The following is a 57321-nucleotide window of genomic DNA, read 5'->3' as shown; positions in this document are numbered from 1 at the left end:
AGTGTTACGCCCAATCTACGTGGCCCGAGTCACACCCCATACGTGACATAAACGGCCAACAGGGGCAAAGGGCCCATAATCGCGTCGCCGGACCCCCCGAGGTCCGGCGACGCGTGCTTCCTCCGGGCGGGGCGGCGGGGCCTCGCCCGGCCGCGCTCCGCCCTCAGTGCTCGCGCGGCGCGGGGACGACGCGCTCCACCTCGGGGTGGACGGTGAGCAGCTGCCGCATGGCGGCCTCGGCGGCCGTCCCGTCGGCGCCCGCCAGCGCGTCCACGATCCGGGCGTGGTGGGTGAGGGCCACCTCCGAGTGGCGGTCACAGCCGGTGACCGGTCCGCCGGAGACCTGGAGGGCGGCGCCGACGATCCCGGACAGGTGCTCCAGCATGCGGTTGCCCGCGGCCTGGATGAGCAGGGAGTGGAACTCCGCGTCGGCACGGGAGAAGGTGATCACGTCACCCTGGGTGAGGGAGTGGCCCATGATCTCGACCATGTCGCCGAGGCGCTGCTGGAGGTCCTCGCGGCCGTGCCCCGCGGCGAGGCGCGCGGCCAGCGGCTCGATCGTCCAGCGCAGCTCGCTGAGCTCGCGGCGCTGGTCGTCGCGCTGCGGCCCGAAGGCCCGCCACTCGATGATGTCGGGGTCCAGCAGGTTCCAGTCGCTGACCGGACGGACCCGGGTGCCGACGTTGGGGCGCGCGCTGACCAGGCCCTTGGCCTCCAGGACGCGCAGCGACTCGCGGACGACGGTCCGGGAGACCTCGAAGCGCTGGCCGATCTCCTCGGGCACCAGCGGACGGTCGGCGCCGAGATCGCCCGAGACGATCATCTGGCCGAGCTGCTGGACGAGTTGGCCGTGCAGTCCTCTCCCGCGGCTGCCCGCCGCGCGCCGGCTCACCCGGCCGAGGTCTGCCTCGGCTCCGTCCCAGGCGGGGAGGGAGACGCGGTCGGCGCCGCGCGCCTCCGCGTAGGGGTAGCGGTCGAGTTCGCCCGGTCCTGCGAGGCCGGAGTCGGCGGCGCGGGCGGTGGTCATCATGGTGTGCGCAAGGGTACTCACGCATCCTTTGTCGGCCGGTCTTCGACGGCCCTTGAGGTCTTTGGTGAAAAGCACACGAAAGGGTGATCTCCGCACCCCTCGCAATTGACGCTTTATCGGAAAGAAGCGGTCATTCTCTGGGGAGTTGTGACCCTCCGCACACGCCGGGGCGCAAGCGGGGTCACCAACGGGCCCTCCCGCGAAGGCCGGTGACCACGTAGGCGCAGAGCAGCACGGTGAGCGACAGCGCGAGGGCCGCGCCCTGCGGACGGGCGAGCAGGTGCAGCGCGGCTGCCAGTCCGTCGTCCAGCAGACGCGGCCAGCGCAGCCAGGCCACCTCCCGCAGCCGGGCCGGGAGTCCGGCGACCGAACGCGCCTGCGGCGCCGCCAGCGCCTTCTGTACGAGGGGGACGACGGCGACCGGCACCGCCAGCACGGCGGCGAGCCCGGCCGCGGTGGCGCGGAAGATGCCGGCCGCGAGCAGCCCGGCCCAGGCGCAGCCGACGGTCAGCCCCGCCCAACTCGCCGCCAGCGAGGGCCAGTCCGGCGGAATCCGCACCACGTCGCGGCCGTAGACCAGCCGCAGGGCCTGGGCGTCCAGGGCGACGGTGAGCACGGCCAGCAGGAGGGCGGCCCCGGCCGAGACCGCGAGTTTGGCGAGGAGCAGCCCGAGTCTGCGCGGGACGGTGCCGCGGTCGGCGGCGAGCGCGGGGTAGCGGTACTCCTCGCCGAAGGCGAGCGCCCCGAGGATCCCGGCGGCGAGGGCCGCGGGCGGCAGCGGCAGCAGCCTTGGCCAGGCGGCCACCAGGTGCGGCAGCGGGGTGTGCCCGGTGCGCCCCAGGACGGCGGCGAGCGCGACGGAGCCGAGGAGCGCGGCGCCGAGGAGCACGTACGTGGTGCGGACCCCCAGGAGGCGCCTCAGTTCGTAGCGCAGGGGGCGGAGGGGGGTGCGGGGCAGGGCGGGGGTGATCGGGGGGCGCGGGGGCGGGACGGAGGCGCCGGCCGGGGCGGGCGGGAGTTCACCCGGGGCGGTGGCGGCGGGATCCGGGCGGGGTGCGGGGGCCGCCGGGCCGGTGTCGGCGACCTCGTCCGTGAGGCGGTGGACGAGGACGCCGTGGCGGAACGCCGTTTCGCCGACCTCGGCGCAGCTCGCGCCGTAGACGGAGAGGTGGCTGCCGTCCTCCGTGACCACCTCGACCGACCGGCGTGCGGCCCGGGCCTCGCGGCTGACCAGGGCGCTCAGGCGGGCGGCGTGCGGGGTGGCGACGGCCACGCGGGGGCGCAGCCGGGTGCGCGAGAACTCCGCCACGTCCTGGTCCGCGACGAGGCGGCCCCCGTCGATCGTGACCACCCGGTCGGCCACCCGGGCCGCCTCCTTGGGGTCGGCGAAGGTGCACAGCACGGTGCCGCCCTGCTGGGCGTGGCCGCGCAGCAGCCCGTACAGCCAGCTGTTCTCGCGGGGCGAGAGGCCCTCGGCGGGCTCGTCGAGGAGCAGGGTGTGCGGGTCGCCGAGGAGGGCGGCGGCCAGACCGAGCCTGCGGTCCATGCCGAGGGAGAGGGTCGCGAGCCGCTGGTCCCCCAGGCCGTCGAGGCCGACGACGTGCAGCATCTCCTCGGCGCGGTCGGCCGGGACCCCGGCGACGGCGCACATGAGGCGGAGCTGCCCCCGGACGGTACGGGCCGGATGGCCCGGCACGTCGCCGAGCAGCGTGCCCACCTCCCGGGCGGGGTGGGCCACCTTGTGGAGCGGGCGGCCCCGGAAGTAGGTGACGCCCCGGCCCGGTTCGAGCTCCAGCATCAGGCGCAGGGCCATGGTCTTGCCGGAGCCCGGGGCACCGAGCAGGGCGGTGATCAGGCCCGGCCGGGCCTCGAAGGTCAGGTCGTCCACCTCGGGCGGACGGTCGCGACGGGGGGTGCTGGTGAGTCCGATGGCCTGGAGCATCGCTTCTCTCCCGGGGGTGAGACCGCTCGACGGCACGGCGGGAGGGACGGGTACCGGAGTAACATAACGCGACATTTCGGACTTTTTATGCAAGCGGGGGTCTGCGCGCGCCTGTGCCTTGCTTGTGCGCCTGCGCTGTGTGCGCCAGCACCTTGCATGCGGGGCGGGGACCGGTACCGCCCCACGCCCCGGCGGGGGTGGGGGGCGAGCCCGGGCGAGGTCTGGCGGCCTCCGCCGGGCAGGCCCCCTGTCAGGCCCTCTGCCAGATCCCGCCGTCAGACCTCCGGGCGGAGCATCGGGGGGTTCAGTAGGGTCGCGCCGCCCGCGCGGAAGAGCTGGGCGGGACGGCCGCCCTGGCGGGTCGTGGTGCCGCCGGACGGGACCAGGAAGCCCGGGGTGCCGGTCACCTTGCGGTGGAAGTTGCGGGGGTCGAGCGCGACCCCCCACACCGCCTCGTACACCCGCCGCAGCTCCCCCACCGTGAACTCGGCCGGGCAGAACGCCGTGGCCAGCGACGAGTACTCGATCTTGGAACGGGCCCGCTCCACGCCGTCCGCGAGGATCTGGGCGTGGTCGAACGCGAGCGGGGCGGGCTGCTCGTCCTCGCGGCCGAAGCCGCCGTCCTGGCTCAGCAAATCCTCCACGGGCGCCCAGCGCGCACTGTGCGCGTCGCCGCCCGCACGGGGGGCCGGCAGGTCGGGAGCGAGCGCGAGGTGCGCCACGCTGACGACCCGCATCCGGGGGTCGCGCCGGGGGTCGCCGTACGTGGCGAGCTGCTCCAGATGAGCACCGTTGCCCGGGGCCGGGGCGGTGGCCGCCGGGTCCTGGGCGCAGAGTCCGGTCTCCTCGGTCAGCTCGCGGGCCGCCGCCGCCGACAGGTCCTCGTCGCCCCGGACGAAGCCGCCGGGCAGCGCCCACCGCCCCTGGAACGGCGGTTCCCCGCGACGGACGACCAGCGCGCACAGGGCGTGGCGGCGCACGGTGAGCACGACCAGATCGACGGTCACGGCGAAGGGCGGGTAGGCCGACGGGTCGTAGGGAGACATGGAGCGATCATAGTCGTCTCCCTGACGATAAACACGCCCTCGGGCACGGCCGGTCGTACCTTCTTCCCCGGCCGCCCCACGCGCTCCCGCCGGGTCGGCCCCGCCACGGTTCCTCACCGCGTCGGGCCCCGCTCCCCCGACGCCCTCCGCCCGCGTCTCGACGGCCGGCGCGGCCTCCCGCCCGGTCCCGGATTCACCCAGCACTCCGTTCAGCCTCCCAACTGGAGCCGGTCGGCGGCCTGCTCGACCATGCCGACGCCGAGCCTGCTGATACGTACGGCGAAGGGCTCCCCCGCCACGCTCAGCCCCGACAACCGCACCGCGCCGAGCGGCGCCGACCGGACGGGGCAGAGGGCGACCGTGCCCGCCGGTGTGTCCGGGCGGATGCCCGCGAGCGTGGTGAGCAGCTGGACCGCCGAGGCGGCGGCGACGGCCGCCGGGCGGCACGCCGCCGGGTGCGGCAGCGGAGCGCTGTTCGCGGTGCGGTGCTCCCCCGCGAACATCTCGGGCAGCCGGTAGCCGAACGCCGCGGCCGCGTCCAGGAGTCCGCGCAGCAGGCCGCTCGCCTCCTTCTCGTACCCGGCGGCCGCGAGGCCCGCCACGGCGACGACCGTGTCGTACACCCGCACCGCGCCCGCGCGGTGGCCGAACGGGTTGTAGCCCGGCTCCTTGGCTCCCAGGCCGCGCAGCCCCCAGCCGGAGTCCATGGCCGGGCCGCCCAGGAGCCGGGCGAGCTGTTCCGTCTGCACCTTGTCGAGCAGCCCCGGGGCGAGCCGTCCCGCGCCGAGCAGGCCGGTGTCCAGGAGGTGGGCGGCGCCCGCGCCGAGCGGGGGCAGCCGACGGCCGTCGGCGGTGCGGGCGGCGGCGGGGCGCCCGCCCGCCAGGTCCTCGATCCAGAACTCCTCCCGGAACCGCTCCCGCAGCGCCGCCGCCCAGGCGGCGCACTCCTCGGCCCCCGGTCTGCCGCACTCGCGCAGCAGCTCGGCGCCCAGGACGGCGGCGCGGTGGGCGTGGGCCTGGGTCTCGGCCCGCGCGAGCCCCACCGCCGGGCCGGGCTCGCCCAGATACCCGCCGTCACCGGTGCACGCCCGCAGCCAGCGCAGACACCGCTCGGCCGCCGGCAGCAGCTCGGCCACCTCGGCCTCGGCCAGCCCCCAGCGCCGGGCCTCGGCGAGCACCACCGGGAACGCGAGGGTGGCCTCCACTCCGGTGCAGCTGGGCGGCAGATGCGGCCCCGCGTCCCGCAACGGGCCCGGGATACGACCGAACTCTCCTGCCGCACCCTCCAGTTGGGTCCGGGCGACGGCCCGCAGGGTCGCCGCCGCCAGCCGGGTGGAGAGCGGCAGGGCCATCCGGGCGGCCCAGAGCGCCTCGGCCGGGGCCGGGCCGGTGCGCCAGGGGACGCCCGCCGCCACGTGTACGTCCAGCGGGTGCGCCGGGTCCCGTACGAGCAGGGCACGCAGGTCGTCCAGGCCACTCTGGAGCAGCGGCCCGACCCGGGGGTCGTCGCCCTCCGCCTCGGCCTGCGGCAGCGAGTGGGGCGCGGCCTGGCCGGGCGGCCGGGCGGGGCGGTCGGTGCGGATGTGCAGCTCGATCGTGTACGAACCGCCCGGGGGCAGCTCCACGTCCCAGCGCAGGACGCCCGCCGAGGCGAGCGCGTCGGCCGGGGAGGGGTGGGCGCTCACCACGGCGTGCGCGTCCGCCGTCGTCCAGCGCATGCCCGAGTCGTGGACGCTGCCCGGCAGTTCGGGTCCGCCCCGGCCCGCCGCGACCGCGCCCAGTTCGGCCAGGTCGGTGCCGAGCGCGATCTCCACGGGGAGCCGCAGGGGGCGGGGCGAGGAGCTGCGCAGGGTGATCCGCTCGCTGCCCTCGGCCTGGCGCAGCCGCTCGACGGTGATCTCGGGGTCGGGACCGCTGTCGGCCGGGGTGCGCACCACCGCGAAGAAGCGGGCGCGGTCGGCCGATATGGGTCTGCCCTGGAGGGCGATCGGCTCCCGCCCGGCCACCTTCAGCTGACAGCGCGCGAGCAGCCGGCGCCCGTGCCGGTAGAACCCCTCAAGTCCGTGCCCGGTGAGCTGGCCGTGCTCGGCCGAGACGACGAGACCGGGGAGGGCGACGGAGATCAGGGCGGCGTGGAGGGGCGGGAGCCCGGCGAACCCGGGGCCGGGGGGTGGCCCGGGGGGCCGGGGGGCGGGTGTGGGGGCCGATGCCGCTGCCGGGCGCCGCCTCGGACCGGGGGCGGGCACGGGCCCGGCCCGGCGCCGTGTTTCGGGCGGGCCGCCTGGGGCGGGGGTGCGAGGGGGGACGGTGCCGGGGGCAGGGGCGGTGGCTCGGGGAGGCGTGACTGCCCCGGGGGCGCTGGCGCTCCCGGGAAAGGCATGGGCGCGAGCAGGGTGATCGGGCCGGCCATCACTCCGGGGAGGAGTGCCCGTTGGACCATCGGTGCGGGCAGGGGGTCCAGACCGGCCATTACTCCGGGGAGCGGCGCCCGTCGGAGCGGCGGCGCGGCCAGGGCGTTCGGACCGGGGTGAGCCCTCGCTTTGGTATCCGGCACCCATTGAAGCGTTGGCGCGCGCAGGCCCGTCGGTCCCGGGCGGGCCGTCCCCCTGGGAGGAGGTGCCTCTCGGCACATCAGCGCAGGCTGACGCATCAGCGCGGGAAGACCCATCGGTGTCGGGAAGCGCGTCGGCCCAGGGAAGGGACTCGTCCCCCGGCGGCTCGTCAGCCCGGGAGAGGGGGTTCGCCCGGGACGGGGGATTGGCCCGGGGAGGGACATTGAACGCCATACCTTGCCTTCCGAGCGCTCCGGCCGCATGCGTGGATCGGGCGGACCGCCCTCGCGCGGCGCCCTCCCCGTGAACGCGGCGGGCCGTGCACGGGTCACGGAGCGACACGGCGTGGCGTCGGCCCGGCCTCATTGGTCCGTTCCGTCCCGCCGCCCCGTCCGGCTGATCCGCCTGCCCCCGCGCCGGGCAGCCCCGGCCGTCGTGGCCCCGTTGCCATCGGGAAGGGTGGAGGCGGGCATCCCGTCCTTCCGGTTGACCGGAGATTTCCCCGGAGCCTTGCGGCGCGGCCTGAACCGGCGCGGGGTCACGGCGGCGTCCGGATCGAGCGAGGAGACCGGTACCGGGGCGCCCGACTCGCGGGCCGGTACAGCCTCAACCCCCGCCCCCAGCTCGGGAATCCGCCCCGAAGCACCCACCCCGAACGCCCGAGCCATTCCCTCGTCGGCTCCCGGCCCCGGTTCCGGGATGCCCGGCCCCCAGACCGCGCCGTCCTCCATCAGGGGCGCCCCCTCCCGCTCCCGCCTCTCCTCGCGCAGGCACCTGCGCAGCGCCTCCGGGTCCAGGCCCTGGTTGCAGGCCTGGTGGAGGAGTTGGGCGAACTGGTAGTCCGGGTCCGCGCGCAGGGCCAGGCCGAGGGCGACCCGGGCGGCGGGCTCGTCGCCCGTCGACCAGGCCACCCAGCCCGCCAGCGTGAGCGGGGCCGCCGCGTGCTCCCCGTAGCGGCCGACGCAGCGGCGGGCCAGGGCGCGCCACAGGCGCAGGGCCGGGGCCGCGTCCGGGCCCTCCATCCACTCGGCCGCGCGGTCCCGGGTGGTGCGGTCCTGGAGGCCGAGAAGCAGGGCCGCCGCCTCCTCGTGGGTGATCAGGGCGTCGTCCAGCGCGTCCGCGTCCGTGCGGCCCGTGGCCGGGGGCGCGCCGGAGAGGCGGCGCATCACGCGGCCCGCGAGGTCGAGGGTGTCCCGGCCCACCCGCAGCCGTTCCTCCTCGTCCAGAACGCGGGGCACCAGTGCCGCCTCCCCGGCCGCGAGCGCCCGCTCCTGGTCGGCCGCCGCCGGGCGCCGCCACGGGGCGAGGCGTGCCTCCATCTCCCGCAGCGAGCCCCGGACCTGGAGGCCCGCGAAGGTCGCGGCCGCCGCCAGCACAGACGTACCGGGCAGTGCCAGTACGTTCCCCTCCGGCGGGCAGCAGCGCGCGTCCGGGCAGCAGTACGACCAGTACCTCCCGTCCGAGATGCACAGCGCCTCCAGGACCGGGACGTCCAGGGCGCCGCACGCCGTCCGCAGCAGCTGCGCCAGCGGGCGGAGCCTCTCCATGACGTGACCGGCGGTCGTGTCCCCGAGCGGGTCCGGGTCCTGGCAGAGGAACACGATGATCCCGTCCGGGCGCGGCCCCCGCCGCTCGCTCCCCGCCACCAGGCACTCGGCCAACTGCTCCGCGACATGCGGCCATTCGCCCGGAGCACGGGGGATGCCGAGCCGGAGCCGCCCGCCGAAGCGGCCCCGGCGACCGTGGAGGGCGACCATCACGATGGAGTCGGTCGGATGGAAGCCCATCAAATACGGGAGGGCGTCGGCCAGATCGGCCGGGTTGCGCAAGGTGAGCTGCGGGTCGTCTTCGGGCAGGCCGTGGGAGCCGTGCGGTTCGCGGTGCTTGTTCATGCCCCGACGGTCCCGCGCCGGGCCACCCCTCACCAGCCCTGTGGATAACCTTGTCCACAGGCGAGAACAAGCCACCGGGAAACCCTTCACACTGAGGGGCGGTGGGGTTGTCGCGTCTCGTCGCGCGACGGCCGCACCGCCCCCTCGGTCCAGCTCCGCAGCCGAAGCCGCGGCCGCGGCTGCCCGGTCCTGCGGGGCCGTGCCGCACACCCCGCTAGACCGCGCCTACCACTTCTGGCCGGCCTGCTGCTTCGTCGTGGCGTTGAGCCGGTTGAACAGGTTGCTGACGGCGATGTGCAGCACGAGCGACGCCAGCTCCTGCTCGTTGAAGTGCTTGGCCGCCTCGTTCCACACCGCGTCCGGGACCGGGTCCTCGCGGTCGTTCAGGCGCGTGACGTGCTCGGTGAGCGCCAGCGCGGCACGCTCGGAGTCGGTGTAGAACGGGGTCTCGCGCCAGGCGCCGACGGAGAAGATCTTCTCGTCGCTCTCGCCCGCCTTGCGCGCCTGGCCGGACGCGGACTCCACACAGGGGCTGCAGCCGTTGATCTGGCTCGCGCGCAGGTGGCTGAGCGCCAGCAGACCCGCCGGGACACCGCCCGCGTACGTGGCCTTGTACAGGCTCTGGATGGCCTGCATCGCGTCCGGGAGGACCATCGCCGGGTTCTGCATGCGTGCTTCCATGACTGCTCTCCTTCAGAGATCTCCAGCGATCGTTCTGCGGCGATCGCTCAGCGGTGACACCGGCTCGATCCCGTCGGTCGGAATCCCGTGTCACAGAACTGACGGGTCCCGCCTCAGGAGTGTGACCGCGGAACGGGAAGAATTTTTCCCGCGGCCTTCTCCCCATCCCTCCCGCGGCCCCGCCCCGCCCCTCCCGCCGCCTCTCCGCGCGGACGACGAAGCGGCCCCGCAAGGCGTCAGGTGCCTTGCGGGGCCGCACGTCGCACACCGGCCGGAACCGACCGGCCGGAACCGCTCCCGGCATCAGGACCGGGACCGGAGTAGGACCACTACGGGGTGACCTTGATCAGCTGGCCCTCGGTGCCGACCGAGTTGTTGGTCACGTAGATCTCGTTGTTCGGACCCACGGCCAGACCGGTGGACATCGCCAGCTTGCCGTCGGTCGGGATCTCGGTGACGGCCTTGGTCTTGAGGTCGATCCGGTTCAGCTTGCCCGGCAGCGGCGGGCCCTGCTGCTGGAAGCCGCCGGTCAGCGTCAGCGCGATCAGGTTGCCGTTCTTGTCCGCCGCCAGGTCGGTGACCGCGGTCAGACCGCTGGCGAAGACCTCGGCGCGGTGACCCGGCACCAGCCGCCAGATGCGCGAACCGCCGGGGCGCAGACCGCCCATGTCGGCGATGTAGAACGCGCCGTCCGCACCCTTGACGATGCCGCTGGGCACCGCCTGGACCTTGACCGTGCCGTCGGCGGCGACCGTCTTGATCTGCGGGGCGAGCGACTCCAGGACCTTCTTCTCCTTGGCCGACGGGGCCGCGCCGGCGCCCGGGGCGGGGAGCTCGTTGTCCGGGAAGATCGCCTCGGTGGTGGTGCGGCCGCCGAAGCCGACGCCGACCAGGTCGTTGGCACCGGCGTCCGTGACCAGGAAACCGCGGCCGTTGCGGGCGAAGCGCCAGGCGTTGCTGTGGACCGACGCCTCCTCCGGGTTGGCCGGGTGGCCGAGCACCCAGTCGGGGTCGAGCAGCGTCTCGTGCTTGACCGGGTCGCCGACGACCCAGCCGCTGCCCGTCTGCAACGTGCCGAGCTTGGCCGCGTCCGCGCCCAGCTTGGCACGGTCGTCGGTGCTGCCGCCGAAGCCGCTGAGGACGAGGTAACCCGACCCGTTGGCCTCCACGTCGTTGGGGCCGGCGGCCGAGATCGGCTCGTACGGGTTGGTCGGGGCCACCGCGGCGGAGGCCAGGCCGGTGACGACGCGGCCCTGCTGGGTGCCCTTGACACGGTAGACGGAACCGGTCAGTCCGACGCACTTGGTGCCCGGCGCGCAGCCCGGCTTGCCCACGCCCGACTCGGCGATCAGGATCGTCCCGTCCGCCTGGACGGAGAGGCCGCGGGGGTTGTTGAGCTTGCTCGCGATGACCTCAATGGACGCGGCAGCGGCCTTGGCCTCCTTCGGCGAGGACGGCGAGGCCTGTGCCGGGCCGGGGATCAGCGTGACGGCCAGGGTGCCCACGGCCGCCGCCGCCACGAAGGCCCCACTCCAAGACCTGCGTATTCTCGACATGTCTCTCCCTCATCATGGCGTGCCCCCGTCATTGGGAGCCGTCTCAACGGGCGCCACGATAGACGCTTCTACCTCAACCGTCCTGTATTCGCAGGTAAGTTGTAAGCCTGTCCGACTGCGATCCATCCGCAGTTGCACACTTGATTCGCACTCGGAATTCACTGGCGTCGAACTCGTGCGGACAATTTCGGCCAACCGACCCCCGGTTTTCGCGCGTTGAGTGGTTGTTCGGCGCGGTGCGCGGCTCTAGAGTCTGCCGGGCGACGCCCATAGTCGGCGACATAGTCGACGCCGTAGTTTCCGGTATCCCGGTAATTGAGACTCTTGATACCGCTGCGCAACCGCCCACGGAGGATACGCATGCCCCCAATTCCGCCCGCCCGAGTCGTCCGCATCGTCGAAGGGGTGCGCGCGCGGGTGCAGCGCCTCGCCCAGCTGATGGTGCCCGCGCCGATCGCCGTCCTCGAACTGGCCCAGGGCGCCTGGGTGTCCCAGGCGATCTACGTGGCGGCCGAGCTCAGGATCGCCGACCAGCTCGCCGACGGCCCACTGTCCTCGGAGGAGATCGCCCGGCGGATCGAGGCCGACCCGGACGCGGTCCACCGCCTGCTGCGCGCCCTCGCCAGTTACCGCATATTCAGCGAGCAGAGCGACGGCCGGTTCAAGCTGACGCCGATGGCCGACGCGCTGCGCACCGGTACGCCGATGTCGATGCGCGACATGGCCCTGTTGACAGGCCACCCCGCGAGCTGGGAGGACTGGGGTGCGCTCATCCACACGGTGCGCACGGGCCAGCCGAGCCTGGAGAAGAACCGCGGGATGCACGCGTACGAGTACCTGGGCCAGAACCCGGAATTCGCGGAGATCTTCCTCAACGGCATGGGCACGCTCTCGAATATGGAGACCGAGCCCATTCTCGCCGCGTACGACTTCTCCAAGTACAAGACCCTCGTGGACGTCTTCGGCGGCCGAGGCGGTCTGCTCTCGGCGATCCTGAAGAAGACGCCCCAGTCGAAGGGCATCCTCTTCGATTCCCGGGCGGACGAGCTGGGCGCCCACGCGTTTCTCTCGGACGAGGGCGTCGTCGACCGGGTCGAGATCGACAAGGGTGATCTCTTCGGTCCGCTGCCCGCCGGTGCGGACGCCTATCTGCTGAAGCACATTCTGCATGAATGGCCGGAGCCGAAGGCGCTGGAGATCCTCAAGAACACACGTGAGGCAATCAGCCCCGACGGCCGGCTGCTCGTCATGGAATTCGTTCCTCCGGAGGGCAACGCGGCGCACCCCGCCAAGCTCGTCGACCTGTGGCTGATGATCCTGGTCGGCGGCAAGGAGCGCACCGCCCGCCAGTACGCGGAGATCCTGCGGGCCACCGGCTTCCAGCTCGACCGGGTGGTGCAGACCGCCGCGGGCGTCTCGATTGTCGAGGCGCGCCCGGTCTGACCGGCCCCGGGCTCTCGCCGCCCGTACGAAGAGGCTCCTGGCGGATCGTTTCCGCCGGGAGCCTCTTCCGTCTTCCCTCTCCCGTGACGGAAGAAGCTTCCGTCACGGGCGCACGCGTTACCCCAGCCCCGCCAGCCTCAGCAGCAGCCCCTTCACCTCGGTGGCCGCCACCTCCCCGCCCACCGCGTCCGGAGCCGAGCACAGCAGCAGCGGCCCGTCCTGCGGGTCGTCGGGCAGCCGCCCGTGGCTGCCGCGCACCGGTGAGGGGTCCAGCGGGACGACCGCCATCCGGTAGCGCATCCCGAGCTTCTTGCGGGCCAGCGCCTTCGCGGCCTTGACCTTCACATACGGGTCGAGGGGGTCCATGAACAGCTCGACCGGGTCGTATCCGGGCTTGCGGTGGATCTCGACGAGCTGGGCGAAGTCCGGGGCCCGGTCGTCGTCGAGCCAGTAGTAGTACGTGAACCAGGCGTCCGGCTCGGCGACCGCGACCAGTTCGCCCGAGCGCGGGTGGTCGAGGCCGGAGCTCTTCTTGCCCTCGTCGTCGAGGAGCCGCTCGATCCCTGGGACGTCCGCGAGGGCCTCGCGTACGGCGTCGAGGTCCTCGGGCCTGCGGACGTAGACGTGCGCGAGCTGGTGGTCGGCCACCGCGAAGGCGCGGGAGGCCATCGGGTCCAGGTACTCCATGCCGTCCTGGGTGTGCACCTCCAGCAGACCGGCGCGGCGCAGGACGCGGTTGATGTCGACGGGCCGGCTGACCCGGGTGATGCCGTACTCCGACAGCGCCACCACCGTGCGCCCGGCCGCCTCGGCGTCGTCGAGCAGCGGTGCCATGGCCGCGTCGAGGTCGGCGGCGGCGCGGTAGGAGCGCGGGTCGTCGGGACCGTACCGCTGGAGGTCGTAGTCCAGGTGCGGCAGGTAGCACAGCGCGAGGTCGGGGGCGCGGGTCGCCAGGATGTGGCGGGTGGCGTCGATGATCCACTGGGAGGAGACGAGGTCGGCGCCGGGGCCCCAGAAGTGGAAGAGGGGGAACGTGCCGAACTTGTCGTGGAGTTCGTCGTGCAGGCCCGGCGGCCGGGTGTAGCAGTCGGGCTCCTTGCGGCCGTCGGCGTAGTAGACCGGGCGGGGGGTGACCGTGATGTCGGTGTCCGCGCCCATCGCGTACCACCAGCAGATGTTGGCGACCGTGTAGCCGGGGTGGGCGCGCCGCGCCGCGTCCCACAGCTTGTCGCCCTGGACCAGGCCGTTGTGCTGGCGCCAGAGCAGGACCTCCCCGAGGTCACGGAAGTACCAGCCGTTGCCGACCACGCCGTGCTCGGCGGGGAGCGTGCCGGTGAGGAAGGTCGACTGGGCCGCGCAGGTCACGGCGGGCAGTACCGTGCCGAGCCGGGCCAGGGAGCCCGAGCGGCCGAGCGCCCTGAGCCGGGGCATGTGCTCCAGCAGCTTGGGGGTGAGGCCCACGACGTCCAGGACGAGGAGCGGGGTGGGCGCGGGGGCGTCGGTCATGGCAGTTCCTTGAGGCCGAGGTCGGTCAACAGGTCCCGGGCGAGGCCGATTTCGGCGGCGATGCCGTCGGCGAGCTGGTCCCGGTCGCGCGGGCGCAGCTCGGCGGGCAGGGCCTGCCAGGTGTACGTCTCGACCTCCAGGTGCCGGGTGCGCGCGACCGGGCCGCCGACCAGGACGGCGAGGGCCTCGCGCAGGACGGGCAGCGTGGAGGTCAGCGGCGCCGCGGGCCGCGCGTGCAGCGGTACGTGGAAGTGGGAGCGCCAGGGGGCGGTGTCGGGCAGGGCCCGGCCGGTGAGCGCCTCGTCGAGGTCGTCGGTGCCCAGGAGCGCGGCGCCGCCGCGGGTGCGGGTCTGGTGCAGGAAGCGCGGTTCGGCGAACTGGGCCAGCGCGGCGCGCACGTCGGGCCTGCCGGGCTCCTGCGCGTGCAGCGCGGCCGACAGCTGGGCCTTGGGGACGGTGATCCCGGCGGCGTGCAGCGCGTCCAGCGCCGGGCCCGGGTCCTCGAAGGAGGTCGCCAGATGGCAGGTGTCGACGCAGACGCCGATCCTGGGCGAGCCGATCGCGGTGAGCGGGGCGATGGCGTCGGCGGTGGTCTCGACCGTGCAGCCTGGCTCCGGCTCCAGGCCGATCCGGACGGACTTCCCGGTCTCCTCCTCCAGCGCGTCGAGGCGCCCGGCCAGCGTGCGCAGCGCGGTGTGCGCCGTCTCGGCCGCGGCGCCGTCGAAGCCGGTGCGCCAGGCGAGCGGGAGGGTGGAGATGGTGCCCTCGGTGACGTCCTCGGGGAGCAGTGCGGCGAGCAGCCGGGCCAGGTCGGTCGTGTACGCGAGCCGTTCGGGGTCGGTCCAGTCCGGCTTGTAGACCCGGTACTTGACCTCCTCGGCGCCGAACCCCTCGTACGGGAAGCCGTTGAGGGTGACGACCTCCAGGCCGCGGGTGTCGAGGGCGCGGCGCAGGCCGCGCAGCGCCGCCGGGTCGGCGCTCAGCTCGCGGGCGGCGTCCCGGGCCAGCCAGAGTCCGATGCCGAGCCGGTCGGTGCCCAGCCGTCGGCGGACCGGCTCGCAGTGGTCGCGCAGTTGGGCGAGGATCCCGTCGAGGGACTCGGCGGGGTGGACGTTGGTGCAGTACGCAAGGTGGACCGTGGAGCCGTCGGGGTGGCGCAGTCGCATGGGCTACTCGCCGCCGCGCAGAATGGAGTTGCCCTCGTGCAGGGCCTCCGGCGCCGCCACCGACAGGTCGAGGCGGCCGCTCAGCCCGTAGAAGGCGACCGGGTTGCGCCACAGCACCAGGTCCACCGCGTCCTCGTCGAACCCGGCCTTCAGCATGGCGTCCGCGACCTTGCGGGTCTTCAGCGGATCGCTCCTGCCCCAGTCTGCGGCCGAGTTGACCAGCACCTTCTCCGGGCCGTACTCGTCGAGGATCGCGACCATCCGGTCCTCGTCCATCTTGGTGTCCGGGTAGACGGAGAAGCCGAGCCAGGCGCCGCTGTCCTTGGCCTCGCGCACGGTCGTCTCGTTGAGGTGGTCCAGCAGCACCCGGTCGGGGGCGAGCGCCGACTCGCGGACGACGGCGACGGTGCGGCGCAGACCGGTGAGCTTGTCGCGGTGCGGGGTGTGCACCATCGCGGGCAGGCCGTGCTCGGCGGCGAGCTGGAGCTGTACGGCCAGGGCGTGGTCCTCGGCGGGCGTCATCGAGTCGTAGCCGATCTCGCCGACGGCGACCACGCCGTCCTTGACCAGATAGCGGGGCAGCTCGTCGAGGACGGGTGTGCAGCGCGGGTCGTTCGCCTCCTTGGGGTTGAGGGCGATCGTGCAGTGGTGGGCGATGCCGTACTGCGCGGCCCGGAACGGCTCCCAGCCGAGCAGCGCGTCGAAGTAGTCGAAGAAGCTCGCGGGTGAGGTACGGGGCTGGCCCAGCCAGAAGGCGGGCTCGACGACCGCGCGCACGCCCGCCGCGTACATCGCCTCGTAGTCGTCGGTGGTGCGGGACGTCATGTGGATGTGCGGGTCGAAGATACGCATGGTCAGGACTCCTCGGCCCCGGTGAGGGCCAGTACGCGGTGCAGGTCGTCGGGGACGGGGCGGCCGGCGGCGGCGCGCTCCTCGGCGTAGTCGCGGAGCATCCGGGCGAGCTCCGTGTCGCCGTGGGCGCGCTCGCGCAGGGAGGCGACGGCGGCCACGGGCACGGCGGTGAACAGGCACTTCAGTACGGCGTGCCGCCAGGCGTGCGGGTCCAGGTGGGCCGCCGCGTAGGGGCCGACGGCCGCCGCCACCAGCCGGGTGTCGTTGGCCCGCAGCGCGTCCTCGACGAGCGGCACCCCGGCCGCCGGATCGATGCCGAGGCCGTGCAGGGCCAGCAGCACCGCGCGGCGCTCGGCGGCGCTGCCCTGCTGGTAGATCCGGGTCGCGGTGGCCGCGTCCACCCGGGCGGTGCGCAGCAGCAGGACGCGGGCCTCGTCGACGGCGTCGGCGCCGAGGTGGCGTCCGGCCGAGGCGAACCGCAGCTCCCAGGGGGCGGTGCCGTATCCGGCGGAGGGGCGCTCGGCGGTGTGGGCCGCCTCGGCGAGCGCCTCGTCGAGCCAGGCGCGGGCGGCGCCGCCCAAGCGCGCGTCGAGTTCCGCACGAGACATCACGGCTAGGCTCCCTTCAGGGCCGAGGCGGCACCGGCGGTCAGCGGGCGCAGGAACTCCATCGAGCGGCGGGCCTGTTCGGGGCCCGCGTGGGAGTGGCGGGGCAGCTCGACGACGGTCAGACCGTCGTATCCGGTGGCGGCCAGCGCTTCCAGGACGGGCGGGAAGTCGATCTCGCCGTCCCCGAACGGCAGGTGTTCGTGGACCCCGCGCCGCATGTCCTCGATCTGGACGTGCCGCAGCCAGGGCGCGGCGGCACGCACGCACTCCGCGGGCGACTGCGGCTCCAAGCACTGGCAGTGGCCGATGTCGAGGGTCAGCCCCAGCGGTTCCGGGTCGCCCGACTGCTCGCGCAGCCGGTGGAAGTCGGCCAGGGTGGCCAGGAGATGTCCGGGCTCGGGTTCGATCGCCAGCGCAACGCCCGCCTCCGAGGCGGCGTCGACGACCGGGCCGAGCGCCTCTCCCAGGAGCTTCCAGGCGGTGTCGTCGTCGGTGCCCTCGGGCGTGATGCCGCTGAAGCAGTGCACGGCGTGCGCGCCGAGGTCGGCGGCGACGCGGACGGCCGTCACCAGCAGTCCGGTGCGGCGGGCCCGGGCGTCCGGGTCGGGGTCGAGCAGGGACGGCCCGTGCTTGCGCCGGGGGTCCAGGACGTACCGGGCGCCCGTCTCCACGGTCACGCCGAGGCCGAGCTCGTCGAGGCGGCGGGCCACCGCCCGGGTGCGCGCGGCCAGTCCGGGCGCGAGCGGGTCGAGGTGCATGTGGTCGAGGGTGAGCCCCACGCCCTCGTACCCGAGGTCCGCGAGGAGGCCGAGGGCGTCGTCGAGGCGCAGGTCGGTGAGGCCGTTGGTGCCGTAGCCGAGGCGGAGGCTCATGTGGGGCTGACCTTTCGTGCGAGCGTGCGGGCCACGGGGATGAGCCCGGCCAGGGCGGCGGCGGTACGCACCGAGCCCGCCCGCGCCGCGAGGGCCGCCTGGAGCGGGATCATCGCCTTGATCCCGCCGCCGACCGCCCGCTGGGTGAGCGGGGGCGAGGGGTTGAGGACGGCGTGGAAGGAGGGCTTGGCCGCGGTGGCCACGTAGGCGGCGGCGAGCGCGACCCGGACCGCGTCCCGGCGGGACGTCACCGGGACTCCGCCCCACGACAGGCCGCGGCCGCGGACGGCGGCCCCGTCGTCCGTATCCGTTCCGCCGTGCGGAGCGCCCGGCCTCGACCGGTGGCGGCCATCACCGAGGGCGCCGGGCCACGGTGTGCGGCGGGCCGTCAGGGCGCCCAGGGCCACCGCTCCGGCCAGGGCCGCCAGCGGCGGGGCCACCGCGCCCCCTCGCGTCTCGTGCCGGGAGACGGAGGTGACCGCGTAGGTGTGCGCGCCCAGCGCCGCGGCCGGGAGCAGGGACGGCTTCGCCACCGTGCCGCCGGTGGCCGTCGCGCCCAGGAGGAGGTCGAGGGAGCGGGCCGCGGCCATCGCCGCCGGGCCCGCCGCGGTGTGCTTCAGACGCAGGTCGTACGCCCACACCGTGCCCGCGAGCGCGGTGGCCACCAGACCGGCGGGGCGTCCCGCGCGGTGGGCGAGCGCCAGGCCGGCGGCGGTGAGGCCGGCCGCCGCCGCCAGGGCCGCGGCGGGCTTCACGCGGCCGGAGGGGATGGGCCGGTGGGGGCGGTCGACGGCGTCCTCGGCGCGGTCCGCCCAGTCGTTCAGGGCCATGCCCGCCTCGTACAGGCACAGCGAGGAGCCCACGGCGAGCGCGGTGCGGCGGTTGGGGCGCAGCGCGGCGGACGCCGCCCCCGCGAGGGCGTCTCCGGGAACGGTGAACAGGGCCGAGATGCGCAGCAGTTCGGCCCAGTCGCGCAAGCCCTGCCTCACCGGGCCTCCCGCAGCCGCTCGGCGAACGCCAGCAGGGCGCCGTACTGCTCGGCGAGGGCCGAGGAGCCGCCGTCCGGGTCCTTGAAGTAGAAGCCCAGCTCGGGGCGGGGGCCGGTGAGGCCGGCCTCGTGGGCGCGGGCGGTGAGGCGGGCCAGGTCCAGGACGAGCGGCGCGGCGAGCGCCGAGTCGCAGCCCTGCCAGATCGTCTGGAGGACCATCCGCGAGCCGAGGAAGCCCTCGAAGACGATGTGGTCCCAGGCGGTCTTCCAGTCCCCGAGCGCGGGCACGTCGTCGATGTGCACCTCGCCCTCGGGCAGCGTGCCGAGGTTGTCCTCCAGGACGCGGTTCTTGCCCGCGTTCTTGGCGGCGGCCGCCGCCGGGTCGGCGAGCGAGGCCCCGTCTCCGCCGCCGAGCAGATTGCTGCCGGACCAGGCCCGCACGGCCAGGGCGCGCTGGCGGAACATCGGCGCGAGCACCGCGCGGAGCAGGGTCTGGCCGGTCTTGCCGTCGCGGCCCGCGTACGGGACGCCGGCCGCCTCGGCGGCGCTCTCCAGGGCCGGGTGGCGCAGTCCGGTCGACGGGGTGAAGTTGACGTACGCGCATCCGGCGCGCAGGGCCGCCGCCGCGTACAGCGAGGAGGCGGGCAGCCGGGTGTCGCCCTCGGCGGGCGCGGGCTCGGTGGAGGAGACGTTGACGACCACGGTGCGGGCCACGCCCGTACGGCGGTCGAAGTCCGTGAGGTCGGCCGCGAACGCGGCGATGAGCTCCTCGTCGTCGCGGGTGTCGCCGGGCAGCGGGCCGCCCATGCGTATCTCCTCGTCCGCGGCGGCGAGTTCGGCGCGCACGGCGGCGGGCAGGGTGTGCGGGAGGACTCCCCCCGCGGCGAGTTCCTCGGCGCGCTTGGGCAGCGGGCTGCTGGCCACGTCGTGGCCGCCGAAGACGAAGGACGACAGCTCGGGAAGGCCGGCGCCGGCGAAGTCGGGGCTCTCGGTGACCAGGCCGGTGGCGGGCTGGAGTCCGGCGGCGACGGCGGCGCAGCCGGCGACCGCCGTGGTGGCGACGGAGCCGCGGGCTCCGATGAACCAGACCCCCGTCCTGGGGCCGTTGTCGCGGGTATCTGCGTAAGGGGACACGGACAGCCTCCTGGTTACGTCAGCGCGTTGAAGCCTTTCCAACCTGACGGTGGTGGCGGCTGGTTGGGCAGCTGTTCGAACGTATCGATGATCCGCCCGCCGGCGGACGGATGCGGGTGTGCCGCAGTTGCACGGACCAACGCGAGGAGTGCCGGTGCGGGCGTTCCTCCCGCGACCAGCACTCCTCCTCGTCGTTCCGCACGTCTACGCGGTGTTCAGCGCGTGGCGGCGCTGCCACGGCCGGTGCCCGGCCGGTTCACTCGGCCCGCTGCTGGAGCTGCTCGGCAAGGGTCTGCCAGGCGGCGGCGCAGCTGCGTGCGAGGTCGGCGACCTCGGGTGCCCAGTGGCCGGGCAGACCGCGGCCGAGGGTCTCCATGCCCTCGCCGTCCACCGTGTAGTGGTGGAGCCAGCGCAGGGTGCGCCGGCCGGCCTCGTTGAGCCGCAGCGAGGGGTCCTCGCTCAGCTTGGCGAGCAGTTTCTGCCGGTCGACGGTGATCTCCCGCCGCTCGCTGCGGGCGCTCACCGCCCGCTGTGTCTGCCGGGGCACCACGGGCGTGCCCGGCGCCGGGCTCTGGCCCGCGGCCGTGCGGTAGCGGCCCGGTACGGGGTCCTCGCCCCGGTCGATGCGCTGGCGCACGTCCCGCACGGTGGCCGGGGAGAGGCCGGTCGCCCGGGCCACCTCGCGCAGCCCCGCGTCGGGCCGCTCGTGGATCATCGCGGCGGCCTGCTGGCGGCGGTATCCGCTGTCCAGCGGGCGCAGCCGGCCGTCGCGGCCCAGGCGCGCGTTCGACTGCGGAGCGTCCGCCGAGGAGCGGGACCGGATCCGGGAGATCGTCTTGTCGGAGAGGCCCACGGCGGCGGCGACGGCCCGGTCGGACCACTGCGGGTGGGTCATGATGATGCGCGCGGCGGCGACCGAGCGGTCGGAGCGCGACAGCGGCAGACCGTGGGTGACGTTGGCCTTGACCGCCAGGACGTAGGCGGCGCCCTCGTCGCAGTCGACCATCCGGGCCTGGATGGTGGTCCGGCCGTTGAGGAGCGCGGCGCGCACCCGGTGGGTGCCGTCGATGACGCGCATCGACGAGCGGTGGACGGTGATCGGCGGCAGCGAGTCGCCGGCTTCGGCGAGCACGCGCACGTGGTCCTCGTCCGCACCGCCGAGACGGGGCGAGTCCTCGAAGACCAGGGAGTCGATGCGTACTTCACCGGCGGGATGCGACTCGATCCAGACCATGGAGGTCACGACCTCGTCGAGGTCCGCCGCGTGGATCTTCAGTAACTGATCGTCAATTGATTGCTCGGCCAGACTCACTTTGCGCCCCCTCGCAATGAATCGGAACCGGAATCCACTTCCGGTGTGCGAAATGAAAGGCGACGGGAGAAGCCTTGTCAACCACCCCGGAGCCGGTTCGCCGGGCGCCCGATTCCCTTGCGGGACAAGGCTGTTCACGCGCGTGCGAGGCGTGGACCGGGCAGCCCGAAGGGCCCTCGGAGGAGTGCGGAGGGCCTCGCTGTACGGGGGCAAACGGCGGACGAACAGAGCGGAAGTTCAGGTTCCGTCAAGCGCGGACAACCTTCTGTACCGTCGGAGGTGAACAGTCGGGGGAATCGGTCCACCGAGGAGGACCGGACGTCAGGGAGCGTCAGAAGCCGGGCCGGAATCGCACATTCCGGGGTGGTGATCCGCTTCGCACTCGTGATGCGGCCGGGCCGCTTCCCCGCCGCCGGTGTCGTCGCCGCTCGCGTTCCCGTCCCGCGGCGACGACCCGGCTGACGTCAAGTGGCGTGAACTTGGCCGGTTTTATGGCCGAGAACAGACCCGGAACCCGTCACATCGGCGTGACGGGCTCCGGGCCCGCGTGGCGTCAGTCGCCGCAGATGCCCTCGACCGCGACCTTCTCGTACAGATGGGGCGAGACCGTGCAGCCCTCCGGGTACCCCGAACCGCCGGGACGGGCCTGGAGGTTGCCGTGCGCCGCCGCCAGATGGGCGGCGGACCGCCAGACCGCGATGTTCACCAGGATGCGGCTGCCGGCGATGCCCCGGTGCATCTGCGTGGAGACGAAGCCGGGCTGCCGCGTGAAGTATGCGGCGTCCTCGCGCCAGAGCGCCAGGAACTCCTCGGTCCTGCCCCGCGGAACGGTGAACGTGTTGACCAGCACCACCTGGCCGGTCCGTTCCCGGAGTTGCTCCGTATAAGGAGTGGTCTCGTCTGCCTCCACGAATTCGATCACAAGGCCTCCTGCGGGTGGGCGGGTCGAGCCGGAGCGCCGCCTCAGCGCGGCGAGCCGAACCAGCGCGCGAGCGCGTCGAGCAGCTCACCGCCGTCCGGGGCGACCCAGGCTACGTGCCCGTCGGGACGCAGGAGGACGGCGTCCGGCGTCGTCCCCTCGGCCGTGTCCGCCGGGACCCAGCCGTCCGGGACGATGTCCACCCGGTCCGACCAGCTCGCCCCGGTGACGATGTCGATCCGGTCGGACCAGCCCTCGGCGAGCCGGGCCGGCTCCGTGCCGCCGTCCGCGACGACCAGCACACCACGTGCCCGGTGCAGCAGCTCCGAGACCCGGGTGGTGGAGCCGTCCCCGAGCTTGACCTCGCGGTCGGGCATGCGCAGCCCGAGCAGCGGATGCCCCGCGGCCCCGCCCATGTCGTACCGGATGCCGAGGCCGCTGACGTGCCCGGCCAGGCGCCGCGCGGCGTCCGGCGACTGCACCAGCTCGCGCATCACCTCGCGCATCGGCTCCATCTCGTCGCCGGTGAGATAGAGGGAGGCCTGGGCGAGGGTGTTGCGCAGCAGCTTCTCGCCCACCGGGTGCCGTTCGGCGTGGTAGGTGTCGAGCAGTCCCTCCGGCGCCCAGCCGTTGACGGTGGCGGCCAGCTTCCAGCCGAGGTTCACCGCGTCCTGGACGCCGACGCTCAGCCCCTGGGCGCCGGCCGGGATGTGGATGTGGGTGGAGTCGCCGGAGAGCAGCACCCGGCCGCGCCGGTACTCGGCGGCCTGGCGCGTGGCGTTGGTGAACGCGCTGACCCACTTCGTCTCGGCCCCGTGCAGCGACTGCCCGGTGAGCTCCTGCCAGGAGTCCGCGATCTCGGTGAACGTCACCTTGCTGCTGTCGCGGGGAGTGAGCTTCGCCGGGTGGATGATGATCCGGGTCACCCCCTCCTCCAGGCGGATCGCCATCACCATGCCGCCGTCGACCCGTTCGCCGATCACCCGCGGCTTGATGTCGGGGCGGTCCACGACGTCCGCCACGTACATCCCGCGGGTGGCCTCGCGTCCGGGGAAGTCGATGCCGGCCAGTTTGCGGATCCGGGAGCGCCCGCCGTCGCAGCCCACCAGGTACCGCGCGGTGTGCTCGGCGCGGCCGTCCGGCCCGTCCACCACCACGGTGATGTCGTCCGGCCCTTCCCGGTAGTCGACCACCTCGTATCCGCGGCGCACGTCCACGCCCAGGTCGGTGGCCCACGCCTCCAGGATCTCCTCGATGCGGTACTGGGGCACTCCGCGGATGCCGAAGTGGTTGTCCTCCAGGGCGGTGAAGTCGATGCGCACACCGCCGAAATGGCCCTCGTTGCCGATCTCGATGTTCCCGAAGCGGGCCAGCAGTCCGCGCTGGTGGAAGACCTCCGCGGCCCGCCGGGTGAACCCGACTCCGCGCGACTCCCCGCTCGGGGTGCCTCTCTGCTCGTAGACGACGACGTCGACGCCGTTCAGCCGCAGTTCGCCGGCCAGCATCAGCCCGACGGGTCCGGCACCGGCAATGATCACGCCAGTTCCCATGGTTCGTCCTCCTGGATGAGATATGCGAGATCGAATTCAGCGGTTCGGGAATCCACTCGCAACGCCCCGCGACGCCGCTCAATCGGCCTGTCGAGATCGAAAACGGAGCGTTGAATGTGATCATGCTCAGCGGCTCCCGCCAAAGACCTTTCGGGCCGCCGAAGAAGTCTGCAACTCGTCGATCAGGGGCGTCAAGGGGAATGGGTCCTGCTGTTTTCCATGGCCTCCGTGAACGCCTCTCCGGCCACTTTCGTCAACCTTCTTGAAATACGTCCCGGGACTCCCGGTGATCCTTTTCCGCCCTTCGGAAGGGAAGTGATAAACGGAATAGGAATGACGTATTCAACAGACCGAAGTGCCTTGTTCCGGATACGCGCCCCGAGATCAAGATCCAATGGGCCGCTCGACCTCGACTTTCCGCGGTTGCCCTCTTGACTCGGAGAAATGGATGTTGGAATGGTGATCCACGCAGAACACCAGACTTAATAAGGAGAGCGATGTCCTCCGCAGTCACGCAGAAGCTCACGGTTTTTCTGGCGTTCCCGCAGGATGCCGAGGAGGCGGTGACCTTCTACACGTCCCTCTTCGACGGCTCAGAGGTGATCAACACCATTCGCGCCCGGGCCGGTGAGCCGGGCTGGGTGGAGGGAACCCTGCAACACGCGGTCTTCACCCTGGCCGGCCAGCAGTTCATGTGCATCAACATTCCGCCGGAGGGCGCCCGGGGCTCCGACCACGCCCCGTGGGACACGTACGCGTTCTCCCCCGCGATGGCGGTGTACGTGCAGTGCGACTCGGACGAGGAGTTCGACCGGGTCTTCGAGGGCCTCTCCGAGAAGGGTGAGGTGATCATGCCGGTCGGCACCTACGGGTTCAGCGCCAAGTTCGCCTGGGTCAACGACCGCTTCGGCGTTTCCTGGCGGATCAACCTCTCCGAGAGCAAGACCGCGTAACCGCACGTCCCCGCTCCACCGTCGGCCATGAGGCACTACCGCCTCATGGCCGACGCTTCCCTGCGGAAACGTTTTTTCAAGGGCCGCCTACTTACCGGTCGGTCACTTGTTCACGGAACTCTCCGCACGGCGATCCGCAGCGCCGCCCTCCACCGCTCACCCGCCCCACACGGCTCTTCGCCGCCCTTTTCACCCTCCACGCGCTTTTCCCTGCCCGGATTACGCGCGTGGCCGGATCACCCGGGGCCGGAATACCCGTGCCCGTATGCGTTGCCTTCGCGAGATGCACGACATCCCTCGGACGTCCCCCTTGACCACGGGAGAAGACATGATCTTGGTAACCGGCGCGACCGGGAACGTCGGCAGAAACATCGTCGACGAGCTGCTGAAAGCGGGAGAGCGGGTACGGGCCATCGCCCGCGACCCCGCCAAGTGCACCCTGCCGGGCGACGTGGAGGTACTGGCCGCCGACCTGAGCCGGCCCGAGACCCTGGGCCGGGCGCTGCGGGGAGTTGAACGGCTCTATCTGTGGCCGGTGTTCGGCGAGCTCCGGGGAGCGGTCGACGCCATCGCCCGGGCCGGGGTGCAACATGTGGTCATGCTGTCTTCCGAGGCGGTCACCTATGCTGCCGAAGAGCCGCACATCGCGTGCGAGAAGGCCGTCGTCGAGTCGGGAATGTCATGGACGTTCCTGCGGCCGAGCGCGTTCATGTCCAACGATCTCCTCTGGATACCCCAGATCGCCAAAGACGGAGTGGTGCACGGTGTGTACGGAAGTTCCGCGATGGCGCCGATCCATGAGCGCGACATCGCGGCGGTCGCGGTGAAGTCCCTGCTCGCGGCGGAATCCGGCACGATCCACGCGATCACCGGACCCCAGTCGCTCAGCCAGGAGGAACGGGTGCGCATGCTCGGCGCCGCGCTCGGCATCCCCACCCGCTTCCAGGAGGTGCCGCGCGAACGCGTCCGCGCGGCGATGGTCAACTACCTCTCCGGGTACGTCGCCGACCAACTCCTTGACCGCCGCGAGAAGTTGCAGGGCGGGGAGGCGGAGGTCCTGCCCACCGTCGGCCTCGTCACCGGCCGTCCCGCCTACACGTACGCCGAGTGGATCACCCACCACGAGGCGGAGTTCCGCCCCGTACTCAAGATCTGACCCTTTGTGAGGTGCACTGTGCATTCCGCCGTCAACGAGACCCTGAACTCGCTGGACCGCACCCGCCGGCCCGTCATCGGCATCACGGCCGTCGTGACCCAGATCAAGTTCGCGATCTTCGAGATGGACGCGACGTTCGTTCCGCAGACGTTCGTCCAGAAGGTCGCCGACGCCGGCTGCATACCGGTCCTGCTGGCTCCGCAGCCCGGTGTCGAGCAGACCATCGGCGGGCTCGACGGTCTGCTGCTGCTCGCGGGTCCCGACGCGGACCCGGCGCTGTACGGGCAGGAGAAGCACGAGAAGACCGGCTGGAACGACACCACCCGCGACCGTGCCGAACTCGCCCTGATCGAAGCCGCGTTGGCGGACGACCTGCCCACGCTCGGCATCTGCCGCGGTGAGCAGCTCATCAACATCCTGCGCGGCGGCACCCTCCAGCAGCACCTGCCGGACATCGTCGGCCACGACAACCACTCCCCCGGCGGCAAGGAGTACGGACAGCAGAAGGTGCGGCTCGAACCGGGCAGCCTCATCGCCGACTTCCTCAAGAAGGACGTCGTGCCCTGCCACCACCACCAGGTCATCGACCAGGTCGGCGAGGGTCTGACGGTGACCGCCTGGTCCGAGGACGGGACGGTGGAGGCGATCGAGGTCGACGGCCACCCGTTCGCGGTCGGTGTGCAGTGGCACGCCGAGGAGTCCGACGACGACAGCCCGTTCACGGCGCTCGCCGAGGCGGCGCGGCAGCGGATGGCGGTCCGGCGCGGCTGATCCGCGCCGGCTCGGAGTCCGCTCAAGGAACGACAGAGGCGCAGCACGGCCGGATGGCCGGGCTGCGCCTCTTGGTGTTGCATGGAGCGTGCCGGGTGGAGCGGGGCTTCGGGGGGGTCTTCGCCGTGAGAACCAGGGATTTTTCGAGGGGAAACAGGGAGCCTTCCCGGTTTCCCGGTCCCTTCCGTACCCGCCCCGGAGCGGACCCCGGCTACGCCGCCAGGATCTTCACGTCCATTTCGTCCAGGTGCCCGGGGTCCGCGAGCATGTCGATCGCGGCGATCCGGCCGTCCACGACGATGAAGTCGAACACCACCTTCACGCTGCCGTTCGGCGCCCAGACCATGCCCGGGGCCCCGTCCACCAGCGCGAGCTGGGCGACCTGGGCCCGGCCGGAGAACGTCTTGGCGACCGCCTGGGCACCGAGGGCGCCGCTCGCGCCCATCGCCAGGGCGGCGCCGTCGACCCGGACGACGACCTCGGGGTCGAGCAGGGCGAGCAGTTCGTCGAACCGGCCGCCGCGCGAGGCGGCGAGGAAGGCGTCGACGATCTGCCGCTGACGGCCCCGGTCGGCGGTGGGCGCGGCCTCGGCGTTCTGCACCCGGCGGCGCGCCCGGCTGGCGAGCTGCCGGGTGGCGATGGTGGAGCGCCCCACCACCGGGGCGATGTCGTCGAAGGGGACGGCGAACATGTCGTGCAGGACGAACGCGAGCCGCTCGGCCGGGGAGAGCGTGTCGAGCACCACGAGCAGCGCCGGGCCGACCGAGTCGACCAGGACCGCCTCCTGTTCGGGGTCCGCGCTCTCGTGCGCGCCGTGGTGGACGGGCGGTGGCCGCTCGCCCAGCAGGTCCTCGCGCCGCGACTCGCGCGAGCGCAGCATGTCCAGGCAGACGCGGGCGACGACCGTGGTCAGCCAGCCGCCCAGGTTCTCCACCGCGCTCACGTCCGCGCGGCTGAGCCGGAACCAGGACTCCTGCACGGCGTCCTCGGCCTCGCTCAGCGAGCCCAGCATCCGGTAGGCGACCGCCCGCAGATGGGGGCGGTACGCCTCGAAGCGCTCCGCCAGCAGTTCGGTCTCGTCCATGGTCAACATTCCTCCACCGGGCCCGTCGTCACGCACTGCGAAACCCAGCCTATGGGACAAGTCACATCACGTTCATAATCCGGATGTTCGGTATCCAGTTCGGTCATTGCCTATGAAATGGGGCTTCGGGGAGAGAGGCCGTCCGCCCGCCGCCCCCGCCCGGGCCCGGTCAGCCGAGCCGGGAGGCCAGGAACTCCTCCCAGGTCACCCGGGCCGTGTCGTAACCCTCGCGCGGGCCCTTGGGCAGCAGGCCGCCGGCCCGGATCCTCCCCAGGCCCGGCATCCACACCGGGACCACCGGAGAGCCGCGGTGGACCGCCTTGAGGTAGGCGCGGATCATCGCGACCGCGTCGGTGGCCTGCGGCCCCACGAGGTCGGGCACCCGCCCGGCCGGCTTGTCCAGGGCCAGCTCGGCGAGCCGGGACGCCACCTCCTCCGGGTCGATCGGCTGCACCTTGAAGCCGGCGGGCACCGGGACCAGCGGCAGCTTCTTCGCCTTCCGGGCCCCGTTGAGGATGAAGTCGTAGAACTGGGTGACGCGCAGCAGCGTCCACGGCACCTCGGACCCGGTGACCACCCGCTCCGACTCCAGCTTCGCCTTGAAGTAGCCGAACGAGACGTCCTCGACGCCGACGATGGAGATGTAGACGAGGTGGGCGACGCCCGCCGCCCCGGCCGCGCGGACCAGGTTGCGGGTGGCGTCGGCGTCGCCCTTCTTGTCACTGGCGCAGTGCACGAGCGTGCCCACGCCTTCGACGGCGGGGCCGATGCCCTGGTCCTTGGCGAGGTCGCCGGTCACATAGGTGACACCGTTCTGCGCCGGGCGGCTCTTCCTGCTGAGCACCCGGACGTCGGCGCCGGCGTCCCGCAGCCGCGAGACGACCAGTCGTCCCAGCGTGCCGGTGCCGCCGGTCACCAGGATGGGCGACGTCATGGCTCCTCCTTCGTTGAAGTGTCGCCACACTGACGAGGCGGCCCGCGAAAGTGTGACGTCCGGGTTCCGGACCGGCCCCGGACGCACGACGGGCGCACCGCTTCCCGGAGGAAACGGTGCGCCCGCGATCGAGGCCGGGGACGAGCCGGTGCGCTCTCGTCCGTACGGGATCAGCCCAGCCGCGCCGACTCGGCGCGCGGCCCGACCGGGAGGTCCGCCTCGTCGCGCTCGGGGTGGCCCGGGCGCCAGAACCTCGGCCCGAGCTCCAGCGCGAGCGCCGGGATCAGCAGGCTGCGGACGATGAACGTGTCCAGCAGGATGCCGACGGCCACCAGCAGGCCCTGCTGGAGCGAGGCCACCGTCGGGATGGCCGCGAGGACGCTGAAGGTGGCGGCGAGGACCAGGCCCGCCGAGGTGATCACACCACCGGTGACGGTGAGGCTGGTGAGGACGCCGTCGCGGTGGCCGCGCTTGCCGACCTCCTCCCGGGCCCGGGTCATCAGGAAGATGGTGTAGTCGACGCCGAGGGCGACCAGGAACAGGAAGCCGAACAGCAGCAGCCCCCGGTCGATCCGCGGATACCCCACGGCGTGGAAGAGCAGCGCCGCCGCGCCCACGGCCGCGGTGTACGAGAGCACCACCGACAGCAGCAGCATCAGCGGTGCCACCAGCGCCCGCAGCAGGATGATCAGCATGATCAGGACCACCGCGAGGATGAGCGGGATCAGTACCTTCTCCTCCTTGCCCTGGGCGTCGGAGGTGTCGAGCGCGATCGCCGTCTGCCCGCCGACCACCGCGTCCTGGGCCTCGCCGGAGGCCCGGTCGAGCGCGGTGCGCATCCGGTCGACGGTCGCGCGGGCGGCCTCGGTGTCCGGCGCGTTCTTCAGGACGGACTCGATGTGCGTCCAGCCGTTCCTGGACGCCACGGTGGTCGCCTTGGTGACGCCGGGCACGCCCTGGACCGTGGAGAGCGCGGCGGCCGCGCCCGCGTCCTTGACGTACACGTCGGCGGGGGCCGAGGAGCCGGCCGGGAAGTGCTCGGACAGCAGCTCCTGGCCCGCCACCGAGTCGACCTTCTTGGTGAACTGCTCGGCCTGGGTCTGGCCGGTGGACAGCGACATCGCGCCGAACGCCAGCGCGCCGAGCACCAGGACCGTGCCGATCCAGATCGGGCGCGGCCTGCGGCCCACGAAGCCGGAGATCCGTCCCCAGAAGCCGTGCTCCTTCTCGACGCTCGCGTCCACGTACTGCGCCGAGTAGCGCGGGGTGAACGGCCAGAACACCCAGCGGCCCAGGATCACCAGGAACGCGGGCAGCAGCGTGGTCATCGCGAAGTAGACGATGACGACGCCGAGGGCGACGACCGGGCCGAGGCCCCGGGTGGAGTTCATGGAGCCGAACACCAGGCAGAGCGTGGCGATGCCGACGGTCGCCGCGGAGGCGGTGATCGCGGGCAGGCAGCGGCGCAGCGCGTACACCATCGCCTCGTGGCGGTCCTCGTGGCGGTGCAGCTCCTCGCGATAGCGCGCGATCAGCAGCAGGGCGTAGTCGGTGCCGACGCCCAGGACCAGGACGATCAGCACATAGGCGCTCTGGCCGTTGACCGTCAGCCCCGCGTGTTTGGCGAGGAGGTAGACGACGGCGCTGGCGACCTGGCTGGCCAGGCCCACCGAGAGCAGCGGGATCAGCCACAGGATGGGGCTGCGGTAGGTGAACAGCAGGAAGATCGCGACGAGTCCGAGCGTGGCACCCATCAGGGCGCCGTCCATACCGGAGTAGACATCGATGAAGTCGGCGATGCTGCCGGCCGGGCCCGTGATCCTGACGTCGAGGCCGTCCGGCGCGTCCTTCTCCGCCGCCTTGCGCAGGTCCTTCACGCCGTCGCCCAGGACGCTGTTGTCACTCTTGTCCGACTTGATGGGAACGCTGAGGAAGGCGGCCTTGTTGTCGGAGGCGACCGTGACCGGCGGGATCTCCGCCGCGGCGATCCGGTCCGTGACGAACCGGGCCCGGTCGGCGTTGACCTTGGCCAAGTCGGCGCCGCTCAGGCCGTCTTCGCGCGCGTAGACGACGACCGCGCCGAGGCGGCCCTTGTCCTGGAAGTAGTCCTCGGCGATCTTCACCGCCTTCGTCGCCTGCGCGTTCTTCGGCAACCAGGTCTGGGCCTCGTTGTTCTGTACGTCACCGAGCTTGGCCGCGAGGGACCCGCCCACGACGATGAGCAGCACCCACAGCACGAGGACGGCCCACTTGGAGCGGCGGCCGGCGACGGCCCTCGCGTACGTGTGGGCGAACGAAGACGTGGCTGGGGGCGGCGGCTCCTCGATGGACTGCCTCGGTGATGGAGGATGCGTCGTCATGACTGCTCGCTAAGGGTCGGGAGCCCGCGCGGCCGTGCGGCGCTCAGGGCTCGGTCGAACTCGGTCTGTTCGAGGGGCCTCCCCTGTACGACCCGATCGCCTCGACCCGATCGGGGTACCTCTTCCTGTCACATGAGCTGGGTTTTGTTCGTCACTGCTATGACGGAACGTGGCCAGAGGGTGTGACCGTGACGCGTTCGTCACTCACTGACGGAGCGCGACGAAGGAATGTGACCGATGGACGACGGCGAATGGCTGGCGCGGCGTTTCGAGGAGAGCCGACCGCATCTGCGGGCCGTGGCATACCGGATGCTGGGCTCGCTGAACGAGGCCGACGAAGCCGTCGAGGAAGCGTGGTTACAGATCATCGACAGCGGCGACGACGCCACGGACGAGGGGGTCCGGGGCCTGCCCGCGTGGTTGATGACGGTGGTCGCCAACGTCTCCCTCGACCGGCTGCGCTCGCGCAGGGCGGTGCTGCCCGACGCACTGCTGCCGCGGGTACCCGCCGCGCGCCGGGCGCCGGACGATCTGGCGGCCCCGGTGCCGGCCGCGCTGGCGGCGGACCTGGCCCGGATGGGCCCGGCCCACCAGGAGTTGCTCGCGGACTCGGTGGGCCTGGCGCTGCTGGTGGTCCTGGAGACGCTGGACCCGGCCGAGCGGATGGCGTTCGTCCTGCACGACCTGTTCGGTCTGCCCTACGAGGAGATCGCGCCCATCGTCGGCGCCGCCGGGGCCGACGCCGCCCGCGAACTGGCGGGCCGGGCGCGGGTGCGGGTGCGGAGCGTGGACCCGCTGCCCGAGGCGGGCCCGGACCGGATGCGGCGGATCGTGGACTCCTTCCTCGCCGCCTCGCGCGGCGGTGACTTCGACACGCTGGTGGCGATGCTCGACCCCGAGGTGGTGCTGCACGCCGACCCGGAGGCGGTGGCGGCGGGCGCGCCGGGCGCGGAGGTGCGGGGGGCCGCCTCGGTGGCCAGGACCTTCTCGGGCCGGGCGCGTTACGCCCGACTGGCGCTGGTGGACGGGGCGGTGGGCGCGGTGTGGGCGCCGCGCGGACGGCCCCGGGTGGTCTTCGGGTTCACGATCGTGGACGAGCGGATCACCGGGATCGACATGCGGGCCGCCCCCGACCGGCTCAGCCGGACGGATCTGACGATCCTGGGCGAGTGAGGGGACGCCGCCAGGCGTACTCCAGCGGCCGTCCAGCCGGCGTCCGGACCAACAGCGGCGCGTCACCGGGAGGAAGACCCGGTGGCGCGCCGCCCGCGTGCGGCCCCGGGCGCCATCCGTCTCCGCCGCCGTCCGCGCGGCTGCCTCGTTGAACAATTGACGTCCCGGAGAAATCCGCCCCCGTTTTCCGGCCGCATACGCGAGCGCCTCTTACCGGCCCGCTTACCTGCCCCTCTTACCGGGTGGCGTCGATCACTTTATGCGCCGCACCGATCAAGGGATTCCCTTTTCCTCGCCCCCGTTCCGGCGAGACGGAAATGCGCACGTGAATGGATAACGGACACCGCGCCCGTAAACCCGTGCGGTGACACCCGCGACCGGGGGCGCGCGCAGGTGCCGAGCGGGGGTGTGCGCGCAAGGTGTTCGACTGCGAAAGTTCCGCGGTTGCACGGGCGCGCTTCGCGTATACCTTCGTACGGAGCATCCGCCGCGGCCCCCGCCCGCGGATCGCGGGTCCGGCCCCGATCCCCCCGGTTCCCGCAGGTCAGAGACGTTCCTCGGCGGTGCCCCGGCCGCCCCCGCCACGTCCGCGCGGTGCTGACTTGAGCATATTGCATCCCCTTGCCCCACCGGGGATTATCAGGAGTCCGCGCGATTCAAGATTCCCTCCAGCAGGAATCCACCGCACGTTTTGATCCGCGCCTGCACACCGCTCGCCCGCCGTTCCCATGAAGCGGGCCTCCGTGTAATTCTGGCCGACGTCGCCACGGTGCGGCGCGCTATTGATGCTCTCTTACGTGGTCACGAGCGAAACAGGACAAGAGGGGGGCCACATGCCCACGAATACTTCGGACGACTCACTCGACGAGGTGGAAGGCTCGGTATCCGGGCGCAACAAGGTGATCGCCGAGCGCAAGCGCAGCGAGACCTGGAAGAAGCCCCCGCGCCGCATCGAGCGGGCCGAGTGCATCACCTGCGACACCTGCCTGCGTGCCTGCCCGCCCGAGTTCAACGCCATCTTCGACAACGGGCTCGACGTCGTCATCATCCCCGAGCTCTGCTCGGGCTGCCCCAAGTGCGTCCTGGAGTGCCCCGTCGACTGCATCTACGTGGACGAGGACTGGACCCCGACGTCCGACGCGATGTGGAACCACATCGGGCTTACCGCTGAGGGTGTGTCATGACCAGTTTCGCTGAGCGCAACGGCACGTCGCGCCGCGCCATCAACGCCAAGAAGCGGCAGAGCCGCCGGCCCAGCCGCCTGGGCGCGGTGGCCGGGGCCACGCCGAAGCCGGACCGCGTCAAGGACGAGGAGGCGGGCTTTCCCACCCTCCTGAAGAACGCCTGGGAGAAGGCGGTCGAGGCCCGTGACCTGCGGACCGCGGTGAACACCCTGCTCACCCTGGACGGCCATGTCCCCGCCGACGTCCAGCTGCGCGCGCTGCGCACCGCGGACGAGGCGGCGCTCAAGGTGCTCTGCGGCATCTCCTGGCGCGAGGAGGACCTGCCCGCCCCGGTGCGCGACTCCCAGGAGCGCCCCGCGTTCCTGGGCGAGCTGGGCCTGACCACCACCGGCCGCATCGTCGTCCGCGTCCCCTCCCAGGGCTCGCTCGCCGACGAGGAGAACCTGGTCGACGGTGTGATGAGCGTGCCGTGGTCGGCGCAGGACCTGCTCGACTACGAGAGCGAGGTCAACCGCGCCGCCGCCCGCTACGCCGACCAGGTCGTCGACTGCCGCCAGTGGCTGGCCGCGCTCGGCACCCCGGCCCGCGACGAACTCCTGGAGACCGTACGGGAGTCGGCGCTGCGCACCGCCCCCTTCGTCCTCCACCAGGAGGGGAAGCTCTACACCAACTTCCGCGAGGGCAACAACCTCATCGGCAAGACCCTGTGGGCGGGCCACCCCAGCGAGACGTTCAGCAGTCTGCTGGGCGTCGAGATGGAGCGCTGGTCCGACCACGACGCGATGCTGGTCGTCTGCCTCACCCTGCTCGTACGGTCGGCGGGCGCCGGCCGCATCGAGGAGGCCAACGGCACCCAGCTCAGCCTGGACCACCTCGCGTATCTGCTGGAGCGCACCCGGCGCAACTACAACGCGGTGCCCGGCGGCGAGCCGGTCCCGGCCGCGCCCACCCACCGGGTCGAGGCGCTCAACACCCTGGCGAAGGCGCTGCGCGAGCGGCGCGTCGGGCACGTCCTGCCCAACGCCCAGCTCTACCGCGAGATCCACGGCGCGCTGATGCACAAGATCGAGCGCCTGGCCGGGCCGTACGGCGAGGAGTCGATGCGGCGCGAGGCGGAGCTCGTGGAGCGGCTGCGCGAGCGGCTCCCGGTCGCCGGGACCACCTTCGAGGAGCTGAGCGCGAGCCTGACCGCCTCCCCGGACTGGCTGGCCCGCCCGTACGGCGACTTCGGCACCGGCCTCGAAGCCCTGGTGTACGAGACGGTGGCCGGGGCGACCGACGTCTTCGAGGCCGACTTCGCGATGAGCCGCGGCATGCGCTCCCTGCCGGAGCTGATGCGCGCCCTGCGGGAGCAGAGCTACGCCGAGATCACCAAGTGGGACATCACCGACTTCTTCTGCTGTGTGGTGCCGGCCCCCGCGGCCAAGCGCTACTTCGAGGACTCGGTGCCCCAACTCGCCGACACCGCCTGGGCGATGTCGTCGCGGATGCAGTACAACTCCTGGCACTTCATCGCCGGCAACCTGCCCAAGGTGCCCGCCGTGGTGGAGCGCGACCACTTCATCCCGCCGACCATCCCGGACGTCGCCTTCTACTCCGACCAGCACCACCACGGCCATGTCGCGGCCAAGGTGCGCTTCAGCATCCGCAGCCCGCAGGCGGTCGAGGTGCTGGGCCGGACGTTCAACGGGTTCATGGACCTGCGTCTGCTGCGCTGCGAGGGCCGGCCGTTCGACGAGAGCGACCTGCTCGCCGCCCACCGGACCTCCGCCTTCATCGCCAGCGCCATGAGCGCCGCCGCCGCGCTGGTGGCCGCGGGCGAGGACATCGAGGTCACCGCCTTCGACTCCGCATGGCACCTCACGTCGGTCCAGGCCGCGGCGGCGAAAGCCAGGCAGCCGCACCCGGTGTCGTGACCGGCGCCCCACCTGTCCTTGCAAGGAGATCCGTTGACCTCCATCGGTGACATACGCGAGCTCCTCGCCCGGGGCGAGCTCACCGCGGCCGAGCACGTCCAGTCGGTCCTCACCGCCATCCAGAAGACCGACATCGAGCTCGGGGCGTTCGTCTCCGTCGCGGGCGACGAGGCCGTACGGGAGGCCGAGCTGGCCGACGCCCGGATCCGGGAGCTCGGCCGGGCGGCGTTCGAGCGGCAGCCGCTGCTCGGCATCACCGTCTCGGTGAAGGACCTGATCCAGACCGGGGACCTGCCCACCGCCCGGGGATCCCTCCTGGAGAACCGGCGGCCCCGCGCCGACGCGCCCTCGGTGGCGCGGCTGCGGGCCGCCGGGGCGATCGTCGTGGGCAAGACCACGACGTCGGAGTACGGCTGGAGCGCCTCCACGGTGAGCCGGGTGGCTCCGCCCACCCGCAACCCGTGGGACCCCGAGCTCACCGCCGGCGGCTCCAGCGGCGGCGCCGCGGCCGCGGTCGCGGCGGGCCTGGGCTCGGGGGCGCTGGGCACCGACGGCGCGGGCTCCATCCGCATCCCCGCCGCGTTCTGCGGGGTCGTCGGCTACAAGCCGTCGTTCGCCAAGGTGCCCTATGTGCCCGCCTGCGCCGACCGGCTCTCCCACCAGGGGCCGATCGCGCGGACCGTGCCGGACGTCGTCGAGCTCGCCTCGGTGATCACCGGCGGCCATCCGGGCGACCCGGACTCGCTGATCGGCACCGTCGACCTGCCGGGCCAGCGCCGCTCGCTGCGGATCGGCTGGATCGAGTTCCCGGGCACCTCCGCGGAGGTCCGCCGGGTCAGCGAGCAGGCGCTGCCCGCGCTGCACGCCCAGGGCCACCGCGTCGAGCGGATCGAGGTGCCCTTCCGCGACCCGTATCCGGCGCTCGTCGACATCCTCGCCGCCAGCGACGCGGCCTCCACCTCGCCCGCCGACGAGGAGTGGTGCGACCCGGGCCGTCTGGCGATCGTCCGGCACGGGCGCACGCTCAGCGGCGCGACCGTGATGCGGGCCGAGGAGGTGCGCCTCGCGCTGCGCACCACCCTGCACGAGATCTTCGACCGGTACGACCTGCTCGCCATGGCCACCGTGCCCATCGAGCCGTTCGACCCGTACGCGATCGGCCCCCAGTGGGCGAGCCGTCCACAGGACCTGCTCTGGCTGGCGTGGACACCCGCCACATATCCCTTCAATATGACTGGCCAGCCGGCCGTTTCCCTCCCGGCCGGGCTCACCCGCGCCGGACTCCCGGTGGGGCTCCAACTCGTGGGCCCGTTCGGGGCGGACGATCTGGTCCTGTCAGCGGCACGCCGTCTCGAGGCGGACCTCGGTCCCCTGCCGGCCGCACCGGACCGAGTAACCGAAAGGATCCTGTAACCCATGTTCTCCCGGTCGTGGTCCCGCCCCTTCTCCGAGTCGGGCGGCGTCGGACGCCCCGCGTTCGTCACCGAGTTCGGCCTGTGGACCGATGAACAGGCCGCCGCCGCCGAGCAGATCGAGGCATCGCTCGACGAGGTCGACCTCGTCCGCCTGGCCTTCGGTGACCCGCACGGTCTGGCCCGCTCCAAGACGCTGACCGTCGACGCGTTCCGCTCGGTCCTGCGCAACGGCATGGACTTCAGCTCCGGGCCCTTCATCTTCGACACCGGTCACGCGGCGGCGCTCGACTACCTCGCCGACCCCGGTGTGGGCGTCGACGAGATCGCCGGCGCGGGCAGCTTCGTGCTGGTGCCGGACCCGCTGACCTTCCAGATCCTGCCGCACGAGGGGCCGCGCACCGCCTGGGTGCTCGGCGACGAGTACCTGCGCGACGGCTCCCCGCACCCGCTCTCCGCGCGCAACGTGCTGCGCCAGGTCGTCGCCCGCTACGCGGCCCGCGACCTCACCCCGGTGCTGGGCCTGGAGGTCGAGTGGTACCTCACCAAGCGGCTGCCCGGCCCGCCCGGGAACGCGGGCAACGGCTTCGGCCTCCAGGGCGCGGCCCCCCAGGTCGAGGCGGTGAACTCGGGCTACCAGTTCAACCTGGACTCCCACTACGACTCGGTCGCCCACTTCACCAGCCCGCTCGCCCTCAAGCTCCTCGGACTCGGCCTGCCGCTGCGGTCGATCGAGCACGAGTCGGGTCCGGGCCAGATCGAGACGACCTTCAACCCGATGCACGCGATGGACACCGCCGACGCGATGCTGCTGTTCCGCACCGTGGTCAAGCAGACCGCGGCGCGCCAGGGCTACCACGCCACCTTCATGTCGCTGCCGCGCGTCGACAGCTTCGACCCGAGCGGCTGGCACCTGCACCAGTCGGTGATGGACGCGACCGGCCGCAACGTCTTCGCGGCCGAGGGCGGCGGCATCTCGGACCGGGGCCGGGCGTACATCGACGGTCTGCTGGCCCGCGCCCGCGACCTGTGTCTGCTCTCGGTGCCCACGGTCAACGGCTACCGCCGCCTCAGCTCGGAGTTCTCGCTCTCGCCGACCCGGATCGGCTGGAGCTACGAGGACCGCAGCGTGATGCTCCGCGTCGTCGGCGGCGGCTCCGCCACCCACGTCGAGAACCGGACCGGCGAGCCCACCGCCAACCCCTACCTCGCCATCGCGGCCCAGCTCTCCGCGGGCTTCGACGGGCTCACCGCCACCCCCGGCACGGCCCCGCGCCCGGCCGGCGCCGAGGGCGCGACCGAGACGCTGCCGCAGTCCCTCGACGAGGCTCTGGAGGCCTTCCGGGCCGGTCAGGGCGCCGAACTGCTCGGCAAGCCGCTCGCCGCCACGCTGGCCAAGCTCAAGGAGAGCGAGGTCTCCCGCTTCGAGGCCTGGCGCGCCCAGGAGCGGCCCGCCGAGGGCCAGGTCACCGAGTGGGAACAGCGCGAATACTTCGAGGCCTACTGATGGCCCCTGCGAACCACCTGTCGACAAGCTCACCCTGGGGGTGCTGGCCCATATGATTCCCCGCTATACCCTGCCCGCGATGGCGGACATCTTCTCGGACCAGGCGCGGTACGCGACCTGGGTCCGGGTGGAGATCCTCGCCTCCGAGGCCCAGGTGCGCCTGGGCCGGGTGCCCGAGGACGCCGTCGAGGACATGCGGCGGGCCCCGGTCCCGACGCCCGAGCGGGTGCAGGAGATCGAGCGGGAGCGGGACCACGAAGTGCTCTCGTTCCTCGCCGCCTACTGCGAGGGCATCCCCGACGAGTCGGCCCGCTGGGTCCACCTCGGCATGACGAGCTACGACCTCGTCGACACCTCCCTCGGGTACAACCTGGCCCGCGCCACCGACCTGGTCCTCGCGGCCGGGGTGGAGCTGCGCAAGGTCCTGGTCGAGCGGGCCCTGGAGCACTGGGAGACGGTCATCGTCGGCCGCACCCACGGGGTGCACGCCGAGCCGACCTCCTTCGGCCACAAGCTGGCGCAGTTCGCGTTCTCCGTGGACCGCTCGCTCACCCGCCTCAAGGCGGCCCGCAAGGCCGTGGCGGTGGGCACCATCTCCGGTTCGGTCGGCACGTACGCGCTGATCGACCCCTCGGTGGAGGCGTACGTCTGCGAGGAGCTCGGGCTGGGAGTGGAGCCGGCGCCGAGCCAGGTCGTCGCCCGCGACCGGCACGCCCAGCTGCTCCAGGCCGTCGCCCTGCTGGGCGCGGGCATCGAGCAGATCGCCCTGGAGCTGCGGCTGCTCCAGCGCACCGAGGTCCGCGAGGTGGAGGAGCAGCGCACCTCCGCGTACCAGGGCTCCAGCGCCATGCCGCACAAGCGGAACCCGACCACCAGCGAGCGGCTGAACGGTCTGGCGCGGCTGCTGCGCGGGTACGCGGCGACCGCCCTGGAGAACGTGGCGCTGTGGCACGAGCGCGATCTGGCGCACCAGTCGGTGGAGCGGGTGATCCTGCCCGACGCGCTGGCGGTCGGCCACTTCCAGGCCACCATGGCGACCCGGCTCGTGCGCGACCTCAAGGTCTTCCCAGACCGGATGCGGGCGGGCATCGACCGCACCGACGGGCTGGTGTACAGCTCCGCCGTCCTCGCCGACCTGCTGGCCGACGGGGTGGAGCGGGAGAAGGCCTACCGCGCCGTCCAGGCCGCCGCGAACCGTACGATCGCCACCGGCGAGCACTTCGGGGACACGCTGCGCCAGGAGGGCATGGACATCGGCCAGCTGCGCCCTGAGCGTTTCCTCGTCAACCACGGCGTGATTCTCGATCGATTGGAGCAACTTCGTGACCTGGAAGATTGAGCGTGTGGACGGTGCGGACCTGGACCTTGAGGAGGTCCTGGAGGTCTACCGCTCCTCCGGGCTCGGGGAGCGCCGTCCGATCGAGGACGTGGAGCGGTTCGCCGCCATGGTGCGAGGCGCCAATCTCGTGGTCGTGGCGCGCGCGGAGGGCAGACTGATCGGCATCGCGCGCAGCATCTCCGACTTCAGCTACGCCACCTACCTCTCGGACATCGCGGTCAGCGGCGACCACCAGCGCTCGGGCATCGGCCGGGCGCTGATCGAGGCCACCCGGCAGGAGGCCCCGCGGGCGAAGGTGATCCTGCTGTCGGCGCCCGCGGCGGTGGACTACTACCCGCACATCGGCTTCACGCAGCACAACTCCGCCTGGGTCCTCAACCCGTAGGGAACGGGCGGCAGTTCACGAAGGAGGCCCCCGCGCCGGCCGAGCCGGTCCGCGGGGGCCTTTCTTCGTGTGGTCGAGGTGTGCGAGGCCGATGTTGCACGCCATGGATATTCCGGCGGATTCCTGGTAAAGAAACGGGGCCCCCGGGGTATTCACCTCACCCCGGGGGCCCCGCCGTAAACCCGTCTCACCGCGGGCGGCCATTCACGGCCGCCGTCCGAAAGAATTCCTCGGACTTATGACGGTTGTTCAACTTGTTTTACTTTTGCTGCGGTCGGGGCGAAAGGCGGAAATTACCCGTTGCCCAGCTTGAAACCGACCCCGCGCACGGTAATGATCCAACCGCTGTCGCCGAGCTTCCCGCGTAGACTGCTGACATGAGTGTCGACAGTGCGACGCGACCATGAGTCACCCCATACCTGCTGAAGCAGGCGTTTGCGCGGAATGACCGTGTCCGGATGCGAGGCGAGCAAGCAGAGCAGATCGAATTCCTTGCGGGTCAGCCCCACCTCGCGGCCGTCCAGGCTCACCTCGCGGGAGCTCACGTCAATGCGCAACCGCCCGTGCAAGATCTCTCTGGCAACGGGCGGCTGGAACCTCGCTCGGCGCATGACGGCTTCGATCCGTGCCATTAATTCGCGGAAGCCGTAGGGCTTGACCACATAGTCGTCCGCGCCGGCCTGGAGGCCGAGGACGCAGTCGAGCTCGGAGCCGCGGGCCGTCACGATGATGACCGGGATGCCGCTGACCGAGCGGATGGCCCGGCAGACCTCCAGGCCGTCGAGGTCCGGCAGCTCCAGGTCCAGCAGGACGAGGTCGACGTCCTCGTACGCCTGAAGGGCGGTGCTGCCGCTCTTCACGCCGATGGCCTCGTGGCCGTGCCTGCGCAGTCGGCACACCAGGGACTCCGCGCCGTCGACGTCGCTGTCGACCACGAGGATCCGCCGGCCCCGGGAGAGGCCGGCCACCCTGCGCACCGCTTCCGACACGCCCTCTTCGATCAGGTGTGGTCCTCCTGGACCACGCTGGACAGGTATATGAGGCTCCAGCACTGCCTCTGACGAACTCTGAGTCATGCCTCCCCCGCGAGTCATGTCCCTCCCCCATCTGAGTGAGTCCACTGTGAGATCCGATCCGGATGTCACCGACGAACAACGACGAACCTACAGACCGCTGCTACGGAATTCAAAGAGGTTCGAGCAAATAACAAATAAACTGTGTCGGTTATTGAGCGAGATCGGACAGGGCGCCCTCTTCGTTTCCCTACGTGATCACGACGGGGAGCCCTCGTCAACCAGTCCTCGCCATGCGGAAGCGGAACACTGGCAGGTCCGTTGATTCAACCAAGGGTAACGCGCCGCGACTCGCATAATCCGGCCATCTTGGCGCACCTCTGACGTTGACGTAGCCATGACATGATGTTGGCCACGGCGGCCTGGAGGTTTACGGAATGGGGACGGGTCCGCTGACAACAAGTTAAATAACAGGTGTCCAAGTGGCGTCTCGCTGGCCGGTGGCTTGAAGAGACCGGTACTGCGCCTCAGTCGGGCGCGTCCCGCGCCTCCCAGCGCTCCCTGTGATCGGGCTGTAGCTTGCAGTACGCCAACACCTGCATGACGAAGACCCCCATTCACCGCACAGAATGGTCGTCGGGGAGAGTGTGTGTCAAGTAAAGTCCGGCGGCCTGAACAGCGCTGAGCCCCGGGTGGGGCCGCCCCGGTCCGGACGGCCCCACCCGGGGCGGCGCGCACCACTCGGTGCGCGGAATGCACTTCTCCGGACCGCAATTGACGGTCCGTCAGTATTAGGTCAGGCCAGCACCGGGCCGCCGGCGCGCCAGGTGCGCGGGCCGTCGAAGCCCGTCGCCCGGTCGGTGCGGCGCCAGCTCGCCGAGCGCCGCTGCCGGGGGATCATCACCCGGGCCGCCTCCGCCCGCGCCTCCATGGCGGAGAAGTGCGCGAAGAACAGCGCGGCGAGCGCCGCCAGTTCCTCCGGATCCGGATTGCCGCGCTCCACTCTCAGCAGCTCACGGCAGTGCTCCAGGGTCATCGCGCCGGACTCGGCGGCGCTCTGGGCGGTCTCGGCGGTCTCGGTGATCCGGGTCATCTCGCTCATGTCGGTCCCCTCATCTCGGAAGTCGGGCCTACTGGGGCGGGTTGCCGTGCTTGCGGCGCGGCAGTTCGGCGTCCTTGGCGATGAGCATCGCCACCGAACGGCACAGCACCGACCGGGTCTCGCGCGGGTCGATCACGTCGTCGACCAGACCGCGCTCCGCCGCGAAGTAGGGGTGCACCAGCTCGTTCTTGTACTCCTCGATCTTCTGCGCGCGCATCGCGTCGGGGTCGTCGGCCGCGGCGATCTCGCGGCGGAAGACCACGTTCGCCGCGCCCTCGGCGCCCATCACCGCGATCTCGTTGGTCGGCCAGGCGAACGCGAGGTCCGCGCCGATCGAGCGCGAGTCCATCACGATGTAGGCACCGCCGTACGCCTTGCGCAGCACCACCGAGATACGCGGCACGGTCGCGTTGCAGTAGGCGTAGAGCAGCTTCGCGCCGCGCCGGATGATGCCGTCGTGCTCCTGGTCCACGCCGGGCAGGAAGCCGGGGACGTCGACCAGGGTGATCAGCGGGATGCTGAAGGAGTCGCAGAACTGGACGAACCGCGCTCCCTTCTCGCTCGCCTTGATGTCCAGGACGCCCGCCATCGCGGAGGGCTGGTTGGCGACGATGCCGACGACGTGGCCGTCGAGCCGGGCCAGCGCGACGACCAGGTTCGGCGCCCAGTTGGCGTGGATCTCCATGTACTCGCCCTCGTCGACGAGCTCCTCGATCACCGAGCGCACGTCGTAGGAGCGGTTGCCGTCGGCCGGCACCAGGTCGAGCAGGGCCGTGCCCTCGCGGTCCACCGGGTCCGAGGTCTGGGCCAGCGGCGGCATCTCCCGGTTGTTGGACGGCAGCAGCGACAGCAGATAGCGGACCTCGGCGAGGCAGGTCTCCTCGTCGTCGTACGCGAAGTGCGCCACGCCCGAGACCCCGGCGTGCACGTCCGCGCCGCCGAGCCCGTTCTGCGTGATCTCCTCGCCGGTCACCGCCTGCACCACGTCCGGGCCGGTGATGAACATCTGCGAGGTCTCGCGGACCATGAAGACGAAGTCGGTCAGGGCGGGCGAGTAGGCGGCGCCGCCCGCGCACGGCCCCAGCATCACCGAGATCTGCGGGATCACCCCACTGGCCTTGGTGTTGCGCTGGAAGATGCCGCCGTACCCGGCGAGGGCGCTGACGCCCTCCTGGATCCGGGCGCCGGCGCCGTCGTTCAGGGACACCAGCGGCGCACCGGCCGCGATCGCCATGTCCATCAGCTTGTGGATCTTGGAAGCGTGGGCCTCGCCGAGGGCGCCGCCGAAGATCCGGAAGTCGTGCGCGTAGACGAAGACCGTACGGCCCTCGACCGTGCCCCAGCCGGTGATGACACCGTCCGTGTACGGCTTCTTCGCCTCCAGGCCGAAGCCGGTCGCCCGGTGCCGGCGCAGCTGCTCGACCTCGGTGAAGCTGCCCTTGTCCAGGAGGAGTTCGATGCGCTCGCGCGCGGTCAGCTTGCCCTTGGCGTGCTGCGCCTCGGTCGCGCGCTCGCTGGGGCCGCGGACGGCCTGCTCCTTGCGCTCGCTCAGCTCGTCCAGCCGGTCGGTGACCTCGCCAGAGGACGGTGTGGTCGGCGTGGTCGGCGTCATGTGGTGTTCCCCCTGTAGGTTGCGGATCCTTGGTGCGGAATCGACTGCCTTCACGGTCACGTCGGGTGGTGGCGCAGGGCCGCCGCAGCGGCGTAACCCGGCTGGACGGGCACGTTGCGCACCGTCCAGCCGTGCGGGCGGTCCGGGGCGTCGCGGTCGCCCAGGTAGTCCGCCGCGGGTGAGCGGGTGAGGCCGGTGCCCAGCCCCTTGAGATAGGCCTCCTTGCGGGTCCACAGCCGGGCGAACGCCACCGTCCGCTCGGCCGCGGGCAGCGCGCGCAGCTCCTCGCGCTCCTGCGGGTGCAGTCGGGGCAGCACCATCTCGACGGCCTCGGGCGACGGGACGCGCTGGACGTCCACGCCCACCGGGGCCGCCGCGACCCCGATGGCGATCAGGCCGTGGCTGTGCGAGAGGTTGAAGTGGAGCGGCAGCGGCGGATCGATCAGCCGCGGCTTGCCGTACGGGTCCTCGCCGCGGCCCAGCACGAGCCGGCCGGGCTCCAGACCGGTGTACGCGGCGAGCAGGGCGCGCAGGGTGGCGTGCGCGGTCACGTACTGGATCCGGTCGCGGGCGGACACGTAGGACGCGGCCCGCGCCTCCTCCATCGCGTCCAGCGCCCGCATCAGCGGGCACACCGGCGCCACCTCCTCGGCGGGCGGCCGGAAGACCAGCAGGTGCAGCCGTCCCGCCGCGGGGGCCGCCCGCAGCGGCGTACGGGTCGCGTTCACCGGCCCACCGCCTCGTGGACGGGGCCGCCCTTTCCGTCGCCCCCGGGCGTCTGGAGGGCCTTGGCGGCCCCGGCGGGGGCGGGGCGGCGGTCGTACGCCAGCGCGGTGAGCGCGGCCGCCAGCGAGACCAGGCCGCCCACGTAGAAGCCCGAGCGGGCGCCCAGGTGCTCGGCGAGCCAGCCGATGAGCAGCGAGCCGAGCGGGGTCGAGCCCTGGAGGATCAGGGTGTACAGCGCCATCACCCGGCCCCGGTACCGCGGGTCGCTGCCGAGCTGGACGCGGTGGTTGACGGCCTGGACGAAGAAGATGGTGGCGCCGCCGGTGAGCGAGAGCAGCACGATCGCGGTGGCGAAGTTCGGCGCCCAGCCCGCCACCGTCTCCAGGGCCGCGAAGACCAGGGCCGCGCCCACCACCAGGCGGCTGGAGGGGCGGGTGCGCCGGGCGGTGGTGGCGAACGCGGCGATCAGCGAGCCCGCCGCGAAGCCGGTGGTGAGCAGCCCGAAGGAGGCCGCGTCGGCGTGGAAGACGGTCTTGGCGTACAGCGGCAGGGTGAGCTGGAAGTTGAGCCCGAAGAGGGAGATCACCCCGACGAGCAGGAGCGGCAGCTTCAGGTCCGGGCGCCCGGCGACGTACCGGAGCCCGTCGACCACCCGGGGCCGGGTGTCCTGCCGGGCGCCGAGCAGGAGCTCGCCGGGCCGCATCATCCGCAGCCCGATCACGGTCGCCAGATAGCTGACGGAGTTGAACAGCATCACCCAGCCCGTGCCGAACCCGGTGATGAGCAGCCCCGCCAGGGCCGGTCCGACCACCCGGGCGGTGTTGAAGTACGCGGCGCTCAACGCCGAGGCGTTGGGCAGCAGTTCGGGCCCGACCAGTTCGCTCACGAACGACATCCGGGTCGGCACCTCGACGGCGTTGACCACCCCGAGGCCGAGCGCGCACAGCCAGATGTGCCACAACTGGACGGCGTCCGCGAACGCCAGCACCGCCAGGACCAGCGCGAGCACACCGGACGCCAGGTTGGCGCAGGTCAGCAGCAGCCGCTTGTCGTAGCGGTCGGCGAGGCGCCCGCCGTAGAGCGTGAGCAGCAGCAGCGGCGTGAACTGGAGCGCGGTGACGACGCCGAGGGCGGTGCCGGAGTTGTCGGCCAGGCCCAGGACGATCCAGTCCTGGGCCACGACCATCATCCAGGTGCCCGCGACGGAGACGACCTGCCCGGCCGCGAAGAGCCGGAAGTTCCGTACGGCCAGGGAGCGGAAAGGATGGGCGAAGGTGCTGGTCATAGGCTCGGATGCTCAGGCATCGCGTCCCGCCCTGGTGATGCAGTCCTCCAGGAACGCGAGCGTGCGCAGGTGGTAGGAGCGGGCCGCCCAGCCGAGGCTGATGTTGTGGCCGGCGTCCGGCTGGCGGTCGACGACGATGCGGGGTGCGGAGGTGAGCTGGGCGGCGAGGTCGGCGAGGTCCTGCTCGCCGTGGAGCCACCAGCCCTCGTGCTCGGCGAAGGTGAGCCGGACGGGGATGCGCACGCGCGGTGCCAGCGCCGCGAACAGCTCGGGCCAGCGCGGCAGTTCGTCCGCCTCGCGCTCCGGCATCGGCGCCACCAGGGTGCCGCTGCTGCGGAAGGTGTTCGGCGGGTAGAGCCGCAGCGGCCCCCAGTGGCGGGCGATGTGCTTGAGGCCCTTGCGGATCACGCCCGGGGTGACGGCGTAGCGGTGGCCGCAGCCGGAGATGTCGAGGCCGAGGAGGCCGTCCCCGGTGCAGTGGGCGGCGGCGGAGAGCGCCAGCTTGCCGCCGAAGGAGTGGGCGACGAGCAGGATGCCCGCGCCGGTGGGGTGCTTGGCGGTGAAGTCGTCGATTCCGGCGCGCAGCACGTCGGTCTGGTCGGCGACGGTGAGGCCTTCGGGGAGCTGGGCGGCGGAGTGCCCGTACCCGGGCCGGTCGACGGCCAGGACCGTGTAGCCGAGCCGGGCGCCCAGGGTGAGCAGCGACAGCTCGGGGTGGGCCTGGCCGTCGAAGTACCCGGCGTTCATGCCGCCGCCGTGGACGGCGACGACGGTGGCGCGGGGTGTGCCTTCCGGCTCGCACAGCAACGCGGACAGGGTGACACCGCCCGCGTCCAGGGTGATCCTGCGGACGCCCTGGGAGACGGCGCCCGGTGCGAGCGTGCTTTCCATCAATGCCCCCGTTTGCGTTGAGGTTCGTTTCGCCGCGGCCCCGCGCCCCCGAAGGGGCGCGGGGAACCGCGCGACCAGCCGCCGACGGCCCGCGGACGCGGGACCGCCCTCAGAACCGAGCTCTCCGGCGTCACGAACCCGCCGGGCCGAACCACCGCCCGAGGGCGGCCTCCAGGGCCGGGACGTCGTCCCCGGCCCAGGCGACATATCCATCGGGCCGTACGAGCACGGCACCCGCGCCCGCGAGCGGGTCGGTACCGCCGTCCACCGGCTTGGCCGAGGCCGTGACGACATCGACCCGTCCCTGCCACGCGGCGGCGGCGCCCCGTACGGCCGAGGAGTCGCCCAGGTCGAGCAGCACCCCACGAGCCGGGTGCAGCAGCGCCGTGGTGCTGGTCTCGCCGTCCGCCAGGACCAGCGTGCGCGGCGGGATCCGCCGCCCCACCAGCGGGTGGCTGCCGCCCAGCTCGTACCGGATGTCCAGACCGCTGACGATGCCCGCCAGATGCCGCTTGACGTCGTCGTACTGGATGAGCTCGCCGAAGAGCTGGCGCAGCGGGTCCGCCTCGGGGCCGCCGAGGAAGACCATCCCCTGCGCGCGGGTGTTCATCAGCAGCCGCGCCCCCACGGGGTGGCGCTCGCCGTGGTACGTGTCGAGCAGCCCCTCCGGCGCCGTCCCGGCGACCTCCGCGGCCAGCTTCCAGCCGAGGTTGGCCGCGTCCTGGACGCCGGTGCTCAGGCCCTGGCCGCCGGCCGGGAGGTGGATGTGGGCGGCGTCGCCGACCAGCAGGACCCGGCCGCGCCGGTATTCCGAGGCCTGCCGGGTGGCGTCGCTGAAGAAGCTGACCCATTCGGCGCCGCCGTGCGAGATGTCCTCGCCGGTGATCGACTGCCAGGCCGCGGCAACCTCCTCGAAGGAGACCGACTCGCCGCTGTCGCGCGCGGGCGCGTTGTCGGGGCAGACGATGATCCGGTCCACGCCCGGGGCGAGCGGGGCCGCCATCACCATGCCGTTGTTCAGCCGCTCGCCCAGGAAGCGCGGGCGCAGCTCGCAGCCGGTGACGTCGGCGAGGAACATCGCCCGGGTCGCGGAGGTGCCGGGGAAGTCGAATCCGGCGGCCTCGCGCACCACGCTCCGCCCGCCGTCGGCGCCCACCAGGTAGGAGGCGCGCAGCTTGCGTACGGCGTTGGGCGTCTGGACGGTGATCTCGACGTCGTCGCCGTCCAGGAAGCCGTCGGTCAGCTCCAGGAACTCCCAGCCGCGCCGGATGTCGACGCCCAGCTCCCGCGCCCACTCCTCCAGGACCGCCTCCGTCTTGTACTGCGGGATGCCGCGCGCCCCGAAGTGCCCGTCCTCCAGGACGGTGTAGTCGAACTGCACACCGCCGAAGTGGCCCATGGGGCTGATCTCCAGCGTCTCGCCCTGGCCGAACCGGGGCAGCAGCCCGCGCTGGTCGAAGATCTCCATGGCGCGGGCGGTGAAGCCCAGGCCCCGGGACTGCCCGGTGGGCTTCGCCAGCCGTTCGACGACGACGACCCGTGCCCCGCCCAGGCGCAGCTCGCCGGCGAGCATCAGACCGGTCGGACCCGCGCCGACGATGATGACATCGGTGTCCACGGCTGTCCCCTCCATAGTGTTCCCTTTCCTGGACGTGCCCGGTGGTTCCCTGTCCTGCTGGGAGTCGTACGGTCGTGCGCGGGGGTGGGGTGGTGCGTGAGTCAGCGCGCGGGGCCGAACCAGCGCTCCAGGGCCTCGCTCAGCCCGGCGCCGTCGGTGTCCGGCGCGCCCGCCCAGGCCACGTGGCCGTCGGGGCGGACCAGGACGGCGCCCACGCCCTGGAGGGCGCCGTCCTTCTCCGGCGCGGCGGGCAGCACGGTGACCCGGCCGGCCCAGCCGGAGGTGTCCGGCAGCGCCGCACCGCCGCCGGACAGATCGAGGAGCACACCGCGTGCGGTGCGCAGCAACTGGGCCGTGTGCACCGGGCCTTCGCCGGTGGTCAGGCCCGTGTCCGGCAGCCGGGCGCCGAGCAGCGGGTGCCCGGGGCCGCCGACGTCGTAGCGGATGTCGAGACCGCTGATCATCCCGGCGAGGTGCGCCCGGACGTCGTCGTGGGTGAGGAGTTCGGTGAGGACCGAGCGCAGCGGCTCGACCTCGGGGCCGCCGAGCAGCAGCATGGCCTGCGCCCTGATGTTGGACAGGACGCGCCGGCCGACCTCGTGGCGCTCGCTGTGGTACGTGTCGAGCAGGGCCTCGGGGGCCGCGCCGCCCAGGTGCAGGGCGAGCTTCCAGCCGAGGTTGAAGGCGTCCTGGAGGCCCAGGTTGAGGGCCTGGCCGCCGATGGGCATCTGGCGGTGGGCCGCGTCCCCGGCGAAGAGGATCCTGCCGTGGCGGTAGCGGGTGAGCTGGCGGTTGGCGTCGCCGAACGCGTTCGCCCACAGCGGGGTCCCGCCGCTGATGTCCTCGCCCGTGACGCGCTTCCAGACCGCCGCGATCTCCCCGAACTCGGGGTCGGTGGTGCGCGGTTCGGCGTGGGAGCCGAACTCGTGCACCATCACCCGGGTCACCCCGTCCCGGGTCGCCGCGATGGCGAGCCCGGCCGGGAGCCGCTCGAAGCGGCGGTTGGGGATGGTGACCCCGGCCACGTCCGCCCGCAGCAGCTCGCGGCCGGCGTCGTTGCCGGGGAACTCGGCCCCGATGAGGCGGCGCACGGTGGAGTCCTCGCCGTCGCACCCGACGAGGAAGCCGCCGCGCACCACGACCGTGCCGTCGGGCCCGGCCGCCGTCGCCTCGACGAAGTCGCCCCGGTCGACGACCTCGCGCAGCTCGTGGCCGCGCCGCAGGTCCACGCCGAGCGAGAGCGCCCACTCCTGGAGCAGGGCCTCGGACCGGGTCTGGGGCATCTTCCACTGCCCGGGGAAGGGGCTGGGCAGGGTGAGGTCCATGGGGATGCCGCCGAAGTGGCCGCGCGGCTCGTTCGGCGGCGTCCCGAAGACACCGAGCAGGCCGCGGCTGTCGAGGAGCTCCATGGTGCGGGCGTGCAGCGTGGAGGCCCTCGACTCCGTGGTGGGAGCGGCCCGCTGTTCCAGGACGACCACCTCGGCGCCGCCGAGGCGCAGCTCACCGGCGAGCAGCAGCCCGACGGGGCCGGCGCCGACGACGACGACCTGGGTGTCGAGGCGGTCCGTGGTGGTCATCTCCGGTTCAGCCCTTCGACTCGGCGTACGTCTTGGCGTGGTTGAGCGTGGCCGTGCTGTTGGTCGACAGCGCGGTGTGCACGTACTCACGGGCGTCCGCGACGGTGGCCTCGGGGCCGAGGATCTTCGCGATGTTGTCCGTGTTGAGGGTGACGGTGTGCTGCGAGGAGGCGGCCGTGCCCTCGGGCGTCTCCTCGAACGTCCAGATCCCGGTGTGCAGGGTCATCAGCGCGGGCAGCGTGACCTGCTTGTACGCGATCTTGTAGTTCGGGAAGGTCACCCGGTACGACTTGGTGGTGTGGACCGAGCCGTCCTTGGCGCGGGTGTCCATCTCCAGGGTCTGGAGCCCGGGGGTGTCCTCGGTCAGCCGGACCACGGCCACGTGCGGCAGCCGCTCGGACCACCGGTCCGCCTCGTTGATGAAGTCGAACAGGTCCTTGGGCGAGCCCTGGACGATGACGGTGTCGGTGAACGAGAACGTCACCTCCTCGGTCGCGTGGGCCAGTTCGACGTTCTGCTTGAGCGCGGCCAGCTCCGAGCGGCTGTTCTTGTCGACGGCCTCGTCGATCCAGGCCAGGCCCTCGGGGTCGTCGTCGATGGCCCGGTAGTCGTGGAGCAGCCGGACCCGCGAGGAGTTCTCCCCCAGGGTCTCGATGATCCAGGTGCCGCCCATCGCCGCGACCGGAGGCGTGGTGACCTCCTGGCGGAAGGTGATCCGCAGGGCCTCGGGGTCCAGCTCGCGGTGCGAGGTCCAGTTCTTGGCCTCGCCGTTGGCGGTGGCCCAGATCCGGATGCGCTCGTGGTTGCCGTTCTCCCCGACCTGGTCCACGTAGATGGTGGGCGGGAAGATCCGCGGCCAGTTGGTCACCTCCGCCAGCAGCCGGTACACCGCTGCGGCGGGGGCGTCGATGGTGATCTCGTGCTCGACCTCACGGGTCGTCATATCCGCTGCTCCTTCGGGTACGTGGCGGATCAGAAGTTGCCGAGTCCGCCGCAGACGTTGAGCGCCTGCGCGGTGATGGAGGCGGCGGTGTCGGAGGCGAGGTAGCCGACCAGACCGGCGACCTCGTCCGGGGTGGAGTAGCGGCCGAGCGGGATCTTGGCCTGGAACTTCTCCAGGATCGCGTCCTCGGAGGTGGAGTAGGCGGCCGCGTAGCCCTGGCGCACGCGCTGGGCCATCGGCGTCTCGACGTAGCCCGGGCAGACGGCGTTGACCGTGATGCCGGTGGGCGCGAGCTCGTTGCCGAGCGCCTTGGTGAAGCCGACCACGCCGTGCTTGGAGGCCGAGTACGGGGCGCCGAGCACGACGCCCTGCTTGCCCGCGGTGGAGGCGATGTTGATGATCCGGCCGCGGTCCTTGTGGCGCATGCCGCCGGTGTTCAGGACCTCGCGGGTCACCCGGAAGACGCTGTTCAGGTTGGTGTCGATGACGGCGTCCCACAGCTCGTCCTCGATGTCGGCGGTCACCCCGCCGCCCGACCGGCCGGCGTTGTTGACCAGCACGTCGACCGTGCCGAAGCGGTCGACGGCCGACTGCACGAAGGCCTTGACGCTGGCGGCGTCGGTGACGTCCAGCGCCGAGCCGTCGGCCTCGAAGCCCTCGCCCTGGAGCTGCTTGACGGTCTCGGCGACGTTGTCGGCGTTGCGCGCGCCGATGAAGACGCGGTGCCCCTGGGAGGCGAGCAGCCGGGCCACGGAGAGCCCGATGCCGCTCGTGGCACCCGTCACCAGTGCGACCCGTGCGGTGTTCTCGGTCATGTCGTTCTTCCTTGTCGAAAGGCTCAGGCGGCGGACGCGGAGGAGAGCTGGGCGTTGACGACCTCGATGAGGGCGCGCGGGGTGGTGGCGTCGGTCAGCGCGTCGTCGTCCAGCGAGATGCCGTACTCACGCTCGATCCGGCCGCCCGTCTCCAGCAGGGCGAGCGACTCGTAACCCAGGACCTCGAACTCGGTGTCCAGGATGTCGCCGTCCAGGTCGACGCCCTCGTCGGCGCCCGCTGCCTCAAGGAGGATGCGCTTGAGGTCGTCGAGGGTGAACGTGGTGGCCATGGGGTTTCCCTTTCTTAGGTGTACGGCGTTGCCGGATGTCTGGGGCGGTACCGCGGAGCGCTAGGCGCGGACGACCACGGCCGAGTTGAAGCCCCCGTAACCGCGGGCCAGGACCAGGGCGGTGCGCAACTCGGCGGTGCGCGGCTCCCCAAGGACCAGGTCCAGGTCGTACTCGGCGGCGGGGTCGATGTGGACGGTCGGCGGGATCAGGCCGTCCTTGATGGCGAGGAACGCGGCGGCCAGGTCCAGCGGCGCCGCGCCCGAGTAGAGCCGTCCGGTCATCGTCTTGGGCGCGGTGACCGCGACCCCCCGGGTGCCGAAGACCGCGTTGATCGCCTCGGCCTCCTGCCGGTCGAGCTCCGGGTCGGCGGCCGCGTCGGCGAAGACCACGTCCACGTCGCCCGGGGCGACCCCCGCGTCGGCCAGGGCGAGTTCGATGGCCTTGCGCAGGCCCGGCGGACGGCCGGAGCCGGCCCTGGGGTCGATGGTCGAGCCGTAGCCGGCGACCTCGCCGTAGATCCGGGCGCCGCGGGCGCGGGCCGACTCGGCGTCCTCCATGATCAGGATCGCGCCGCCCTCGCCGGGCACGTACCCCGCGGCCTCGCGGTCGAAGGGCAGGTAGGCGCGGTTCGGCTCCTCGCTGGTGGAGAGCCGGTCGCTGGACAGCTGCGCCACCCAGCCCCACGGGCAGACCGAGGCGTCGATGGCGCCCGAGACGATCAGCGCGGTGCCCTTGCGGATCTGGCGGCGGGCCTGCGCCACGGCGTCGAGGCCGCCGGCCTGGTCGCTGACGACCACGCCGCTGGGGCCCTTCATCCCGTTGCGGATGGAGATCTGGCCGCTGTTGACCGCGTAGAACCAGGCGAAGGACTGGTACGCCGAGACGTACTGGCTGCCCTTGGACCACAGGGCCTGGAGCTCGCCCTGGCCGAACTCGAAGCCGCCGGCCGCGCTCGCGGTCACCACGCCCATGTCGAACTCGGGCAGTTCGGAGGGGGTGATGCCCGCGTCGGCGAGCGCCCAGTCGGTCGCGACCAGCGCGAGGCGGGTCACCCGGTCGGTCTGCGGCAGCAGCCGGCTCGGCAGCAGGTCCTCGGCGACGAAGCCGGGGACCTCGCCGGCCAGCTTGGCCGGGTAGGACGACGGGTCGAAGCGGGTGATGCGGCCGATGCCGCTCTTGCCACCGACGGTCGCCGCCCAGTAATCCTGGATGCCGAGCCCGTTGGGGGACGCCACCCCCAGGCCGGTGACCACCACGGACGACGTCATGCGAGGTTCCTCTCGGGACGGGCGAGCACCACGGCGCTCTGGAATCCACCGAAGCCGCTGCCGACCGAGAGCACCGCGTCGGTCCGCTGGTCGCGGGCCGTGAGCGGGACGTAGTCCAGGTCGCACTCCGGGTCGGGCGTGTGCAGGTTCGCCGTGGGGGGTACGACGTTGTACTCCATGGCGAGCGCCGAGGCGGCGATCTCGATCGAGCCGATCGCGCCCAGCGAGTGGCCCACCATCGACTTGATGGAGCTCATCGGGATCCGGTACGCGTGGTCCCGGAGGCTGCGCTTGACGGCTGCCGTCTCGTGGCGGTCGTTCTGCTTGGTGCCGGAGCCGTGGGCGTTGACGTAGTCGATCTGGTCGCCGTTCATCCGCGCCTCGTCGAGCGCCACGCGGATCGCCTCGGCCATCTCCGCGCCGTCGGGGCGCAGTCCGGTCATGTGGTACGCGTTGGAGCGCGTGGCGTAGCCGGCGATCTCCGCGTAGATGTGGGCGCCGCGCCGCCGGGCGCTCTCCAGCTCCTCCAGGACGAAGAAGGCGGTGCCCTCGCCGAGGACGAAGCCGTTGCGCGAGTTGTCGAAGGGGCGCGAGGCCGTCTCCGGCTCGTCGTGGCGGTTGGTCGTCGCCTTGATCGCGTCGAAGCACGCCATGGTGATCGGCGAGATCGGCGCGTCCGAGGAACCGGCGATCATGACGTCGGCGGAGCCCTCGCGGATCAGCTCGACGGCGTAGCCGACGGAGTCGATGCCGGAGGTGCAGCCGGTGGAGACCACGGTGCTGGGGCCCTCGGCGCCGACCGCCCAGGCGACCTCGGCCGCGAAGGAGCTCGGCACCAGGTGGTTGTAGAGGTGCGGGACGGCGTACTCGTGGTCGACCAGGTCGAGCCGGCCGCCGTCGCTGACGACCCGGTACTCCTCGTCGAGGCCCATGGTCGCGCCGACCGCGCTGCCGACGGTGACACCGATCCGGTACGGGTCGAGGGCGCCCAGCTCCAGGCCGCTGTCGGCGACCGCGCCGCGCGAGGCGACAACGGCGAACTGCCCGGCGCGGTCCATGCGCCGGACCTCCTGCGGGCTCAGACCGTGCTCGTACGGATCGAAGTCGATCTCGGCCGCCACCCGGGAGCGGAACGGCGTGGGGTCGAAGAAGGTGATCCCACGCGTCGCCGTGCGGCCCTCGCTGAGGAGGCTCCAGAAGTTCTTGGTGCCGATTCCACCCGGGGCGAGCACCTCCATCCCCGTGATGACGACCCTGCGAGGCGTTGTCACGCGCCCGCCTCCCAGTTGTAGAAGCGCGCGGCCATGGCGTCGGCGGGCGAGCGCCAGGTGGCCGGGTCGTACGCCTGGATGAACGGCTTGAGGTCCTCGCTGATCCCGACGAACCGCGGGTCGTTCTTCGCGGCCTCGATCAGCTGACCGCCGTTGTCCACGTCGAAGTCCTGGAGGTGGAAGTAGAGGCCCCGGTAGGAGAACAGCTGGCGGCGCCGCGTCCCCATCCGGTGCGGCATGTCCGTCGCGTCGAACTCGGCGAACAGCTTGGCGACGTCGGTGCTCGAACCGGGTTCCATGCGGGCGACGATCAGCGTGCTGTGCATACGTTTTCGCTCCTCAGCGGTTGCGGTTGATCCGGCACTGGCCCGGCTCCCGGCGCGTACGACGTCGGACGCGCCCGGACAGGAGGGCCATGAACGGGAGTTGAGCGAGGAGATCAGCGGTGGCGAACCACGCCCCGGATCATGTATTCAAGGGTCTTCTGATCCCGCTCGCCGTTCAAGGCGCCCCGGTTCAGGTCTACGTCCGGTTCGGTCAGGTTCCGCAAATACACCGCAGCCATGTCAGAGAACACGCAACGAAGAGCAGCGGGGCGGTGCGCAATTGTCACGTCGGCGTCAGGTGCCGTCAGGTGGCGGACCGGAGCGTCTTGTGGGCGCGACCGGCCCGGAAATGCCGGAACGCCCGGCTCCATAAACGGAGCCGGGCGTTTCGTGAGGTGCGGTGGTGCGTTTTCGCGCCGGGTGTTACTGGCCGGCGGCGCGGGTGTGGACGACCCGGTAGGTGTTGGAGTCCACCGACGTCAGGAGCGAGCCGGTGCGCTTCTCCGCGTCCAGCCGGGCGGCGGGCTTGTCGTCCTGCGCGACGGCCTGGTAGGCGTCGAACGCCTCCTTGCTCTCCCACTGCGAGTAGGAGACCACGAAGGAGCCCTCCAGGCCGCGGGCGGCGACACCCTTGAGGACCGTGTGGGAGACGTAGCCGGGAACGTCGCTGAGGAACTTCATCGACGGGCCGAGCGCGTCCACCAGGGCGTCCTGGTTCTTCTCCTCGACACCGAAGACCGCGATCACGGTGTAGTCGGAGCGCTCCGGGGAGATCTCGACGTCCCCGCCCGACTTGGTCTGGGAGTACGCGATCTCGTTCTGGAGCAGCCGGATGGAGGTGGTCAGCTCGCCGAAGAGCGGGAGCGTGCGGTGCTTGAACTCCTCGCCGTCGTAGCGGTCCTCCAGGTCGGCGCGGCTGCGCCACTGGATGAAGTTGGCCGTGCCCGGCTTGTCCACACCGGCGTGCACGGTGGAGGACATCCAGCCCGGGTAGGCCGCCGCGTCGACGATCTCGCGCATCGCGCCGAGCAGACCCTCCTGCTTCTCCGGGGCGTCCGTGGAGAAGAGGTTGAGGACGGTGAGGTGCTTGTCATCGCTGGAGATCTTGGGCATGTTCTTCGCTTCCTTCGGGGTACGGGTATGAGAGAACCGGGCGTCGGGCCCTGCTCAGTTGGGCCGGCCGAACCATCGGTTGAGGGCGTCGACGAGCCCCTCCGTGCGCGAAGCGGAGGGGGAGACCCAGGCGACGTAGCCGTCGGGGCGCACCAGGAAGGCGTCCAGACCGGCGTCGCAGTCGTGCTGCTCGGCGGTGACCGTGGTGACACGGTCGGCCCAGCCCGCGGCGAGCGACCGCAGGTGGGAGTCGTCGGTGAGGTCGAACAGGACGGCCTTGCCGGCCGCCAGCAGCTCGAAGTTGGTGGTCTTCTCGCCGTCGACCACCAGTTCCTCGTCCTTGAGACGGCGGCCGAGGAGCGGATGGTCGCCCTCGCCCACGTCGTGGCGGATGTCGAGTCCGGTGACCATCCCGATCAGCTTCTTCTGGACGTCCTCGAACTCGGTGAGCTCGGTGAAGACGTCGAGCAGCGGGGTGATCTCGTCGCCGCCCAGGTAGAGGATCCGCTGGGCGAGGGTGTTGGTGAGCACCCGGGCGCCGACCGGGTGGCGCTCGGAGTGGTACGTGTCGAGCAGGCCCTCGGGAGCCTGTCCCTTGATCTCCAGGGCGAGCTTCCAGCCGAGGTTCACCGCGTCCTGCACGCCGGCGCTCATTCCCTGCGCGCCGATGGGCAGGTGGATGTGCGCGGCGTCGCCGGCCAGGAAGACCCGGCCCTTGCGGTACTCGGCGGCCTGGCGGCTCACATCGGTGGTGGTGGAGACCCAGTGCACCGTGGCGCCGCTGATGTCCTCGCCGGACAGGCGCTTGAACGCCTCGGCCACCTCGTCGAAGGTGATCGGGTCCGGGCTCTTGCGGAGCGGCTCGCTCCGGTCGAAGTAGACGATCCGGCAGCGCTCCGGGCCGAGCGGCAGCACCATGACCATGCCGCCGGGCACCCGCTCACCGCTGAAGCGCGGGCGCAGCGGCACCCCGCTGATGTCGGCGAACCGCAGCTCGATGGCCGGGTCGGTGCCGGGGAAGTCGATGCCCGCGAGCTTGCGCACCGCGCTGCGGGCGCCGTCCGCGCCCACCAGGTAGCGGCCGCGCAGGGTGGCCTGCCCCTCGGGCGTGGTCACCTCCACGGTGACCCCGTCGGCGCCGTCCTCCAGACCGGTGACCTCGACCCCGCGGCGGACCTCGGCGCCCAGCTGCCCGGCCCAGCCGGCCAGCACGCCCTCGGTGCGCGACTGGGGGATGCCCCGGGCGCCGTAGGAGCCGCCCTCGACCAACCGGTAATCGATGGACACTCCGCCGAAATGGCCGACCGGAATGACGTCCACGCCACCGAATCGCTCCAGCAGCCCGCGCTGGCCGAATTCCTCGATGGTCCGCGCGGAGAATCCCAGCGCACGCGACTGCTGTATCGGCTCGGCAAGGCGGTCGACGACAATCACGGACACGCCGTTCAGGCGCAGTTCGCCTGCGAGCATGAGTCCTGTGGGGCCGGCTCCCGCGATAATTACGTCCGCGTCAAAGTTATCCATCTACCCTCTTCCGACTGGCGTTTCTCCAGTATCCCGAGGGCCCCGGTGAGCGTAAATAGCTGCTAGTACAGGCCTTTGACAAGTACGTCAACTCTGCTACAAGGAGTCTTGGTCAGAGGCCTGTTCCGGCGTCATCCTCAACCATGACCTCAAGCCAATCCACCGCCGATGTCGCGGGACTGCTCGACCGCTACCTGATCAATCTGGACGACGACAAGCTCGACGACGCCTGGGCCCGGGGGCTGTTCACCGAGGACGCCGTCGTGGAGTTCCCGATGAGCCGGCACGAGGGGATCGCGGGCCTCGCCGAGTACCACAGCACCGCCCTCGCGGCCTTCGCGCGCACCCAGCACATCAACTCGCCCGCCGTGGTCGAGATCGACGGAGACCGGGCGACGCTGCGCGCCAACATCGTCTCCACCCATGTGCACCACCCCTCCGACCATCCGGAGGACGCCGAGCGCGACCCGATATTCGCCAACGGGAGCCTGGTGAGCGCCGAGGCCCGGCACACCCCGGACGGCTGGCGCCTGAGCCTGCTGTCGCTGCGCATGATCTGGGTGACCGGCACCCCGCCCCGCAAGGGCTGAGACCCGCGACACGGGACGAGCGCGGGGGGGGGGGGGAGGGGGGTTTCTTTCCGGCGCGCTCGTCTTTGTCCCGTGCGCCCTCTCTCGCGTTTTTTTCCTCCCATTTGTTGGCATCACACTCTCTCCCCCTATC

At 72.1% G+C, this 57321-nt stretch carries 48 protein-coding genes; 12 read left to right on the top strand and 36 right to left on the bottom strand.

The window, feature by feature from the left end:
• Nucleotides 1-163 precede the first annotated feature (163 nt).
• The 7 genes from AC069K_RS25645 to AC069K_RS25615 form a co-directional block, all read right to left on the bottom strand.
• A complete protein-coding gene (locus AC069K_RS25645) occupies nt 164-1051 on the bottom strand; it encodes a FadR/GntR family transcriptional regulator (protein ID WP_358837396.1) in 888 nt (295 codons plus the stop codon).
• Between the two features lie 160 nt (nt 1052-1211).
• Nucleotides 1212-2972 (bottom strand): ATP-binding cassette domain-containing protein, encoded by a 1761-nt coding sequence (locus AC069K_RS25640; protein WP_478620250.1) that lies wholly within the window; start codon nt 2970-2972, stop codon nt 1212-1214.
• 275 nt (nt 2973-3247) lie between these two features.
• The gene (locus AC069K_RS25635; RefSeq protein ID WP_358837398.1) at nt 3248-4018 is read right to left on the bottom strand and encodes an NUDIX hydrolase; all 771 of its coding nucleotides are present in this window, start codon (nt 4016-4018) and stop codon (nt 3248-3250) included.
• Between the two features lie 209 nt (nt 4019-4227).
• Nucleotides 4228-6576 carry a glycogen debranching N-terminal domain-containing protein gene (locus AC069K_RS25630; RefSeq protein ID WP_478620245.1) on the bottom strand — a complete coding sequence of 783 codons (2349 nt, stop codon included), beginning with the start codon at nt 6574-6576 and terminating at the stop codon, nt 4228-4230.
• A gap of 356 nt (nt 6577-6932) precedes the next feature.
• Nucleotides 6933-8462 carry a DUF4192 domain-containing protein gene (locus tag AC069K_RS25625; protein ID WP_478620242.1) on the bottom strand — a complete coding sequence of 510 codons (1530 nt, stop codon included), beginning with the start codon at nt 8460-8462 and terminating at the stop codon, nt 6933-6935.
• Nucleotides 8463-8687: 225 nt separating this feature from the next.
• On the bottom strand, nt 8688-9143 hold the full coding sequence (locus tag AC069K_RS25620; protein WP_358837865.1) for a carboxymuconolactone decarboxylase family protein: 456 nt from the start codon (nt 9141-9143) through the stop codon (nt 8688-8690).
• A gap of 329 nt (nt 9144-9472) precedes the next feature.
• The gene (locus AC069K_RS25615; RefSeq protein WP_478620238.1) at nt 9473-10699 is read right to left on the bottom strand and encodes a ScyD/ScyE family protein; all 1227 of its coding nucleotides are present in this window, start codon (nt 10697-10699) and stop codon (nt 9473-9475) included.
• A 360-nt stretch (nt 10700-11059) separates the two neighbouring features.
• Here AC069K_RS25615 and AC069K_RS25610 point away from each other — a divergent pair, with 360 nt between their 5' ends.
• Entirely contained in the window at nt 11060-12142 is a 1083-nt protein-coding gene (locus AC069K_RS25610; RefSeq protein ID WP_358833920.1) for a methyltransferase, read from the top strand.
• Nucleotides 12143-12259: 117 nt separating this feature from the next.
• Here the strand turns inward: AC069K_RS25610 and AC069K_RS25605 are convergent, their stop codons facing one another.
• From AC069K_RS25605 to AC069K_RS25560, 10 genes are all read right to left on the bottom strand, one after another.
• Nucleotides 12260-13648 (bottom strand): alkaline phosphatase family protein, encoded by a 1389-nt coding sequence (locus tag AC069K_RS25605; protein WP_478620233.1) that lies wholly within the window; start codon nt 13646-13648, stop codon nt 12260-12262.
• Complete coding sequence (gene eboE, locus AC069K_RS25600) at nt 13645-14814, bottom strand: metabolite traffic protein EboE (RefSeq protein ID WP_478620230.1); 1170 nt, start codon at nt 14812-14814, stop codon at nt 13645-13647. Before eboE ends, AC069K_RS25605 begins: the two co-directional genes overlap by 4 nt.
• Before the next feature lie 3 nt (nt 14815-14817).
• Nucleotides 14818-15666 carry a TatD family hydrolase gene (locus AC069K_RS25595; RefSeq protein WP_358833917.1) on the bottom strand — a complete coding sequence of 283 codons (849 nt, stop codon included), beginning with the start codon at nt 15664-15666 and terminating at the stop codon, nt 14818-14820.
• Between the two features lie 2 nt (nt 15667-15668).
• The gene (locus AC069K_RS25590; protein WP_478620227.1) at nt 15669-16274 is read right to left on the bottom strand and encodes an EboA domain-containing protein; all 606 of its coding nucleotides are present in this window, start codon (nt 16272-16274) and stop codon (nt 15669-15671) included.
• Nucleotides 16275-16279: 5 nt separating this feature from the next.
• Nucleotides 16280-17146: a sugar phosphate isomerase/epimerase family protein gene (locus AC069K_RS25585; RefSeq protein ID WP_478620224.1), complete on the bottom strand. Its 867-nt coding sequence runs from the start codon at nt 17144-17146 to the stop codon at nt 16280-16282.
• Nucleotides 17143-18123, bottom strand: coding sequence for an SCO3242 family prenyltransferase (locus tag AC069K_RS25580; RefSeq protein WP_478620462.1), 981 nt, complete (start codon nt 18121-18123; stop codon nt 17143-17145). Before AC069K_RS25580 ends, AC069K_RS25585 begins: the two co-directional genes overlap by 4 nt.
• An 8-nt stretch (nt 18124-18131) precedes the next feature.
• Nucleotides 18132-19274: an inositol-3-phosphate synthase gene (locus AC069K_RS25575; protein ID WP_478620459.1), complete on the bottom strand. Its 1143-nt coding sequence runs from the start codon at nt 19272-19274 to the stop codon at nt 18132-18134.
• A gap of 250 nt (nt 19275-19524) precedes the next feature.
• A complete protein-coding gene (locus tag AC069K_RS25570) occupies nt 19525-20580 on the bottom strand; it encodes a ParB/RepB/Spo0J family partition protein (RefSeq protein WP_358832662.1) in 1056 nt (351 codons plus the stop codon).
• Nucleotides 20581-21133: 553 nt separating this feature from the next.
• Nucleotides 21134-21502, bottom strand: coding sequence for an antibiotic biosynthesis monooxygenase family protein (locus AC069K_RS25565; RefSeq protein ID WP_478620220.1), 369 nt, complete (start codon nt 21500-21502; stop codon nt 21134-21136).
• A 41-nt stretch (nt 21503-21543) separates the two neighbouring features.
• Nucleotides 21544-23049: an FAD-dependent monooxygenase gene (locus tag AC069K_RS25560; RefSeq protein ID WP_478620217.1), complete on the bottom strand. Its 1506-nt coding sequence runs from the start codon at nt 23047-23049 to the stop codon at nt 21544-21546.
• A gap of 497 nt (nt 23050-23546) precedes the next feature.
• Here AC069K_RS25560 and AC069K_RS25555 point away from each other — a divergent pair, with 497 nt between their 5' ends.
• From AC069K_RS25555 to AC069K_RS25545, 3 genes are all read left to right on the top strand, one after another.
• Nucleotides 23547-24002 carry a VOC family protein gene (locus AC069K_RS25555; protein ID WP_358832659.1) on the top strand — a complete coding sequence of 152 codons (456 nt, stop codon included), beginning with the start codon at nt 23547-23549 and terminating at the stop codon, nt 24000-24002.
• Nucleotides 24003-24330: 328 nt separating this feature from the next.
• Nucleotides 24331-25158 (top strand): NAD(P)H-binding protein, encoded by an 828-nt coding sequence (locus AC069K_RS25550; protein ID WP_478620214.1) that lies wholly within the window; start codon nt 24331-24333, stop codon nt 25156-25158.
• A gap of 18 nt (nt 25159-25176) precedes the next feature.
• Nucleotides 25177-25929, top strand: a complete 753-nt coding sequence (locus AC069K_RS25545) for a gamma-glutamyl-gamma-aminobutyrate hydrolase family protein (protein WP_478620211.1) — start codon at nt 25177-25179, stop codon at nt 25927-25929.
• A 211-nt stretch (nt 25930-26140) separates the two neighbouring features.
• On the opposite strand, the gene AC069K_RS25540 is transcribed toward AC069K_RS25545, so the two are convergent.
• The 3 genes from AC069K_RS25540 to AC069K_RS25530 all read right to left on the bottom strand — a co-directional run bounded on the left by AC069K_RS25540 (nt 26141) and on the right by AC069K_RS25530 (nt 30307).
• Nucleotides 26141-27013 (bottom strand): sigma-70 family RNA polymerase sigma factor, encoded by an 873-nt coding sequence (locus tag AC069K_RS25540; protein WP_478620208.1) that lies wholly within the window; start codon nt 27011-27013, stop codon nt 26141-26143.
• A gap of 169 nt (nt 27014-27182) precedes the next feature.
• On the bottom strand, nt 27183-27947 hold the full coding sequence (locus AC069K_RS25535; RefSeq protein WP_478620205.1) for an SDR family oxidoreductase: 765 nt from the start codon (nt 27945-27947) through the stop codon (nt 27183-27185).
• A 170-nt stretch (nt 27948-28117) separates the two neighbouring features.
• Nucleotides 28118-30307, bottom strand: a complete 2190-nt coding sequence (locus tag AC069K_RS25530) for an MMPL family transporter (RefSeq protein ID WP_365112478.1) — start codon at nt 30305-30307, stop codon at nt 28118-28120.
• A 237-nt stretch (nt 30308-30544) separates the two neighbouring features.
• On the opposite strand from AC069K_RS25530, the gene AC069K_RS25525 reads away from it, so the two are divergent.
• From AC069K_RS25525 to AC069K_RS25495, 7 genes are all read left to right on the top strand, one after another.
• Nucleotides 30545-31480, top strand: a complete 936-nt coding sequence (locus AC069K_RS25525) for a sigma-70 family RNA polymerase sigma factor (RefSeq protein WP_478620202.1) — start codon at nt 30545-30547, stop codon at nt 31478-31480.
• A gap of 833 nt (nt 31481-32313) precedes the next feature.
• Entirely contained in the window at nt 32314-32664 is a 351-nt protein-coding gene (locus AC069K_RS25520) for a 4Fe-4S dicluster-binding protein (RefSeq protein ID WP_358832652.1), read from the top strand.
• On the top strand, nt 32661-34580 hold the full coding sequence (locus tag AC069K_RS25515) for a hypothetical protein (protein ID WP_478620199.1): 1920 nt from the start codon (nt 32661-32663) through the stop codon (nt 34578-34580). The genes AC069K_RS25520 and AC069K_RS25515 overlap by 4 nt, the downstream gene beginning before the upstream one ends.
• 33 nt (nt 34581-34613) lie before the next feature.
• A complete protein-coding gene (locus tag AC069K_RS25510) occupies nt 34614-35993 on the top strand; it encodes an amidase (protein WP_358832650.1) in 1380 nt (459 codons plus the stop codon).
• Between the two features lie 3 nt (nt 35994-35996).
• A complete protein-coding gene (locus AC069K_RS25505) occupies nt 35997-37499 on the top strand; it encodes a glutamine synthetase family protein (RefSeq protein ID WP_478620196.1) in 1503 nt (500 codons plus the stop codon).
• A gap of 52 nt (nt 37500-37551) precedes the next feature.
• A complete protein-coding gene (gene purB, locus AC069K_RS25500) occupies nt 37552-38838 on the top strand; it encodes an adenylosuccinate lyase (RefSeq protein ID WP_365112464.1) in 1287 nt (428 codons plus the stop codon).
• On the top strand, nt 38822-39223 hold the full coding sequence (locus AC069K_RS25495; protein WP_358832647.1) for a GNAT family N-acetyltransferase: 402 nt from the start codon (nt 38822-38824) through the stop codon (nt 39221-39223). Before purB ends, AC069K_RS25495 begins: the two co-directional genes overlap by 17 nt.
• A 293-nt stretch (nt 39224-39516) precedes the next feature.
• Here AC069K_RS25495 and AC069K_RS25490 read toward each other — a convergent pair whose 3' ends face one another.
• The 16 genes from AC069K_RS25490 to AC069K_RS25415 form a co-directional block, all read right to left on the bottom strand.
• The gene (locus AC069K_RS25490) at nt 39517-40317 is read right to left on the bottom strand and encodes a response regulator transcription factor (RefSeq protein ID WP_371655131.1); all 801 of its coding nucleotides are present in this window, start codon (nt 40315-40317) and stop codon (nt 39517-39519) included.
• A gap of 715 nt (nt 40318-41032) precedes the next feature.
• Nucleotides 41033-41338 carry an acyl-CoA carboxylase epsilon subunit gene (locus AC069K_RS25485; RefSeq protein WP_478620193.1) on the bottom strand — a complete coding sequence of 102 codons (306 nt, stop codon included), beginning with the start codon at nt 41336-41338 and terminating at the stop codon, nt 41033-41035.
• Between the two features lie 28 nt (nt 41339-41366).
• Entirely contained in the window at nt 41367-42950 is a 1584-nt protein-coding gene (locus AC069K_RS25480) for an acyl-CoA carboxylase subunit beta (RefSeq protein WP_365112458.1), read from the bottom strand.
• Nucleotides 42951-43006: 56 nt separating this feature from the next.
• Nucleotides 43007-43678, bottom strand: coding sequence for a 4'-phosphopantetheinyl transferase family protein (locus AC069K_RS25475; RefSeq protein WP_358832644.1), 672 nt, complete (start codon nt 43676-43678; stop codon nt 43007-43009).
• Nucleotides 43675-44961 carry an MFS transporter gene (locus AC069K_RS25470; RefSeq protein ID WP_478620190.1) on the bottom strand — a complete coding sequence of 429 codons (1287 nt, stop codon included), beginning with the start codon at nt 44959-44961 and terminating at the stop codon, nt 43675-43677. Before AC069K_RS25470 ends, AC069K_RS25475 begins: the two co-directional genes overlap by 4 nt.
• A gap of 12 nt (nt 44962-44973) precedes the next feature.
• Nucleotides 44974-45852: an alpha/beta hydrolase gene (locus AC069K_RS25465; RefSeq protein ID WP_478620187.1), complete on the bottom strand. Its 879-nt coding sequence runs from the start codon at nt 45850-45852 to the stop codon at nt 44974-44976.
• Between the two features lie 130 nt (nt 45853-45982).
• Nucleotides 45983-47470 carry an FAD-dependent monooxygenase gene (locus tag AC069K_RS25460; protein ID WP_478620184.1) on the bottom strand — a complete coding sequence of 496 codons (1488 nt, stop codon included), beginning with the start codon at nt 47468-47470 and terminating at the stop codon, nt 45983-45985.
• 101 nt (nt 47471-47571) lie between these two features.
• The gene (locus tag AC069K_RS25455; protein WP_478620181.1) at nt 47572-49047 is read right to left on the bottom strand and encodes an FAD-dependent monooxygenase; all 1476 of its coding nucleotides are present in this window, start codon (nt 49045-49047) and stop codon (nt 47572-47574) included.
• A gap of 7 nt (nt 49048-49054) precedes the next feature.
• Nucleotides 49055-49990 carry an aromatase/cyclase gene (locus AC069K_RS25450; protein WP_358832639.1) on the bottom strand — a complete coding sequence of 312 codons (936 nt, stop codon included), beginning with the start codon at nt 49988-49990 and terminating at the stop codon, nt 49055-49057.
• Between the two features lie 29 nt (nt 49991-50019).
• Nucleotides 50020-50805, bottom strand: coding sequence for a 3-oxoacyl-ACP reductase FabG (gene fabG, locus AC069K_RS25445; RefSeq protein ID WP_358832638.1), 786 nt, complete (start codon nt 50803-50805; stop codon nt 50020-50022).
• Nucleotides 50806-50828: 23 nt separating this feature from the next.
• Nucleotides 50829-51095, bottom strand: coding sequence for an acyl carrier protein (locus AC069K_RS25440; RefSeq protein WP_358832637.1), 267 nt, complete (start codon nt 51093-51095; stop codon nt 50829-50831).
• 60 nt (nt 51096-51155) lie between these two features.
• On the bottom strand, nt 51156-52364 hold the full coding sequence (locus tag AC069K_RS25435; protein ID WP_478620178.1) for a ketosynthase chain-length factor: 1209 nt from the start codon (nt 52362-52364) through the stop codon (nt 51156-51158).
• Entirely contained in the window at nt 52361-53635 is a 1275-nt protein-coding gene (locus tag AC069K_RS25430) for a beta-ketoacyl-[acyl-carrier-protein] synthase family protein (RefSeq protein WP_478620174.1), read from the bottom strand. The genes AC069K_RS25435 and AC069K_RS25430 overlap by 4 nt, the downstream gene beginning before the upstream one ends.
• Nucleotides 53632-53961 carry a TcmI family type II polyketide cyclase gene (locus tag AC069K_RS25425; RefSeq protein ID WP_358832634.1) on the bottom strand — a complete coding sequence of 110 codons (330 nt, stop codon included), beginning with the start codon at nt 53959-53961 and terminating at the stop codon, nt 53632-53634. Before AC069K_RS25425 ends, AC069K_RS25430 begins: the two co-directional genes overlap by 4 nt.
• A 423-nt stretch (nt 53962-54384) precedes the next feature.
• Entirely contained in the window at nt 54385-55074 is a 690-nt protein-coding gene (locus AC069K_RS25420) for an antibiotic biosynthesis monooxygenase family protein (protein ID WP_365112435.1), read from the bottom strand.
• Between the two features lie 54 nt (nt 55075-55128).
• A complete protein-coding gene (locus AC069K_RS25415; protein WP_365112432.1) occupies nt 55129-56598 on the bottom strand; it encodes an FAD-dependent monooxygenase in 1470 nt (489 codons plus the stop codon).
• 143 nt (nt 56599-56741) lie between these two features.
• On the opposite strand from AC069K_RS25415, the gene AC069K_RS25410 reads away from it, so the two are divergent.
• The gene (locus tag AC069K_RS25410) at nt 56742-57188 is read left to right on the top strand and encodes a nuclear transport factor 2 family protein (protein WP_365112430.1); all 447 of its coding nucleotides are present in this window, start codon (nt 56742-56744) and stop codon (nt 57186-57188) included.
• The last annotated feature ends 133 nt before the right edge of the window (nt 57189-57321 follow it).

It is taken from the genome of Streptomyces sp. NPDC043908 (genome assembly GCF_056435525.1).
Note: the sequence above shows the minus strand (reverse complement) of the source record. Positions and strands in the feature narration are given on the sequence as shown.

Excerpts from the sequence above, each read along its gene's own strand:
- AC069K_RS25620 (WP_358837865.1), bottom strand. The coding sequence starts at position 9,143 with ATGGAAGCACGCATGCAGAACCCGGCGATGGTCCTCCCGGACGCGATG.
- AC069K_RS25605 (WP_478620233.1), bottom strand. The coding sequence starts at position 13,648 with ATGACCGACGCCCCCGCGCCCACCCCGCTCCTCGTCCTGGACGTCGTG.
- AC069K_RS25530 (WP_365112478.1), bottom strand. The coding sequence starts at position 30,307 with ATGACGACGCATCCTCCATCACCGAGGCAGTCCATCGAGGAGCCGCCG.
- AC069K_RS25625 (WP_478620242.1), bottom strand. The coding sequence starts at position 8,462 with ATGAACAAGCACCGCGAACCGCACGGCTCCCACGGCCTGCCCGAAGAC.
- AC069K_RS25640 (WP_478620250.1), bottom strand. The coding sequence starts at position 2,972 with ATGCTCCAGGCCATCGGACTCACCAGCACCCCCCGTCGCGACCGTCCG.
- AC069K_RS25425 (WP_358832634.1), bottom strand. The coding sequence starts at position 53,961 with ATGCACAGCACGCTGATCGTCGCCCGCATGGAACCCGGTTCGAGCACC.
- AC069K_RS25610 (WP_358833920.1), top strand. The coding sequence starts at position 11,060 with ATGCCCCCAATTCCGCCCGCCCGAGTCGTCCGCATCGTCGAAGGGGTG.
- fabG (WP_358832638.1), bottom strand. The coding sequence starts at position 50,805 with ATGACCGAGAACACCGCACGGGTCGCACTGGTGACGGGTGCCACGAGC.
- eboE (WP_478620230.1), bottom strand. The coding sequence starts at position 14,814 with ATGCGACTGCGCCACCCCGACGGCTCCACGGTCCACCTTGCGTACTGC.
- AC069K_RS25410 (WP_365112430.1), top strand. The coding sequence starts at position 56,742 with ATGACCTCAAGCCAATCCACCGCCGATGTCGCGGGACTGCTCGACCGC.
- AC069K_RS25635 (WP_358837398.1), bottom strand. The coding sequence starts at position 4,018 with ATGTCTCCCTACGACCCGTCGGCCTACCCGCCCTTCGCCGTGACCGTC.
- AC069K_RS25465 (WP_478620187.1), bottom strand. The coding sequence starts at position 45,852 with ATGGAAAGCACGCTCGCACCGGGCGCCGTCTCCCAGGGCGTCCGCAGG.
- AC069K_RS25450 (WP_358832639.1), bottom strand. The coding sequence starts at position 49,990 with ATGACGACCCGTGAGGTCGAGCACGAGATCACCATCGACGCCCCCGCC.
- AC069K_RS25415 (WP_365112432.1), bottom strand. The coding sequence starts at position 56,598 with ATGGATAACTTTGACGCGGACGTAATTATCGCGGGAGCCGGCCCCACA.
- AC069K_RS25525 (WP_478620202.1), top strand. The coding sequence starts at position 30,545 with ATGGACGACGGCGAATGGCTGGCGCGGCGTTTCGAGGAGAGCCGACCG.
- AC069K_RS25590 (WP_478620227.1), bottom strand. The coding sequence starts at position 16,274 with ATGTCTCGTGCGGAACTCGACGCGCGCTTGGGCGGCGCCGCCCGCGCC.
- AC069K_RS25455 (WP_478620181.1), bottom strand. The coding sequence starts at position 49,047 with ATGACCACCACGGACCGCCTCGACACCCAGGTCGTCGTCGTCGGCGCC.
- AC069K_RS25585 (WP_478620224.1), bottom strand. The coding sequence starts at position 17,146 with ATGAGCCTCCGCCTCGGCTACGGCACCAACGGCCTCACCGACCTGCGC.
- AC069K_RS25630 (WP_478620245.1), bottom strand. The coding sequence starts at position 6,576 with ATGGGTGCCGGATACCAAAGCGAGGGCTCACCCCGGTCCGAACGCCCT.
- AC069K_RS25595 (WP_358833917.1), bottom strand. The coding sequence starts at position 15,666 with ATGCGTATCTTCGACCCGCACATCCACATGACGTCCCGCACCACCGAC.
- AC069K_RS25485 (WP_478620193.1), bottom strand. The coding sequence starts at position 41,338 with ATGAGCGAGATGACCCGGATCACCGAGACCGCCGAGACCGCCCAGAGC.
- AC069K_RS25480 (WP_365112458.1), bottom strand. The coding sequence starts at position 42,950 with ATGACGCCGACCACGCCGACCACACCGTCCTCTGGCGAGGTCACCGAC.
- AC069K_RS25535 (WP_478620205.1), bottom strand. The coding sequence starts at position 27,947 with ATGACGTCGCCCATCCTGGTGACCGGCGGCACCGGCACGCTGGGACGA.
- AC069K_RS25490 (WP_371655131.1), bottom strand. The coding sequence starts at position 40,317 with ATGACTCGCGGGGGAGGCATGACTCAGAGTTCGTCAGAGGCAGTGCTG.
- AC069K_RS25560 (WP_478620217.1), bottom strand. The coding sequence starts at position 23,049 with ATGGGAACTGGCGTGATCATTGCCGGTGCCGGACCCGTCGGGCTGATG.
- AC069K_RS25515 (WP_478620199.1), top strand. The coding sequence starts at position 32,661 with ATGACCAGTTTCGCTGAGCGCAACGGCACGTCGCGCCGCGCCATCAAC.
- AC069K_RS25550 (WP_478620214.1), top strand. The coding sequence starts at position 24,331 with ATGATCTTGGTAACCGGCGCGACCGGGAACGTCGGCAGAAACATCGTC.
- AC069K_RS25555 (WP_358832659.1), top strand. The coding sequence starts at position 23,547 with ATGTCCTCCGCAGTCACGCAGAAGCTCACGGTTTTTCTGGCGTTCCCG.
- AC069K_RS25440 (WP_358832637.1), bottom strand. The coding sequence starts at position 51,095 with ATGGCCACCACGTTCACCCTCGACGACCTCAAGCGCATCCTCCTTGAG.
- AC069K_RS25520 (WP_358832652.1), top strand. The coding sequence starts at position 32,314 with ATGCCCACGAATACTTCGGACGACTCACTCGACGAGGTGGAAGGCTCG.
- AC069K_RS25470 (WP_478620190.1), bottom strand. The coding sequence starts at position 44,961 with ATGACCAGCACCTTCGCCCATCCTTTCCGCTCCCTGGCCGTACGGAAC.
- AC069K_RS25615 (WP_478620238.1), bottom strand. The coding sequence starts at position 10,699 with ATGTCGAGAATACGCAGGTCTTGGAGTGGGGCCTTCGTGGCGGCGGCG.
- AC069K_RS25540 (WP_478620208.1), bottom strand. The coding sequence starts at position 27,013 with ATGGACGAGACCGAACTGCTGGCGGAGCGCTTCGAGGCGTACCGCCCC.
- AC069K_RS25420 (WP_365112435.1), bottom strand. The coding sequence starts at position 55,074 with ATGCCCAAGATCTCCAGCGATGACAAGCACCTCACCGTCCTCAACCTC.
- AC069K_RS25435 (WP_478620178.1), bottom strand. The coding sequence starts at position 52,364 with ATGACGTCGTCCGTGGTGGTCACCGGCCTGGGGGTGGCGTCCCCCAAC.
- AC069K_RS25505 (WP_478620196.1), top strand. The coding sequence starts at position 35,997 with ATGTTCTCCCGGTCGTGGTCCCGCCCCTTCTCCGAGTCGGGCGGCGTC.
- purB (WP_365112464.1), top strand. The coding sequence starts at position 37,552 with ATGATTCCCCGCTATACCCTGCCCGCGATGGCGGACATCTTCTCGGAC.